We start from the raw sequence: 57,671 nt of genomic DNA on the forward strand, positions 1-57,671 counted from the left end.
ATCTGTCGTAGTGCCCAGAGTATTCTCAAATCAAATGGGCGTTTGGCAATGGTTCATCGTCCTGATCGTTTGTTAGATATTTTAGAAACCCTTCAACAACACAATTTAGCTCCAAAGCGTCTGCAATTTGTCTACCCTAAACGGGAAAAGGAAGCCAATATGCTTTTGATTGAAGCTATCAAGGATGGGTCCACTAGTGGCTTTAAGGTTTTACCACCACTCATTGTTCATAATAGTGATGGTACTTATACACCAGAAATTCAAGAGATTTACTATGGATCATAAGGCTTATATGTATGTGGTAGAGTGTCGTGATGGTTCCTACTATACAGGCTATACAACAGATGTCAAGAAAAGGATTGCCGTTCACAATAGCGGTAAAGGAGCCAAATATACACGCGCTCGCTTGCCAGTAAAACTCATATTTGCAGAAGGTTTTGATAGTAAGGAAGAGGCCATGTCTGCTGAAGCTCTTTTCAAGCGCAAGACACGTATTCAAAAAGAACATTATCTCAAAGAGAATCAAAATAGAAATTTAGTTGATTCTTTTGACTTGTAATGAGGAGTCCTTTGACTCCTCTTACTTTTGTCAAAAAGCGAAAAAAATGCTACAATAAAGAGAATAAAGAAACGAGGTATTATCATGTCTAAGATTCTAGTATTTGGTCACCAAAATCCTGATTCAGATGCTATCGGTTCATCTGTAGCTTTTGCTTATCTTGCAAAAGAAGCTTATGGTTTGGATACAGAAGCAGTGGCTCTTGGTACTCCAAATGAAGAAACAGCTTTTGTATTGGATTATTTTGGCGTAGAAGCGCCACGTGTTATCACTTCAGCTAAGGCAGAAGGTGCAGAGCAAGTTATTTTGACTGACCACAATGAATTCCAACAATCAGTGTCAGATATCGCTGAAGTAGAAATTTATGGTGTGGTGGACCACCACCGTGTGGCTAACTTTGAAACTGCCAGCCAACTTTACATGCGTTTGGAACCAGTAGGATCAGCGTCTTCTATCGTATACCGCATGTTCAAAGAACATGGTGTAGCAGTGCCAAAAGAAATCGCAGGTTTGATGCTTTCAGGTTTGATTTCAGATACCCTTCTTTTGAAATCTCCAACAACTCATCCATCTGATAAAGTGATTGCGCCTGAATTGGCTGAATTGGCTGGTGTGAACTTGGAAGAATACGGTCTTGCAATGCTTAAGGCTGGTACGAACTTGGCAAGCAAATCAGCAGAAGAATTGATCGACATCGATGCTAAGACTTTTGAATTGAACGGAAACAATGTTCGTGTGGCTCAAGTGAATACAGTTGATATTGCTGAAGTCTTGGAACGCCAAGCTGAAATCGAAGCAGCTATCCAAGCCGCAAATGCAGCTAACGGCTACTCTGACTTTGTCTTGATGATTACAGACATCGTCAACTCAAACTCAGAAATTTTGGCTCTTGGTGCTAATATGGACAAGGTAGAAGCAGCTTTCAACTTCAAACTTGAAAACAACCACGCTTTCCTTCCAGGTGCTGTTTCACGTAAGAAACAAGTGGTACCACAATTGACTGAAAGCTTTAATGGGTAATCATAGATGGGAAAGCCCATTGTTAAAAAGGAGTTTCGGCTCCTTTTTTGCTAGGAGAGAAGTATGTTAGAAAATGGCGATTTGATTTTTGTGAGAGATGATTCGGATATAGGACAGGCCATCCAGGAATCTACTGGCAACTATAGCCATGTGGCTATCTTTTTGGACGGCTACATCTATCATGCAACTACGGAAGGCGGTGTCATTGCCCAATCCCCTGAAGATTTCTTTGAAGCTGAGAAGGTCTATGACCTTTATCGCTATGCGGAGATTGATTGTACAGAAGTCAAAAAGCGTGCAGAGAGCCACTTAGGTGCACCCTACAATGCTTCTTTCTATCCAGATGGGGATGGTTTCTTTTGTTCCCAATATATCGCAGACATTCTTCCTATTTTTGAGACCATTCCCATGAAGTTTGGGAATAATATACAGGAAATCAGTGATTTCTGGAGTGAATATTATAGAGAACTGGGGCTTCCTGTACCTTTGAATCAGCCTGGCACTAATCCGAGTCAATTAGCAGCTTCACCACTTTTAGTTTGTAAAGAAAGGAATCTTCATGATTCAGATTTTTAATCCATCACGTTTGACGCGACAGCCATTCTTTAGGGACTTGGTAGACTATCTTGATCAGCATGATGATGTTATTTTGCGTCAAATCAAGGCCCAATTTCCAGCTCAGCCAGTTGATAAGTATTTGGAGGAATACATTAAAGCGGGTTTGATTTTGAGAGAAAACAAACGCTATTATCTCAATCTTCCCTTTCTAGAATCTACAGATTCTCTTGCACTAGACCAAGAAGTCTTTGTAAGAGATGATAGTCCCATCTATCTAGAAATCCTGGAGAAAGAATTTCAGACTGAATTACGTAACCAAACGAATGCAGCTATCCTAGTTGAGTATACGGATTTTGCTAGAGTAAAGATGACCTTGTCTAATTATTTTTATAAGGTTAAGCACCAGTATCCGCTGACAGAAGATCAGCAGAAACTCTATGCTGTTTTGGGTGATGTTAATCCTGAGTATGCTCTCAAGTATATGACAACCTTTTTGCTCAAATTCCTCAAAAAAGACCAGCTTATGCAGAAACGCCGTGATATCTTTGTCGATAGTTTAGTTTTATTGGGCTACATCATTCAAAATGAAGATGAGAAATATGAGTTGGCTGTCGAATTTGATAAAGAACGCTTCATCTTTATAAAAAAATAAAGGCTAGGAAATTTCCTAGCCTTCTTTTAATTTACTATAGATAACGTTCTGCAACAGCAGCATCTCCAGGATAGTCTTCCTTTATCCCATTGATGATTTGGTAGCAGTCAGCTCCTTTACCAGCTATAATGACCGCATCTTCAGCTTGGCTCGTAATAGCCATAGCAGCCTTGATGGCTTGTTCACGATCGGCAATCTTTTCAACAGGATGACTGATATAGCTACTGATTTCATCTGCAATGGCCATTGGATCTTCGTAGTTTGGATCATCAGCCGTTAGAAAGACTTGAATTTCAGGATGCTGATTGAGGAGAAGTCCAAAGTCCTTACGACGGCTTTCTCCCTTGTTTCCAGTTGAACCAAGTACTAAAGCAATCTTTCCAGTTTGATGTGTTTCAACAACTGAGATTAGTTTTTTAAGACTGTCACCATTGTGGGCGTAATCAATGAAAACTTTTGCACCATTTTTCTGAGTAAGGACTTCCATACGACCAGGTACGCGAGTAGTCGCAATCCCTTTTTTGATGTCTTCAAGACTAGCACCTAGACGAAGACAAGCCAGTCCAGCTGCGACTGCATTTTCTTGGTTGAAATATCCAATCAACTGGATATCATAGTCTCCAGCTAATTTACCAGTAGCTGAGAAGCTAAAGGCTTTGGAGTTTTCGATTTGGTTACTTGACTGGCTTCCGTAGAAATCATGTTCTTGATTTTCAACTTGTTCTTTTAAAACAGAGAAGTGGTCCATATCACTATTAATGACAACTGCGCGACTATTTTTCATCAAGAGACGCTTATGGTAGAAGTAATCTTCAAAGGTTGGATGCTCAATAGGTCCAATGTGGTCAGGACTGATATTGAGGAACACTCCTACATCAAAAGTGAGGCCGTAGACTCGCTTCACCAGGTAAGCTTGACTGGACACTTCCATGATAAGGTGAGTTCTTCCGTTATCAACTGCCTGGGCCATCATATCAAAGAGGTCGATGCTTTCAGGTGTTGTCAGAGCAGATTTAAAGAAAGTCTTACCGTCCAAGGTCGTATTCATGGTTGACAACATAGCTGGACGATGTTTTTGATTTAGGATATTGTAGGCAAAATAAGCCGCTGTAGTTTTTCCTTTAGTTCCAGTGAAAGCAAGTAATTTTAATTTCTCTTGAGGGTTGCCATAAAACTCCATGGCAATCAAACTCATGGCTTTTTTAATATCGCTAACGACAATAACGGGAATACCGACTTCATAGTCCTGTTCTGCTACATACCATCCAAGTCCTTGTTCAATTGCCGAAAGCAGAAATTCCTTCTTAAATGCAGCTCCTTTGACAAAAAAGAGACTGTTTTCTTGAGCTTTTCGGCTATCGTAGCAGATGCTATCAAAAGTTACATCACTAAAATGGTAGTGGTAATGTCCTTGGTCGATAATCTCACGGAAGAGATCGTCTTTCTTTAAAATATCTAATACGGTTTCAATCTTTATCATACTTTCTATTGTAAACTGAAAGTCTGAATTTTACAAGTAACAAGGAAAAGTTTATAATGGAAGATAAGGAACATTTTCTAGTTATTAAAAATGAATGAGGAAGCTATGTCTAACGAAAATAATCATCAGCAGGCCCAGATGTTACGAGGGACTGCCTGGCTAACAGCAAGTAACTTTATCAGTCGCTTGCTCGGGGCTATTTACATTATCCCTTGGTATATTTGGATGGGAACATATGCTGCTAAGGCTAATGGTCTCTTTACCATGGGCTATAATATCTACGCCTGGTTCTTGTTGATTTCGACAGCAGGGATCCCAGTGGCTGTAGCTAAGCAAGTTGCTAAATACAATACCATGCATGAGGAAGAGCATAGTTTTGCCCTGATTCGAAGTTTCTTGGGCTTTATGACTGTGCTAGGACTTGCCTTTGCCTTGATCTTATACCTCTTTGCACCTTGGTTGGCGGACCTTTCCGGAGTCGGTAAGGACTTAATTCCAATTATGCAAAGTTTAGCGTGGGCTGTCTTGATATTCCCATCTATGAGTGTTATCCGTGGATTTTTCCAAGGGATGAATAATCTTAAACCTTATGCCATGAGTCAAATTGCTGAGCAGGTTATCCGTGTCATTTGGATGCTCTTAGCAACCTTTATCATCATGAAGCTCGGTTCAAAGGATTATCTATCAGCTGTTACCCAATCTACCTTTGCAGCTTTTGTGGGAATGGTAGCTAGTTTTGCAGTCTTACTTTATTTCCTTTATAAGGAAGGATTGCTCCAAAAAGTTTTTGAAACACGAGATAAGATTGACAGTAAGAGTCTTTTGGTTGATACGATTAAGGAAGCAATTCCTTTTATCTTGACTGGTTCGGCTATTCAGCTTTTCCAAATCTTGGACCAAATGACCTTTATCAATAGCATGAAGTGGTTTACCAACTATAGTAATGAAGACTTAGTTGTCATGTTTTCTTATTTCTCTGCCAATCCTAATAAAATCACTATGATTTTGATTTCGGTTGGAGTTTCGATTGGTAGTGTTGGTCTGCCTCTCTTGACTGAGAACTATGTCAAAGGGGATTTGCCAGCGGCTTCTCGTCTAGTTCAAGATAGTATCACCATGCTCTTCCTATTCCTCTTACCAGCAACGGTTGGTGTAGTTATGGTAGGTGAACCCCTCTATACAGTCTTTTACGGTAAGCCAGATGGCTTGGCTATGGGTTTGTTTGTCTTTGCAGTCTTGCAGTCAACAATTCTAGGTTTGTACATGGTTTTGTCGCCGATGCTTCAGGCGATGTTTCGTAACCGCAAAGCAGTCTTGTATTTTGTATATGGTTCTATCGCCAAAATTATTCTTCAAATACCATCAATAGCGATATTCCATAGTTATGGCCCTTTAATTTCAACAACAATCGGACTCATTATTCCAAATGTTTTGATGTACCGTGATATATGTGAGGTGACAGGTGCGCGTCGAAAGATTATTCTGAAGAGAACAATCTTAGTTACTATTTTGACTCTAGTTATGTTTATTCTAGTAGGACTCTTGCAATGGATTATTGGATTTGTCTTCCAACCAACTGGACGTTTCTGGAGTTTCCTATATGTCGCCTTAATTGGTACAATCGGTGGCGGGCTTTACGGAGTTATGTGTCTCTATACTCGTCTCTTGGATAAGGTTATTGGACAGGAAAAAGCCAATCAGTTACGAGCACGATTAAAATTATCATAAAAATTTATAAATAAAATGAATAATTTGAACTTTTCTATCCGAAAAAGTTTAAATTGTTCATTTTTTTATTTAAAAAATAGGATAAAATATAAAATTAGTAGAAAAAAATCTATAATTTGGTAAAAATTAGATAAAATCACTTGACTAAAAAAAACAATAGCTGTATAATGATACAAATATTTAAATTTGGAGGTTCTGTTTATGAAAAAGTCTAAGGCAAAATATCTGACGTTAGCAGGCGTTGTCCTAAGTGCAGGTCTGCTATTGGCGGCTTGTAGCAACTCAGCTAGTTCTACTAAAACATACAACTATGTATATAGTAGCGATCCATCTAGTCTAAACTATCTCTTAGAGAATCGTGCAACAACAGGTGATGTTGTGACAAACTTGGTAGATGGTTTGATGGAAAATGACCAGTATGGAAATTATATTCCTTCATTGGCAGAAGATTGGACTGTATCCCAAGATGGTTTGACTTATACTTACAAACTTCGTAAGGACGCCAAATGGTATACAGCAGATGGTGAAGAGTATGCACCAGTGACAGCACAAGATTTTGTGACAGGATTGAAATATGCTGCGGATAAAAAATCTGAAGCTCTCTATCTAGTTCAAGATTCTGTTGCTGGCTTGGATGACTATATCAACGGAAAAACAACAGACTTTTCAACAGTTGGTGTAAAGGCTATTGACGACCAAACTGTCCAATATACCTTGACTCACCCAGAAACTTACTGGAACTCAAAAACAACTGCGACTATTCTGTTTCCAGTAAATGCAGACTTCTTGAACTCAAAAGGGGATGATTTCGGTAAAGTGGATCCAGCAAATATCTTGTATAATGGTCCATTTATTCTCAAATCATTCACATCTAAATCTGTCATGGAATACAAGAAAAATCCAAATTACTGGGATGCAAAAAATGTATTCGTAGATGAAGTGAAGTTGACTTACTACGATGGAAGCGACCAAGATGCCTTGGCACGTAACTTCATGGAAGGAGTATACAGCTACGCACGTCTCTATCCAAATAGTTCGAGCTTTGAAGGAATTAAGGAAAAGAATAAAGATAATATTATTTACAGCATGCAAGATGCGACATCCTACTATTATAACTTTAACCTAGATAGACAATCTTATAACCATACTTCAAAAACAACTGATGCTGAAAAGACAGCCCAACAAGAAGCAGTTTTGAATAAATCATTCCGTCAGGCTATCAACTTTGCCTATGACCGTACTGCTTATGGTGCCCAATCTCAAGGGGAAGATGGAGCAACTAAGATTATCAGAAACTTGCTCGTTCCACCATCATTTGTAACACTTGATGGTAAAGATTTTGGTGATGTCGTAGCTTCTAAGGTGGTCAATTACGGTCAAGTATGGCAAAATATGAACTTCGCTGATGCCCAAGATGCTTACTACAATGCCGATAAGGCCAAAGAAGTCTTTGCTCAAGCCAAGAAAGAATTGGAAGCCAAAGGTGTTCAATTCCCAATTCACCTGGATTTACCGGTTGACCAAACCTTTAAGAAGGGGGTGTTAGAGGCAAGTTCTTTCAAACAGTCTATTGAATCTGTTCTAGGTGCAGATAATGTCGTTATCGATATTCAAATGCTGACTACTGAGGAAATGGATAGTATTGGTTATCTAGCGAATACAGCTGCACAAAAAGACTATGACCTTTATAACGGTGGTTGGGGACCAGACTACCAAGACCCATCAACTTACCTCGATACTCTTAGCTTAACAAGTGGTGGCTCACTACAAAACCTCGGTTTGGAACCAGGAGCAACCAATGCTAAAGCAACAGCTGTTGGTTTGGATGTCTATACTAAGATGTTGGAAGAAGCCAATGCTGAACAAGATTTGAACAAACGTTATGATAAATACGCTGAAGCACAAGCTTGGTTGGTGGATAGCTCTCTAGCAATTCCAAACGTTTCTAAAGGTGGAACACCTACATTGAGAAAAACAGTTCCATTCTCTGCCGCCTTCTCTCAAGCTGGTAATAAGGGTGTTGAATCCTACAAATACGTGAAATTGCAAGATAAGATTGTCACAACAGCTGAGTATGAAGAAGCTAGACAAAAATGGCTGAAAGAAAAAGAAGAATCTAATAAAAAAGCCCAAGAAGATTTTGCTAAACACGTTAAATAATCAGTCTATTCAACAGGAAAAACGATAGTTTCTCAGGAAGCTATCGTTTTAGTATAGTTTGAAACTATAACTAGCTCTTGAAAACAAGAAAACGAAGGATACAAAATAAGTGGTACAATAGTTACTATAGATTTGGAGGTAAAGTATGAGCAAATCATTTCATATCAACACAATTTTAGCCCAAGCAGGTATTAAGTCTGATAAGGCAACAGGTGCTTTGGTTACACCTATTCACTTTTCAACGACCTATCAACATCCAGAATTTGGTCAATCAACTGGATTTGACTACACCCGCACCAAAAATCCAACTCGTAGCAAGGCAGAGGAAGTTTTGGCAGCTATTGAATCAGCCAAGTATGCTTTGGCGACTAGTTCAGGTATGTCTGCGATTGTGTTAGCCTTTAGCGTTTTTCCAGTAGGAAGCAAGGTTTTGGCTGTCCGTGACCTTTACGGTGGCTCTTTCCGCTGGTTCAATCAAGTGGAGCAAGAAGGACGTTTCCACTTTACCTATGCCAACACAGAAGAAGAGCTAATTGCCGAGCTAGAAAAGGATGTGGATGTACTTTATATCGAAACACCAACCAACCCTTTGATGTTGGAATTTGATATTGAAAAATTGTCAAAATTAGCTCATGCTAAGGGTGCTAAAGTTGTCGTCGACAATACCTTCTATAGCCCGATTTACCAACGTCCAATTGAAGATGGAGCAGATATTGTCCTTCATTCAGCGACAAAATACCTTGCAGGCCATAATGATGTTCTAGCTGGTGTAGTTGTGACAGATAATGCTGATTTGTACGAAAAACTCTTTTATAATCTCAATACGACAGGGGCTGTTTTGTCACCATTTGATAGTTATCAATTGATTCGTGGTCTTAAAACATTGTCACTTCGTATGGAGCGCTCAACAGCTAATGCTCAAGAAATCATAGCCTTTTTGGAAGAATCACCTGCAGTCAAAGAAGTCTTGTATACAGGTCGCGGGGGGATGATTTCCTTTAAAGTGGCAGATGAGAAGCGTATCCCTCATATCTTAAACACTTTGAAAGTATTCTCTTTTGCTGAAAGTCTGGGTGGTGTTGAAAGTCTGATTACCTACCCAACCACTCAAACCCATGCAGACATTCCTGCAGAGGTTCGTCATTCTTATGGATTAACAGATGACCTTTTACGCTTGTCTATTGGTATTGAGGATGCTAGGGACTTGATTGAAGATTTGCGTCAAGCTTTGGAAGGATAAGACTATGGGGAAATATGATTTTACGACTTTACCCAATCGTTTTGGACATCATACCTACAAATGGAAAGAAGCAGAGACTGACCGTCAAGTATTGCCAGCCTGGATTGCTGATATGGACTTTGAAGTCTTACCTGAGATTCGTCAGACTGTCCATGACTATGCTGAGCAATTAGTCTATGGCTATACCTATGCTAGTGATGGATTGATTGAAGCTGTTCAAAACTGGGAGGAAAAACACCATAGTTATCGCTTTGAAAAGGATGCTCTAGTCTTTATCGAAGGGGTAGTGCCAGCTATTTCAACAGCTATTCAAGCCTTTACCAAAGAAGGTGAAGCGGTTCTGATTAACACACCGGTTTATCCACCTTTTGCTCGAAGCATTAAGCTCAATAATCGCAGACTAATCACCAACTCTCTAGTAGAAAAAGACGGACTTTTTGAGATTGACTTTGATCAATTGGAGAAAGACTTTGTCGAAGAAGATGTGAAACTCTACGTTCTCTGCAATCCTCATAATCCTGGTGGACGCGTTTGGGACAAGGAAGTCTTAGAGAAGATTGGACAACTTTGTCAAAAACATGGAGTCTTGCTGGTATCTGATGAGATTCACCAAGATTTAGCTCTATTTGGAAACAAGCACCAGTCATTCAACACGGTAAATGAAGATTTTAAAGAATTTTCACTGATTTTAAGCAGTGCTACCAAAACTTTCAATATTGCAGGAACCAAGAATTCTTACGCTATCATCGAGAATCCAAAGTTAAGAGTTGCTTTCCAAAAACGCCAGCTGGCTAATAATCAACATGAAATCTCAGGTTTGGGATACTTAGCAACAGAAACTGCTTATCGCTATGGTGAAGACTGGTTGACAGAACTAAAAGAACTAATCGAGAAGCACATTAATTATGTAGTCGATTTGTTTGGTAAAGAAACTAAAATCAAGGTCATGAAACCTCAAGGGACCTATCTCATTTGGCTTGATTTTTCAGCCTATGATATTAGCGATGAAGAACTAAGAAAACTCTTGAGAGACGAAGCCAAGGTTATCCTGAATAGGGGCTTGGACTTTGGTGAAGAAGGAGCTCTCCATGCTCGCTTAAATGTAGCTATGCCTACATCTGTCTTGGAAGAAGTTTGTCAACGAATCATTACCACTTTTTCAAATCATTAAAAAACTAGCCTTTTAGGAGAAAAGTACTCCTAGAAGGCTATTTTCATAGGCAGAAATATGGTATAATTAAGAGATAAAGTAAAGGGGACACTATGGCTAAATTGATTCCAGGAAAGCTTCGAATGGAGGGAGTAGAACTCTACGAAACTGGTCAGATTGAAATCATTAAAGAACAGGACCATCGCATCTATGCGCGTGTAGCGGATGAAGAAATCCGCTATAGTTTAGATGACGATTTGGTTTTTTGTACCTGTGCATTTTTCAAAAAAAGAGGCTACTGTGTTCATTTGGCGGCATTGGAATATTATCTAAAAAATGACCAACTAGGGCAAGAAATCTTACTCAATCTAGAGGCTAATCAGGAAGAGAAAGAGACTGTTGAGACACAAGTAACTTTCGGAGGAAAATTCTTGGAGTCTATCCAAGCACCTAGTCAGTCTGACCTCTATCAGCTTTCTGCTCAAGGACAGGTGGAAGCAGGGACCAATCGCCTTATCTGGACTTTAAGGATTGGTCTTTCTAAGCAAGACAAGTTTTATGTGATTAGGGATATCCCTCTTTTCTTAAAAGTCATAGAGTTTTCCAAACCCTATATGATAGGGAAACATTACGAGACCTCATTAAGACTTGAGTATTTTGATAAAGCCAGCCAAGAAGTCTTGAATTTCTTATTAGGTTTGGTTGAAGAGAAGATTGACTACACTATTTTTTTTCCAAATCAAGGACGACATCTCTATTTCCCTAAAACCTTTTTTGAGCAGGGGGCTAGTCTTCTGATGGGCTTAGATGTATTCCAATTTGATCATCAGATTTCAAGCTATCATGAACTGCTTTTCCGAGACTTTGATGGCCAAGCAGGTTTGTTTTCATTTAGAATTGAAGAAAAAACCAACTATTTTGAAATGGAAATTTTCGAACAGGCAGGGCTTAATTTCTTTTACAGAGGACAAGTACTATTCTCCAAGGGGAATTTTTTCCTGATGTCGAAAAAACAGGCTAGTTTATTAGATGCGCTTAGAAAAGTTCCTTTAGATCATAGTGGTAGGAAGATTTTACAGTTTGATAGTAGCGATCGAGATCTCTTAGCTTCGACCTTGTCCCAGTTTAAAGGGCTCGGAAAAGTAGAGGCTCCTGAGTCTCTTCAAATCCAGACTTTCCGCCCTTCATTTTACATGGATCGAGAAGAGGATGGTTCTATTCGATTAGATATGCAATTTCAATATGAAACTTGCCTAGTAAGGAACCGTAATGAACTAGAGAACCTACCTTTTGCTAGCGATATTCAACTAGAGAAACAGATTTTTCAGTTGGCTCTATCAGCAGGTTTTGAAGCAGATTTTCGTTCATGGCGTCAGAGTTTGAAAGCTGATGCAATCCATACTTTCTTTCAGGAAATTTTGCCAGCCTTTGCGGTGCTTGGAGAATTAAAGATTTCCGAGAGTTTGCAGGACCTTTATCGAGTTCAGAAACCTCAAGTCCACATCTCGTCCAAGGGAAGTCTTCTAGAAATTCAATTTGATTTTCAGGATATTGATCAAGAAGAAATCAATCGAGCGATGAAGGCTCTGGTTGCCAAGCAGGACTATTATATTAGCTCGTCTAATCAGGTCTATTATTTTGATGAACAGACAAAACGCATTCGACAAGATTTAGAGGATTTGGGGATTGACGAGATGGAGAGTGATGCTTTCCATGCTCGCAAGTCATTGGCTTATACCCTTTCTCATCTGTTTAAGGACCAGGATCAAGTAACATTTACCGAAGAATTTCGTCATTTGGCCCATCATTTAACGCATCCAGAGGATTTTCCGATGAAGTCCCTAGATATTCGAGCCCAGCTCAGAGATTATCAGAAAAAAGGGATTCAATGGCTACAAATGCTAGACCATTATGGATTTGGTGGAATTTTAGCTGATGATATGGGACTTGGAAAAACCTTACAAGCCATCGCCTTTTTAAGTAGCCAACTTCAGGAAAATAGCAGTGTCTTGATTCTTGCTCCATCTGGTCTCATCTATAATTGGGCTGATGAATTTAAAAAATTTGCACCGAATTTGGATGTGGCTATCGTACATGGATTGAAACCTTATCGCGAGACTATTTTAGCAGAAAAACATCAGGTCTATGTGACCAGTTATGCCACTTTCCGTCAGGATAGTGAAATCTATCGAAATTTATCTTTTGATTTTCTATTTCTAGATGAAGCCCAGGTGATGAAAAATGCCCAAACCAAAATTGCTAAGATTTTGAGAAAGTTTGTGGTTCCATCAGTTTTTGCTCTATCTGGAACACCGATTGAAAATAACCTTGGCGAATTATGGTCTATCTTTCAGATTGTATTGCCAGGACTTTTGCCAGCAAAAAAAGACTTTATGAAATTGCCTGCTGAGAGAGTGGCACAGTTTATCAAACCATTTGTCATGCGTCGAAAAAAAGAGGATGTTCTTACAGAGCTACCTGATTTGATAGAAGTTGTTTATAAGAATGAACTGGAAGACCAGCAAAAGGCTATCTATCTAGCTCAACTTCAACAGATGCAAGAGCGTTTGGGTCAGGTGACTGATGCAGAATTTCAACGAAATCGAGTTGAAATTTTAACAGGACTCATGCGTCTTCGCCAGATTTGTGATACTCCAGCCCTATTTATTGAGGATTATAAGGGAGATAGCGGGAAACTTGATAGTTTACGAGATCTGCTAAGTCAAATTGCTGAGGGAAATCATCGTGTACTCATCTTTTCACAATTTAGGGGGATGTTGGACCGCATCGAAGAGGAGTTGCCACAGCTTGGCTTAACTTCCTTTAAGATTACAGGTTCAACTCCTTCACAGGAACGCCAAGAAATGACCAAGGCTTTTAACCAAGGTGAGCGCGATGTGTTTTTGATTTCTCTAAAAGCTGGTGGAGTTGGTCTCAATCTTACTGGTGCAGACACAGTTATTCTGGTAGACTTATGGTGGAATCCGGCAGTTGAATCGCAGGCTATTGGCAGGGCCCACCGTATGGGACAAGAACAAGCTGTTGAGGTTTATCGTCTGGTAACTAGAGGTACAATCGAGGAGAAAATTCAAGAGTTGCAGGAACAGAAAAGAAATCTGGTCTCTGAAGTCTTGGACGGAACAGAGTCTCGTGGAAGTCTCACACTTAGTGAAATTCAAGAAATATTAGGAATTTCTGAAGCCAAGACTTGAAAAATCAAGACTTTACGTTATAATGGAGTATTGAAAGGGAATAAAAATGAAACAAGTACGATTTCCAATAGTGTCAGATGATGAGATCATACTGACAGAGATGCCATTTATGGATTTATATGATGAGTCGGATCTCATCAGTAATATCAAGGGAGACTACCAGGACAAAAACTACTTGGAATGGTCACCAATTACTACCGAAAAAAAGTCACCGGTTCAAGCATCAGATAAGCTACCTGAAAAGAAGGAAAAATCCTATGCTGAACTTGCTCGTGAAGAAGCAAGAGCTGATCTAAAACGGAAACGTTCAGCAAAATATTTGACTCAAGATGTCAGTTTTACGAAACGTTATAAACCTTCAAATACTGTAGTAAGACAGGCAAATCAGCCAACGGCTCCTTTCCAAAAGGAAAATCCTGGTGAGCTAGCAAAATTTAGTGACAAACTAACTCAGAAACATTATATTTTGGCTGAAATTGCTCCTCAAATGCAACAGACAAGCAAAGAAGAGCATCTGGGATCAAAGAAAAATAATTATGATTTTTTAAAGAAAAGCCAGATTTATAACAAAAAAGAAAATCAATCAGAAAAAGAACGTAAAATTGCTCAAGAGTTGAACTTGACAAATATGACAGAGTAAAGGGGAAAAAGATGGCAAAAACCTATCATTTTATCGGAATTAAAGGATCAGGAATGAGTGCCTTGGCTTTGATGTTGCACCAAATGGGGCACAAGGTCCAAGGATCTGATGTGGAAAAATATTACTTTACACAACGTGGGCTAGAGCAAGCAGGGATTAAAATTTTACCTTTCGATGAGAAAAATCTTCAAGGGGATTTAGAAATCATAGCTGGGAATGCCTTTCGTCCAGACAACAATGTTGAAATTGCCTATGCAGACAAGAATGGGCTAAGCTATAAACGTTATCATGAGTTTCTTGGTAGCTTTATGCGTGACTTTATCAGCATGGGTGTTGCCGGAGCACACGGTAAGACTTCAACAACAGGTATGCTTTCTCACGTTTTGTCCCACATCACTGATACTAGCTATCTAATTGGAGATGGTACAGGTCGTGGTTCTGAAAATGCCAAGTATTTTGTCTTCGAATCAGACGAGTACGAACGTCATTTCATGCCATATCACCCAGAATACTCTATTATTACTAATATCGACTTTGACCATCCTGACTATTTCACAAGCTTAGAGGATGTCTTCAATGCCTTCAATGATTATGCTAAACAAATCACCAAAGGTTTGTTTGTCTACGGTGAAGATGCTGAGTTGCGTAAGATTACGGCAAATGCTCCAATCTATTATTATGGTTTTGAAGCAGACAACAATGACTTTGTAGCTAGTGATTTACTTCGTTCTACTACAGGTTCAACCTTTACAGTTCACTTCCGTGGTCAAGAATTGGGTCAATTCCACATTCCAACTTTTGGTCGCCACAACATCATGAATGCAACAGCAGTAATTGGTTTGCTTTATACTGCTGGCTTTGACTTGAATTTAGTGCGTGAACACTTGAATACTTTTGGAGGTGTTAAGCGTCGCTTTACAGAAAAGATTGTTAACGATACAGTCATTATCGATGATTTTGCGCATCACCCAACTGAAATCATTGCAACTCTAGATGCTGCACGTCAAAAATACCCAAGCAAGGAAATCGTTGCTATTTTCCAACCGCATACTTTTACTCGTACAATTGCTTTGTTGGATGATTTTGCACAGGCCTTGAATCAGGCTGACGCAGTTTACCTAGCACAAATCTATGGATCTGCTCGTGAAGTTGACCATGGTGATGTTAAGGTTGAGGATTTAGCAGCTAAGATTGATAAAAAACATCAAGTTATCACTGTTGAAAATGTGTCTCCGCTCTTAGACCATGATAATGCTGTATACGTCTTTATGGGAGCAGGTGACATTCAATCATATGAATACTCATTCGAACGTCTCTTGTCTAATTTGACAAGTAATGTTCAGTAAGGAACACCATGGAATTTCCAATTAAAATAAGGGAAGTTCAGCAATCTGATATCGAGCAGGTTTGCTTGATGCAGGAGAGTACTCAAAACTTCCAAGAAACATTTAAGAGAGAAATAATAGAAGAACGTATCCGTAATTTTGCGGATACGTTTCTCTTAGCTAGTTTGGATGATCAGGTGATTGCTTATATTTTAGTGACAGATTTTGCTACGTCCTCAGTAAATAGATGGATAGCAGAGATGGCAGATGTAGAAGCTATTAGTAATGAAAATCTTGTTATTGATGCTTTATCTGTTCATCCGAATTATCAAGGGCAAGGATTTGGAACCTTGTTGCTCGCAGCCATGAAACAAGTTGCTCTTCAGAAAAATAGTCCAGGTATTTATCTGCTCTGTAAAGATGAATTCCTGTCTTATTTTGAGATGAATGAATTTATAGAGCAAGGAATAGCAGATCTGGGAGTCGGAAATGAAGTTAATTTTCTCATGAGCTGGAAGAATCCCTTTTATCAGGAGGAACTATGATTATTCGACAAGCTAGACTGAGTGATTTAGACCGTATTTTAGAGATTGAATTAGAGAATTTTTCAATTGAAGAAGCCATACCTCGATCTGTCTTTGAAGCACATTTAAAGGAAATAAAAACGAGCTTTCTAGTGGCTGAAAAAGAGGGAGAGATACTCGGTTATATTGAAGGACCAGTAGTCCCTCATCGTTATTTACAAGACCAGTCTTTCACTGAAGAAATAAAAGACCACAGTCATAAGGAAGGTGGTTATATTTCTGTGACTTGTCTTTCTATAGCAAAAAAAGCTCAATCTCTAGGACTAGGAAAAAAACTCCTGACCGCATTGAAAGAAGTGGCTCTTAAGCATGAACGAGAGGGGATCAATCTAACCTGTCATGACTACCTTATTGAATACTATGAGAAGCATGGTTTTGTCAATGAAGGAAAGTCTAAGTCCCAATTTGCGGGAGAAGAATGGTATGATATGGTCTGGGAAAACAAGAATTAGTGAGTAGAAAGGCTTCTAAGGTTGCTTTTCTTTAGTTTTTAAGATATAATATTAAGGATTATCAACAAGGAGGTAAATACCTTTGAGCGAAAATTCAAATGAAGAAAAGTTGAGTTTTAAAGAGCAAATTTTGCGAGATTTAGAACGACTAAAAAAAGAGGCAAATGAAGTTGAACAAACGGATGACCTTTTTTCAACTTTAGCAAAACCTTCTGAAGCAACTTCAGAAAAAAAGGAACCAAGTATTTCGGAAGAGGAGTTGATTGCAAAATCAGTTGCAGCTGTTGATCAATTGATTGATAATGCCCCAACTGTTCCTGAGCGTCCTGTTCTTGTAGAAGAAGTTCCAGAAGAAGCTGCAGAGGAAGTAAAAGAAGAAATTCCAGAAGCAGTACGAGAAGAAGTAGTTGAGTCATCTCAATCAATTCCGGAAAAAGAAGAGAATAATTCAATTCCAACTAGAGTTTCAGTTTCTTATCGTGCATTTGATACTGTTCCAGAAAAAGAAACAGTAAACCTTGCGTCACACAAGGAAGAATTGACAAGTCAAGAAGCTACTGAAGAAGCAGACCTTCCTAGAAGAAGTCGGAGAGAGACTGTGAAACCAGCCAAGAAAAAGAAGAAATCCCGCTTAAAAGGATTTTTAGTAACAGTTTTGGTATTATTGATTCTAATTGGTGCTGGTGGATTCTTTGGCCTACGCTATGCTGAATCAGCTCTACAACCAGTAGATCCAAGTTCTAAACAATATATGTCAGTTCAGATTCCAGATGGTGCTAATACTCAAGAAATTGGCTCAGTTTTGGAAAAATCTGGTGTTATTAAGAACGGTTTGGTTTTTACACTTTATGCCAAGTATAAAAACTACACTGGATTGAAGTCTGGTTATTACAACTTGCAAAAGAGTATGAGTGTTGAAGATGTCATTAAAGAGTTGCAAAAGGGTGGTACACCTGAACCTCAGGAAGTTGCTCTTGCAGACTTGACTATTCCTGAGGGCTATACTTTGGAACAAATTGCTCAAACTGTTGGCCAACTTCAAGGTGACTTTAAGGAACCTTTGACAGCGGAAGCATTCTTGGCTAAGGCCCAAGATGAGACCTTTATTGCTCAAGAGGTTGCCAAATATCCAAACTTGCTTGAAAGCTTGCCAGCAAAAGATAGTGGTGTTCGTTACCGTTTAGAAGGTTATCTTTTCCCTGCGACTTATACGATCAAAGAAAGTACAACTGTTGAAAGTTTAATTGATTCAATGCTTGCAGCTATGGATAAGAACCTTTCTTCACACTATGCTGCTATCAAAGAAAAGAACTTGACCGTAAATGAGCTCTTAACAATTGCATCACTTGTTGAGAAAGAAGGTGCAAAAACAGAAGATCGTAAGCTGATTGCAGGAATCTTCTATAACCGCTTAAACCTCGGTATGCCACTTCAAAGTAATATTGCTATCCTTTACGCAGAAGGCAAACTTGGTCAAAACATCAGTCTCTCTGATGATGCAGCCATTGATACATCTATTAATTCACCATACAATGTCTATACAAAAGTAGGTCTAATGCCTGGTCCAGTTGATAGCCCAAGCTTGGATGCTATAGAATCAAGTATCAATCAGACAAAGAGTGAATATCTTTATTTTGTAGCCAATGTTCAAGATGGTAAAGTTTACTATGCAACAACACTAGAAGAACATGATCGTAATGTTCAAGAACATATCAATAGTAAATTACCTCAATCAAATAGCACAAACTAAAATTATGTGGTTTTCCACATAATTTTGCTTTAAAGCATATATTTATTAATTAAATCAAAAGAAAGTTGAGAAAAATGGTAGAAAAAACATATCCAATGACCTTGGAAGAAAAGGAAAAACTCGAAAAAGAATTAGAAGAATTGAAACTAGTACGTCGTCCAGAAGTTGTAGAACGTATCAAAATTGCTCGTTCATATGGTGATTTGTCAGAGAACAGTGAGTATGAAGCAGCGAAAGACGAGCAAGCTTTCGTCGAGGGACAAATCTCAAGTCTAGAGACTAAGATTCGTTACGCAGAAATCGTTAACAGCGATGCCGTTGCAAAAAATGAAGTTGCTATCGGAAAAACTGTAACAATCCAAGAAGTTGGAGAAGACGAAAAGGAAGTATACATTATCGTGGGTTCAGCTGGTGCTGATGCCTTTGCGGGTAAAGTGTCAAATGAAAGCCCAATTGGTCAAGCATTGATTGGTAAGAAAAAAGGTGATGTTGTTACAATCGAAACACCTGCTGGAAGCTATGATGTTAAAATCTTAAAGGTTGAAAAAACCGCTTAATAGGATAAAAAGAAGGAGTGGATTCAGGAGAAAGCGTTTTCTATCACTCCTTTTCTTATTTTTTAAAAACTTAAGGAGACTAGATGAATTCAGAAAAAAAGTACAAAAAGAAGAGTAAAATGGAGCGTGGCTTAACCAATCGCCATGTTCAGGTTATGGCTATTGCAGGAACGATTGGTACGGGATTATTTCTTGGGGCTGGTCGGTCTATCAGTTTAACTGGACCTTCGATTGTCTTGGTCTATATGATTACAGGTGGCTTCATGTATCTCATGATGCGTGCTATCGGAGAAATGTTGTACCAGGACCCAGAGCAACACACCTTTATCAATTTTATTACTCGCTATCTTGGAAAGGGCTGGGGATATTTCTCGGTTTGGTCTTATTGGTTATCAGTAGTCTTTATTGGTATGGCTGAAATTACTGCAATCGCTCACTATGTTCAGTTTTGGTTTCCGTCTTGGCCATCTTGGTTGATTCAGGTTGTCTTTTTAACAATTTTAGGATTGGTTAATCTGATTGCAGTTAAAATATTTGGTGAAGTGGAATTTTGGTTTGCCATGATTAAAATCGTTGCTATTCTTGCCATGATTGCGACGGGTATTTTTATGGTCTTGACTGGCTTTGAAACTCCTTATGGATCAGCAAGCCTTGCCAATATTAGTGAGCAATTCTCCCTTTTCCCAAATGGAGGAATGAACTTTGTCATGGCCTTTCAAATGGTTTTCTTTGCTTACTTGATGATTGAATTTATCGGCGTTACAACATCTGAAACCAAAGATCCTCGAAAAGTATTGCCCAAGGCGGTTAAGGAAATTCCTTTGCGAATTATCTTCTTCTATGGTGGGGCTTTGCTTGCAATCATGTCTATTATTCCTTGGCGTGAGCTTTCTGCGACGGATTCACCATTTGTAACGGTATTTGAACTTGTTGGTCTTAAGTGGGCAGCAGCCTTGATTAACTTTGTTGTCTTGACTTCCGCTGCGTCAGCCTTGAATTCAACCCTTTACTCAACAGGTCGTCACTTGTACCAAATTGCCCATGATTCACCAAATCGTTTCTTGAAGGCTATTAAGGCAGATACACTTTCACGCCACAACGTTCCTCAGAATGCTATCATTGCTTCTGCGGTATTGATTGGTCTTGCAGCCTTCATCAATGTACTTCCTGGCGTATCAGATGCCTTTGCTTTGATTACGGCTTCTTCATCAGGTGTTTATATCGCCATCTACATCTTGATCATGGTGGCCCATCTTAAGTATCGCAAGTCAAAAGACTTTATGGCAGATGGCTATCTCATGCCCCAATATCGCTTGCTAAATCCTCTGACTATGCTCTTCTTTATCTTTGTATTTGGAATTCTCTTCTTACAAGAATCAACTGTAATGGGAGCCAGAGGTTCAGCTATCTGGATTGTTGCTTTTGGTATTTATAGCCAATGGAAATTTAGAAAATAAGTTATAAGCTCATCAACTCAGGTTGATGAGCTTTCTAGTTTGACAGCTCTTGGTAATAAGACTATAATCAAGCTATAAGTATCTTTAGGAGGTTTGGATGCAGGTAAGATTGGAAAATACAGAATCTCAGAAATCGCAAATTATAGGAGACTTGATTCGCTCCTATAATCGTTCCAAAAGAGAAGTTGCTGAAAGTGAGCCACTAAACCTTTATGTCGAAGATGAACATGGTGAAATCATGGCTGGATTAGTAGCAGAGACTTTCGGGAATTGGTTAGAAATTGAGTATTTGTTTGTGAAGGAGGACTTGCGAGGGCAAGGAATCGGCTCCCAACTATTGCAGCGAGCAGAAAGTGAAGCTAAAAAGAGAAACTGTCGCTTTGCTTTTGTGAATACCTATCAGTTTCAAGCACCAGGCTTTTATCAAAAGCAAGGCTACAAGGAAGTTTTTACCTTAAAAGATTATCCCTACACTGGACAAAGGCACTATTATCAAAAAGATTTGTAAGTATAGAACTCTCTATCATGTAAGTGGTAGAGAGTTTTTTATAAATAAATCTCACAAAATGACAGATATATATTGCATTATGTAAAATATATGATATAATAAAGTTGAAAAAGAAGCGCGACTTTTAAAATTAAGGAGGAGGTAACAAGTGGTTAAGAATTTAAAATTAAAGTTAGCTCGAGTGGAGCTTGACATGACACAAGGTGATTTGGCAGAAGCTGTGGGTGTAACTAGGCAGACTATCGGTTTGATAGAAGCTGGAAAGTACAATCCTACGCTTTCACTTTGCCAATCCATTTGCAGATGCCTAGGGAAAACTCTAGATCAATTATTTTGGGAGGAAGAAGATGAAAAATAGATTTTTTTATTATCAATTATTAGACGAAAGAGAAGAGCAACTGATGAATAAAGCGGGGGCTGAAAGTTTCTATATCTCTATAGCTTTCTTGCTTTTATCTTATATGATTGCAGTATTAGCACCAAGTCTTTTTAATCCGAGAATGATTCTCATCATTATCATTATTGGAACTTCTTACTTTTTCGGCCGTGCTCGAGATTTGGGTGTGACCTTCTATAGTCGTTTTCATTTTACAATTTTAGGTTGCCTATTATTAACTCTAGTGATTACAGCTACCTTGATGCTACAAAACTATCAGTTCAATATCGAAATTTATCAGCACAACCCTCTACATCTTAAATACATGTTTGCTTGGTTATTTACCTATATCTTTTATCTTCCATGGGTCTTTATTGGCAACTTAGGCTTGAAAAGTTATGGTGAATGGGCCCAGAAGAAGTATGAAAAAGCGATGGATGCGTTGGAGAAAGAATGAAAGCTTGTTACAATTTTCTCAATCCTTTTCAAATATGATATAATAGTACTAATTTATAAGATGGTGAGAGTTTCGCCATTCCGTAAACTAAGGAAGAAGGAATAAATATGTATCCAGATGATAGTTTAACATTGCACACAGATTTGTATCAGATTAACATGATGCAGGTTTACTTCGACCAAGGAATTCATAACAAGAAAGCAGTTTTTGAAGTTTATTTCCGCCAACAACCGTTTAAAAATGGTTATGCTGTTTTTGCAGGTTTGGAACGAATTGTGAACTACCTAGAAAACCTTCGCTTTTCTGATAATGATATAGCTTATTTGGAATCACTTGGTTATCATGGTGCATTCTTGGAATATCTCCGTAATCTCAAGTTGGAATTGACTGTACGTTCTGCTCAAGAAGGTGACTTAGTATTTGCTAATGAACCGATTGTTCAAGTGGAAGGACCTTTGGCGCAGTGTCAATTGGTTGAAACAGCTCTTTTAAATATTGTTAATTTTCAAACCTTGATCGCGACCAAGGCTGCACGTATTCGCTCGGTCATTGAAGATGAGCCTTTGATGGAGTTCGGTACACGTCGTGCGCAAGAGATGGATGCAGCTATCTGGGGAACTCGTGCCGCTGTCATTGGTGGTGCTGATGGAACAAGTAATGTGCGTGCAGGTAAACTCTTTGGGATTCCAGTTTTAGGGACTCATGCTCATGCTTTAGTTCAAGTTTATGGCAATGATTACCAAGCTTTCAAGGCTTATGCCTCAACTCACCGTGATTGTGTCTTTCTTGTAGATACTTATGATACTCTTCGTATCGGTGTTCCTGCTGCCATTCAGGTTGCAAGAGAATTAGGTGACAAGATTAACTTTAAGGGAGTTCGTATTGACTCTGGAGATATCGCCTATATTTCTAAAAAAGTTCGTCAACAACTGGACGAGGCAGGGTTTACGGATGCTAAGATTTATGCATCCAATGACCTTGATGAAAATACTATCCTTAACCTCAAAATGCAAAAAGCTAAGATTGATGTTTGGGGTGTAGGGACTAAACTTATCACTGCCTATGATCAACCTGCTCTTGGTGCAGTTTATAAAATTGTGGCTATTGAAGATGAAAATGGTCAGATGCGCAACACCATCAAACTCTCTAGCAATGCTGAAAAAGTTTCAACTCCAGGTAAGAAACAAGTTTGGCGCATTACCAGTCGTGAAAAAGGAAAATCTGAAGGTGATTATATTACCTATGACGGCGTTGATGTGTCAAGTATGACTGAACTCAAGATGTTCCACCCAACCTATACTTACATCAAGAAAACTGTCCGCAATTTTGATGCAGTTCCTCTCTTGGTGGATATTTTCAAGGATGGAAAAGTAATCTATGATTTACCGAGTCTACCTGAAATTCAAGCTTATGCTCGCAAGGAATTTGATAAGCTCTGGGATGAATACAAACGTGTTCTTAACCCACAACATTATCCAGTAGACTTAGCGCATGATATTTGGCAAGATAAGATGGACTTGATTGATAAGATGCGTAAAGAAGCTCTGGGCGAAGGAGAAGAAGAATGAGTTTGCAAGAGACCATTATCCAACAACTAGGCGTTAAACCAGTCATTGATGCCCGAGAAGAAATCCGTCGTTCCATTGACTTTTTGAAAAAATACCTTAAAAAACATCCCTTCCTTAAAAGTTTTGTATTAGGAATTTCTGGTGGTCAAGACTCGACTTTAGCTGGTCGCCTTGCCCAACTAGCTATGGAAGAAATGCGAGCTGAAACTGGTGATGATTCTTATAAATTTATAGCGATTCGCCTGCCTTATGGAATTCAAGCAGATGAGGATGACGCGCAAAAAGCACTTGCTTTCATCAAACCAGATGTTAGCCTAGTCGTTAATATTAAGGATTCTGTAGATGCAATGGCAGCGGCAGTAGAGGCTACTGGTAGTCCAATGTCAGACTTTAATAAAGGGAATATCAAGGCTCGTAGCCGTATGATCGCTCAATATGCCCTAGCAGGAGCACATAGCGGAGCAGTTATTGGTACTGACCATGCTGCAGAAAATGTAACAGGTTTCTTTACCAAGTTCGGTGACGGGGGTGCAGATATTCTTCCTCTCTATCGCCTCAATAAACGTCAAGGAAAACAACTATTGAAGGAGCTCGGAGCCGATCCTGCACTCTATGAAAAAGTACCGATTGCCGATCTAGAAGAAGAGAAACCAGGATTGGCAGATGAAGTTGCACTCGGTGTAACCTACGCAGAGATTGATGACTACCTGGAAGGTAAACAAATCAGCCAAGAAGCCCAAGCAACCATTGAAAAATGGTGGCACAAAGGCCAACACAAACGCCACCTACCAATCACAGTGTTTGATACGTTTTGGGAGTAAAAAGGTCCGGGGGACCTTTTTAGCCCGAGCCTTAAAATAGAAAAGCGAGGAAGGTCCGGGGGACTTTTTTAGCCCGAGCCTGAAAATAAAAAAGCGAGGTTGAATTATGAAATCCATAGGTACAAAGACATTACATACTGAACGGTTGCTATTGCGACGCTTTTGTGAAACTGATGCTCAAGCCATGTTTGAAAATTGGGCTTCTAGTCTAGATAATCTAACCTATGTTACTTGGGATCCTCATCCAAATGTTGATTTTACAAAGAACTCAATAAGAACTTGGGTAGCATTCTACGACAATCCTAACTATTACAAATGGGCCATTAGTCTCAAAGAAAATCCAGAATATGTCATTGGAGATATTAGTCTGGTCAGTGTGGATGAAGAAAACTCTAGCTGTGAAGTCGGATATATCTTAGGGATGGACTACTGGGGACAAGGACTCATGACAGAAGCCTTGAAGGCTGTTTTATCATACTGTCTAGATGAGATTGGATTTGAAGAGGTTGATGCTTGCTATGCAAGTTTAAATCCCGCCTCTGGTCGTGTGATGGAAAAGGCTGGAATGACTTTTTGGAAGACGATTCCAAATGCAGTTGAACGAAAAGGTTATATAGCTGATAAAATTTATTATCAAATCAAAAAATAAGATGGAAAAGAATAACTTTTCCATCTTATTTTTTATAATATACTTTTTAATCAAAATAAAGCAAATCTTTGCTGGTGCTTGTAAAGAGGTCGAAGCCATCTTTGGTAACAACACCGCAGTCCTCGATGCGGACACCGACTTTACCAGGGATGTAGATACCAGGCTCAACTGAGAAGCACATGCCTTCTTCGATAACTATGTCGTTTCCTTCCATGATGGATGGGAACTCGTGTACATCCATACCAATACCATGACCGAGACGGTGGTTGAAGTACTCACCGTAGCCAGCTTTTTCAATCACTTCACGAGCTGCGCGGTCTACTTCATGAGCCGTCACACCAGGTTTGATAAAGTCAAGGGCAGCTTGTTGGGCTTCCAGAGTCAAGTTGTAAATATCTTTCTTGAACTGGTCAGGTTTACCAACAGCGACTGTACGAGTCATATCTGATGCATAACCATTGACCATCACACCGAGGTCAAAGAGGAGAAGGGCATTGTTTTCAACCTTGTTGGCTCCAGGAATACCATGTGGATTCGCAGCATTATCACCAGTCAAGACCATGGTATCAAAGCTCATTTCATAGCCTTCACGTTTCATAGCAAAGTCAATCTGAGCAATGATATCAGTTTCCGTATTATCAAGAGAGATATTATCAAAACCAACTTTAACAGACTTGTCGGCGTAAACACCTGCAACCATCATCTTTTGCACTTCGTCAGCTGATTTAATCAAGCGCATACGTTGGATCAATGGAGTCAAGTTATCAAACTCAGCAGTTTCAAAGACAGTTTTCAAACCGTGGTATTTAGTCAAGATGAGATTGTCAAACTCAACTGCTACACGTTTGAAATCAAGCTGTGGAAGAGCATTTTGAATTTTCTTCCAAGGGTTTTCAGAGTCCACATAACCAACAACCGGGAATGAAACAGTGCTTGTCGCACGTTCAACCTCAAGGGCTGGGACAAAGAGAAGTGGTTCCTGGTCAGCAAGGACAAAGAGGAACATTTGGCGTTCGTGTGGATCACTGTAAAAACCAGTGAGGTAATTGATAGTGACGGGGTCAGATACGACTGCGACGTCTAACTTTTCAGATTCGAGATAAGTTAAGATTTGTTGTAATTTAGACATATGCTACCTTCTTTCTACCCCTCTATTTTTGCAAAAATTAGTAGAAAATGCAAGGGAGAAGGGGAAAAGAGCCTAAAAAAATTCCAACAGCTAATAGCATGTTGGAATCTAAATATTAATTGAAGTCTGCCTTGCTTTTAACATCGCTGTATTCTTCAGCAACTTCTTGGCTAAGGATATCCTCATAAGCTGGAAGGTCGATATCCTGACCATATTTTTTCTTAAGTGCAGTAGTGACCAAGCGATAGGCTAAGTTTGCATTACGGGATAAAATAGGCCCGTGGAAATAAGAACCAAAAACATTTTTATAGTGAACACCTTCACCGATTTTCTCCTCATTATTTCCGTTTCCGTATACGACCTTCCCCAATGGTTTTTGGTCATCTGAGAGGAAGGTACGACCTTGGTGATTTTCAAAACCATAGTAGGTTTCATCGAATTCTTCGTTATGAATTTTAATGTCACCAATAAAGCGGTTGTTGGTTTGATTAAGGGTATAGTGTCCCATGACACCGAGACCTTCGATGCGTCTTCCAGAAGCTTCAATATAGTATTGGCCTAATAGTTGGAAGCCACCACAAATAGCAAGAACGACACCGTCATTTTGGATAAAGTTATCGATACTTTCTTTTTTAGCAGGCAAATCACCAGCAATGATACTTTGTTCAAAGTCTTGGCCACCACCGAAAAAGGCAATATCGTAGTGATGTTCATCGAAATCATCATGAAGTGAAACGATGTCAACTGTTACATGGGCCCCCAGCTTTTCAGCTACGTACTTGAGCATGAGGATATTCCCGTTATCTCCGTAGGTATTCATGAGATTCCCATAGAGGTGGGCGATATTTAGTTGGTAAGGATAATTGCCGTCTTTTGAGGAAAGTGAAGTATAAACCATTAGTTCATCTCCTTTCTAACAAGCTGACGATTGGCTAGTAATTCTCGGAATTCCAGCATAGCCGTATATGTCGCAAGGATATAGGCATGCTTGCAGTCTTGAGCTTCGATCGTTTTGAGAACTTGTTCCAGGCTACTTGTTTCAGTGATCTTGTCAGCTGGATAGCCAGTAACACGTAGACGACGAGCAATTTCAGAATGACGAACTCCACCCGCATTGATTTCAGGAATATCCATGTCAGTAATTTGTTCAAAGTCAGCATCCCAAATCCAGCTGGTATCAATCCCGTCTGCATAGTTGGCATTGAGGAGAACAGATAGACTAAATGGATAAGGAGCTAGTTTGATCATTTCGATGGCCTGGGTAGCACCAACAGGGTTTTTAATAAGAACCAGTGTGCATTCCTTGTCACCGATATGGAAGGTTTCTTGTCGTCCAAAGACAGCACGACTCTTGTCAAATCCTTGTTTAATCAGTTGAGAATCAGCGCCTAGGTAACGAGCGATAGCAACTGCAGCAAGAGCATTGTAGATGTTGTAGAGACCACCGATTTGAATACCATATTCCTGACCATCAATAACAAAACGAGAACGATTGTTAGTCAACTCAACCAATTCTGTCAGACGGTAGTCCAAGTCAGGACGCTTGCATCCACAATTTTCACAGATATAAGCTCCCAAGTTAGCATAAGTGTTGAGCTCGTATTTCAGAATACTTTGACATTCAGGGCAGAGGATACCTTCAGTATTGTAGTGAGCAAGTTGCGCTGGACCTTTTTCTAGATCAAAACCAAAATACTGAACAGGATTTGAAATTGCAGGCTTGTAGAAAAGCGGACTATCACCGTTTAGCAGAACAGTAGCAGTAGGAACTTTTCGAATAGCGTCCAAAATCATGTTGTAGGTCGTATAGATCTCACCGTATCGGTCCATCTGATCGCGGAAGATATTAGTGATAACGAAAAGACTAGGCTGGATATAGTCACAGATATGTGAGAGACTAGCTTCGTCGATTTCAAGTACTGCTATATTTTTTCCAGTTTTTGAAGATTTTGCAGTCAAGAAAGTAGTCGTAATCCCTGTGATCATGTTGGCACCACTTGGATTGGTTAACACTTGACCATAAATTTCCTTTAGGATACCGACAGTGAGAGCGGTTGTCAAGGTTTTTCCATTGGTACCAGTTACCACAACAATCTCGTAGTTCTTCGCTAAATTTTGTAGAATATCTTTATCAAATTGAAGGGCAAGTTTTCCAGGCAGCGTACTTCCACGTCCAAGACGACTCAAAATAAAATGAGAAGAACGCCCAGCAAGAAGGCCCAAAGTAGTTTTTAATTTCATGTTTCTATTATATCATAAATGCTGGAAAAGACAGATTTGAGATTTTAGAAAAAGAAAAACAGCCCGCTATAGGACTGCTTTCTATAATTAAATCGCAAACAAGTCATTCAAGTTTTCAGCCAAGGTTGGGTGAGTGAAGATTTGTTTTGTGAAGTAAGTGTATGGGATTTTGTTGTCCATAGCAACAGTAATAATGTTGATGATTTCTTGTGATCCTTCTGAAAAGATAGTTGCACCTAGAATTTCTTTAGTTTCAGTGTTGACAACAGCTTTGAAGGCTCCACGAAGATCACCATTTACATGACCACGAGGCATAGCAGCAACAGGGATTTCCTTAACAGCGTGCGGAAGTTTCAAATCAGCTGCTTGACTTTCAGTCAAACCAACTTGTGAAAGGGCAGGTGTGATGAACATGGTGTTTGGAACATTGAGACGGTCTTCAAGTGTGTAGCTGCCATCACCAGCAAGGTAGCTGTAAACAACACGGAAGTCATCTAGTGAAATGTAGGTAAATTGAAGTCCACCGTTGACATCTCCAACTGCAAAGACACCAGGAACGTATGTTTGACAATGTTTGTCCACCTTGATCGCACCACGTTCAGTTAGTTCAATATCCGTATTTTCAAGTTGAAGTGGTTCTACATTTGGTTTACGTCCAGTTGCGTAGAGAAGGGCATCGAAACGGTAGGTTTCATTCTCTGTCACGACAAGAACTTGGTCACCATCGTTTTTGATTTCAGTAGTATGGATATTTTGAAGGAGTTCAATGCCGTCTTCTTCCATGTATTGTTTAGCAAGAGCAGCAATAGAAGGTTCTGCGCGAGGTAGGAAAGTATCTAGAGCATCTAGGACTGTTACCTTGCTTCCAAGTTTATTGTAGAGACCAGCAAACTCAAGACCGATATTTCCACCACCAAGAATTCCGAGTTTTTCTGGTAATTGTTCCAAGTTTTGGATACCAGTTGAATCAAAGACATTCTTGCTAGTAGATAGTCCTGGAATAGGCAAAACGTTTGAAACAGCACCAGTGTTGATGACGATTGTTTCAGCAGTTAGTTCTTGTTTTTCATCACCAGCTTGAATTTCGATGACTTTATTAGAAACAAAGTGGGCTTCGGCATCAATGATATCAACTCCAGTACCAGCGATAGTAGCATAGTTTTTACCATTGAGGCGGCTAGTAATTGTATTTTTTGTTGCCATAACCTCGTCAAATGACAAGTCCTTTTCTGCGGCAACTAGCAAGGTTTTAGTTGGAATACAACCGATGTTGATACAAGTTCCACCGTACATAGCCTTGTTGCGTTCAATAAGGGCAACTTTTTTACCAGCTGAAGCTAGTTTCCCAGCAAGTGTCTTACCTGCCTTACCAAATCCAATGACAATTAAATCGTATGTTAACATTTTTAAATCCTCCTGTTTGATTTTCATTCTAGCACAAGAAAAAAACTTTTGCACAAATCTGCTACGGGAAAAAATATCCAAACAAAATAGTCTCGAGAATGCTTAGATAAATCGACTTCAAAAGATAGAAAAATCGTTTACATGATTTAATCAGGTGGTTAGACTATCTTTTGCCCCTGTCTTGTGTTATACTAGATAAGTTGCAAAAAAGCAGTACTTTTTCTTTAGTGGAAAAGAAGCAACACGGTCTTTCATAAAAGATATGAAAGTACGTCATGACAAGAAAAGTATAAACTAAGCGCTATAGGATGGCTTCGCACCATCTTTAGAAAGAAGAATAACGTGAAATTTAATGAATTTAATCTTTCTGCGGATTTGTTAGCAGAAATCGAAAAAGCAGGATTTGTAGAAGCAAGTCCTATCCAAGAGCAAACCATTCCTTTGGCTCTTGAAGGGAAAGATGTTATCGGACAAGCTCAAACCGGTACAGGGAAAACTGCAGCCTTTGGCTTGCCAACCCTTGAAAAAATTCGTACAGAAGAAGGAACCATTCAAGCTTTGGTCATTGCACCAACCCGTGAACTAGCTGTACAAAGTCAGGAAGAACTTTTCCGCTTTGGTCGAAGCAAGGGTGTAAAAGTCCGTTCTGTTTATGGTGGTTCAAGTATCGAAAAACAAATCAAGGCACTTAAATCAGGAGCTCATATCGTAGTTGGAACGCCTGGTCGTCTCCTAGACTTGATCAAACGCAAGGCCTTGAAACTACAGGACATTGAAACTCTTATCCTTGACGAAGCAGATGAAATGCTCAACATGGGATTCCTTGAAGACATCGAAGCAATCATCTCTCGTGTACCAGAAAATCGTCAAACCTTACTCTTTTCAGCAACCATGCCAGAAGCTATCAAACGCATCGGGGTTCAGTTCATGAAAGAACCTGAGCATGTGAAGATTGCGGCGAAAGAGTTGACAACTGAACTAGTAGATCAGTACTATATCCGAGTTAAAGAACAAGAAAAATTTGATACTATGACTCGTCTCATGGACGTGGAGCAACCTGAACTTGCGATTGTATTTGGTCGTACCAAACGTCGTGTAGATGAGTTGACTCGTGGTCTTAAGATCCGTGGTTTCCGTGCAGAAGGTATTCATGGAGACCTTGACCAAAATAAACGTCTTCGTGTCCTCCGTGATTTCAAAAATGGCAATCTTGATGTCCTCGTTGCAACAGATGTTGCTGCTCGTGGTTTAGACATCTCAGGCGTGACTCATGTCTACAACTATGATATTCCTCAAGATCCTGAGAGTTATGTTCACCGTATCGGTCGTACAGGTCGTGCTGGTAAGTCAGGTCAATCGATTACTTTCGTAGCACCAAATGAGATGGGTTATCTCCAAATCATTGAAAACTTGACCAAGAAACGCATGAAGGGCTTGAAACCAGCGACAGCAGAAGAAGCCTTCCAAGCTAAAAAGCATGTTGCGCTGAAGAAAATTGAACGTGACTTTGCGGATGAATCTATTCGTGGAAACTTTGATAAATTCGCAAAAGATGCTCGTAAATTGGCTGCAGAATTCAGCCCAGAAGAATTGGCCATGTATATCCTTAGCTTGACGGTTCAGGATCCAGACAGTCTTCCAGAAGTTGAAATTGCGCGTGAGAAACCATTACCATTTAAACCATCTGGTGGTGGATTTGGTGGTAAAGGCAAGGGTGGTCGAGGAGGCCGTCATGGAGATGACCGTAGAGATCGTGACCGCCGTGGCAATGGACGTCGTGATGACTACCGAAAGGCTGGTCGCTCCAATGATCGTTTTGATAAAGAAAAGCGTTACCGCAAAGATCATAAAAAACCACGCAATACTTCAAGCGAGAAGAAAACAGGCTTTGTTATTCGTAACAAAGGAGATAAATAACAAAAAAAGCGGTTCACTGAAGTGGATCGCTTTTATATATAAGGAGACCGAGATTCATATGAAAAGTAATACGAGAAGTTTGTATTTATAAATTTGTTATCTTGTAATATTATCTTATCAAAAAAATAAAATGCTGTCAATAAGAAAATAATAAAAAATAGGTAAAATTTTCGAATACACTTGAATTGCAATTCAATAAACAATTTTCAGATAATTGTTGAAGTAGTCAGAATTTTGTGATATAATGAAAGCGATTATATGCGAGGTAAAAAATGGCACATTTATTAGAAAAAACAAGAAAAATCACATCAATTTTAAAGCGTTCGGAGGAGCAATTACAAGATGAGCTTCCTTATAATGCCATTACACGTCAATTAGCAGATATTATTGACTGTAACGCTTGTATTGTGAATAGTAAGGGTCGTTTGTTGGGCTACTTTATGCGCTACAAAACTAATAATGACCGAGTAGAGCACTTTTTCCAATCAAAGACTTTCCCAGAAGATTATGTACAAGGTGCAAACATGATCTACGATACGGAGGCCAATCTTCCTGTAGAGCATGATTTGACAATCTTCCCAACTGAGAGTCGTTCAGATTTCCCAGATGGTTTGACAACGATTGCTCCCATTCATGTCTCAGGGATTCGCTTAGGTTCCTTGATCATTTGGCGTAATGATAAAAAGTTTGAAGATGAGGATTTGATTCTTGTTGAGATTGCTAGTACAGTAGTAGGAATTCAACTCTTGAACTTCCAACGCGAGGAAGATGAGAAAAATATTCGTCGTCGTACGGCTGTAACTATGGCGGTTAATACTCTTTCTTACTCTGAACTTAGAGCTGTATCGGCTATTCTAGCTGAATTAAATGGTAATGAAGGCCAATTAACTGCTTCAGTGATTGCAGATCGTATCGGAATCACACGCTCAGTAATTGTTAATGCCCTTCGTAAACTTGAATCTGCAGGGATTATTGAAAGTCGTTCTCTTGGTATGAAAGGAACTTACCTCAAAGTTCTAATTCCAGATATTTTTGAAGAAGTGAAAAAGAGGGACTATTAATGGCTAAGGCTTTAATTTCAATTGACTACACAGAAGATTTTGTAGCGGATCACGGCAAACTAACCGCAGGAGCTCCTGCGCAAGAAATTTCTGAAGTGATAGACAAGGTGACACGTTTAGCATTTGACCGTGGAGATTATATTTTCTTTACGATTGATGCTCATGAAGAAAATGATGTTTTTCATCCGGAAAGTAAACTCTTTCCACCTCACAATATCATTGGAACTAGTGGACGTAACTTGTATGGCAAGTTAGCCGACTTCTATCAGGAACATGCTGATGATAGTCGTGTTTTCTGGATGGACAAGCGTCACTATTCAGCTTTTTCTGGCACTGATTTGGATATCCGTCTCAGAGAGCGTAAAGTGGATACTGTCATTTTGACGGGAGTTCTTACAGATATTTGTGTCTTGCATACGGCCATTGATGCTTATAATCTTGGTTATCAGATAGAAGTTGTCAAACCAGCAGTAGCTTCCATTTGGCCTGAAAATCATGCCTTTGCACTTGGACATTTTAAAGGTACACTGGGTGCGAAATTGGTTGATGAAAATTTGCTTGAAATTACAGAATAATACATTTCAAGATGAAAAAATCTGAAAAAAGTCTTGACATTTTTTTTCAAAGTTGATATACTAGTAAAGTAATCGACGCGGGGATGGCGGAATTGGCAGACGCGCAGGACTAAGGATCCTGTGACCGCTTTAGGTCGTGAGGGTTCAAGTCCCTCTCTCCGCATAGGAAAAGAGCTAGCTTTGGCTAGCTTTTTATTTTTCATCGAAAAGAGCAAAAATATTTTTGCTCTTTTTTTGGTATTTCATAAACATTTCATATTTGAATATTATAATGGATTTACAAATATGGAGGTGCTATATGAATCCCACTCAAAGAGCTTGGGCTTATGTCAGCAGAAAACGACTGAGAAGTCTCATATTATTCTTGATTCTATTTGTTTTATTGGCAGGAATATCAGCTTGTTTGACGCTTATGAAGTCCAACAAAACAGTAGAAAATAATCTCTATCGCTCATTGAATACGTCTTTTTCTATTAAAAGAATAGAAGCAGATCAGACTTTTCAATTGTCTCAACTAGATGACCTTAAAAAAATAAAAGGTCTTGAGGAGATTTCTCCAGAGCTTGAGACAATAGCTAAGTTGACTGACAAAGAAGTCGTTACTGGAGAACAAAGTATTCAAAGGGATGATTTGACAGAGGCTGAAAAAAATCTCATCAGTTTGATAGCTTTAGAAGATTCCTCTAAGGATGTCTCCTTTACTAGCTCTGCCTTTACCCTTAAAGAAGGAAGGCATTTAGAAAAAGGAGATAGCAAAAAAATCTTAATCCATGAAGATTTAGCAAATAAAAATAATCTAAAGCTAGGAGATAAGATTGGCTTAAATCCTGGTCAAGTTGAAGGAAATAGTGGACAAAGGCTAGACTATGAAATCGTAGGTATTTTCTCAGGTAAGAAGCAAGAAAAATTCACTGGTCTTAGCTCAGATTTTAGTGAAAACACGGTCTATACAGACTTCGAAAGTAGCCAAACTCTTCTTGGAAATAAGGAAGCTCAAGTTAGCGCCGCTCGTTTTTATTTAGAAAATCCAAAAGATATGGATAGTATCATTCAAGAAGTTGAAAAATTATCCCTGGAAACTAAAGGTTACCAAGTCGATAAGGAAAATAAGGCGTTTGAACAAATCAAGGATTCAGTTTCGACCTTCCAAACCTTCCTACAGATTTTCCTCTATGGCATTATGATTGCTGGTGTAGGAGCTCTGGTCTTGGTCTTGTCCCTTTGGTTACGAGAGCGAGTCTACGAGGTTGGTATTTTATTGGCGCTAGGAAAAGGAAAAATAGCAATCTTTAGCCAATTTTGCCTGGAAGTCATCCTAGTTTCATTGGCAGCTATTCTGCCAGCATTTGTGGCCGGGAATGCTATTACTTCCTATCTCTTGAAGACTGTACTAGCAAGCGGTGACCAAGCTGCACTACAAGATACTCTGGCAAAGGCAACGAATCTTACAACAAGTCTTCTATCATTTGGAGAATCTTATGTCTTTCTCCTTGTGATTAGCTGCTTGTCAGTTGCACTTTGTTTTATCTTTTTATTTAGAAAATCACCTAAGGAAATTTTATCATCTATTAGTTAATACTCTTCGAAAATCTCTTCAAACTGCGTCAGCTTTATCTGCAACCTCAAAGCTGTGCTTTGAGCAACCTGCAGCTAGCTTCCTAGTTTGTTCTTTGATTTTCATTGAGTAGAAGAAGGAGAAATCATGACTTTACTACAATTACAAGATCTTACTTATCGTTACAAGAACACTGCAGAAGCAGTATTATATAAAATCAATTACGATTTTGAACCTGGTAAGTTTTATAGTATTATCGGAGAATCAGGAGCTGGGAAGTCAACACTCTTGTCTCTTTTAGCAGGACTTGATAGCCCAGTCGAAGGTGCTATCCTATTCGAAGGCAAGGATATTCGTGAACAAGGATATTCTTATCACCGAATGCACCATATCTCGCTAGTTTTCCAAAACTATAACTTGATTGATTATCTTTCTCCATTAGAAAATATCCGCTTGGTTAATAAGAAGGCTAGTAAGGATACGCTACTTGAACTTGGTTTAGATGAAAGTCAGATCAAGCGGAATGTTCTCCAATTATCAGGAGGGCAGCAACAACGGGTTGCCATTGCTCGTAGCCTTGTATCTGAAGCACCAGTGATTTTAGCGGATGAACCAACTGGAAATCTAGATCCTAAGACTGCTGGAGATATCATTGACCTCCTCAAATCTCTTGCTGAGAAAACAGGCAAGTGTGTAATCGTTGTGACCCACAGTAAGGAAGTAGCACAGGCGTCAGATATTACACTTGAATTGAAGGATAAGAAACTGACTGAAACAAGAAAAAATAGTAACTAAATCTTTTAAATATATATAAGTGAAGTAAATCTAGAAAGGAATCTTATGTTACACAACGCATTTGCCTATGTCACAAGAAAATTTTTCAAGTCGATTGTGATCTTTCTCATCATTCTCTTGATGGCTAGTTTGAGTTTGGTCGGCTTATCAATCAAAGGAGCAACAGCCAAGGCTTCTCAAGAAACCTTTAAAAATATCACCAATAGTTTCTCCATGCAAATCAACCGTAGGGTCAATCAAGGTACTCCACGTGGTGCGGGGAATATCAAGGGTGAAGATATTAAAAAAATTACTGAGAATAAGGCCATTGAATCCTACATCAAACGGATCAATGCTATCGGTGATTTAACAGGCTATGAACTGATTGAAACGCCTGAAACCAAGAAAAATCTAACGCCAGATCGAGCTCAACGTTTTGGAAGTAGCTTGATGATAACAGGAGTCAATGACTCTTCTAAGGAAGACAAGTTTGTATCAGGCTCTTACAAACTGGTCGAAGGTGAGCATTTAACAAACGATGACAAATACCAAATTCTCATGCATAAAGACTTGGCTGCTAAACATGGCTGGAAAGTTGGCGACAAGGTCAAACTGAACTCCAATATCTACGATGCAGATAATGAAAAAGGAGCCAAGGAAACAGTAGAAGTAACGATTAAAGGACTTTTTGATGGACATAACAAATCTGCTGTGACCTACTCACAAGAACTTTATGAGAATACAGCTATCACAGATATTCACACAGCTGCCCAGCTCTATGGTTATACTGAAGATACAGCTATTTATGGAGATGCTACCTTCTTTGTAGCTGGGGATAAGAACCTAGATAGTGTCATGCAAGAATTAGGCTCTATCAACGGTATCAACTGGAAGATGTATAGCTTGATTAAGAGTTCATCTAACTATCCTGCCCTCGAACAATCTATCTCAGGCATGTACAAGATGGCTAATCTTCTCTTCTGGGGTAGCTTGAGCTTCTCTGTTCTTCTACTGGCTCTCTTACTGACACTATGGATTAACGCCCGTCGTAAAGAGGTTGGAATTCTCCTTTCAATTGGTCTTAAACAAGCAAGTATTTTAGGTCAATTTATCACAGAAGCAGTTATGATTGCAATTCCAGCTCTCATTTCAGCCTACTTCCTAGCTAATTATACAGCTCGTGCTATTGGAAATACAGTACTAGCCAATGTTACATCAGATGTGGCTAAACAGGCAAGTAAGGCAGCCCAAGCCTCCAATCTTGGTGGTGGTGCAGAAGTGGACGGCTTTAGCAAGACTCTTTCAAGTCTGGATATTTCTATTCAACCTTCAGACTTTGCCATCATCTTTGTACTTGGTTTGGTTTTAGTAGTACTAGTTATGGCACTCGCTTCAAGTAATCTCCTCTTTAAACAACCAAAAGAACTTTTGATAGATAGTGAATAAAAAACCTGCTACCTATTCTCATTCAAATGAGATATAATATAGGTAGCATTTTTGATAGAAAAGGATTTATATGAAAATTCTAATTGTAGAAGATGAAGACATGATCCGCGAGGGAATTAGTGATTATTTGACGGATTGTGGCTATGAAACCATTCAGGCTGCAGATGGTCAAGAAGCTTTAGAGCAGTTTTCGAACCATCAAGTTGCTCTGGTTCTCTTAGATATTCAAATGCCTAAACTTAATGGTTTAGAGGTTTTGTCAGAAATCCGAAAAAGTAGTCAAGTTCCGGTCCTCATGTTGACAGCCTTTCAGGACGAAGAATATAAGATGAGTGCCTTTGCTGCATTAGCAGATGGTTATTTGGAAAAGCCTTTTTCTCTATCTTTGTTAAAAGTACGAGTGGATGCCATCTTTAAACGTTATTATGATACTGGTCGTATTTTTACCTATAGAGACACAGAGGTAGACTTTGACAGCTATAGCGCCAAAGTGGCTGGTCAAGAAGTTGCAGTGAATGCAAAAGAGCTGGAAATTTTAGACTATCTGGTCAAAAATGAAGGACGTGCCTTGACTCGGTCGCAGATTATCGATGCTGTTTGGAAGACGACAGATGAAGTCCCATTTGACCGTGTTATCGATGTTTATATCAAGGAATTACGGAAAAAATTGGATCTAGATTGTATTCTTACCGTGCGTAATGTTGGTTATAAATTGGAGAGAAAATGAAACGTTCAGGTTTATTTAAGAAGATATTTATCTATACCTTCTCGGTATTTTCTACCTTGGTCATTTGTTTGCATTTGGCCATCTATTTCCTCTTTCCATCAACCTATCTCAGTCACCGTCAGGAGAGTATAGGGCTCAAGGCAACAGAAATTGCTCAAACCCTCCAAGGAAAAGACAGTCAAACTATCCAGGAAGTCCTTGATCTTTATTCTCAAAGCAGTGATATTAAGGGATCTATCAAGGGTGAGATGACACAGGATAAGTTGGAGATCAATGAGAATCTTCCTCTGGATAGACAACGTCAGACAGCTTCTTTGGTTATTGAGGAAAGAGAAGTTCAAACTAAGGATGGTCAGACGATGACCTTACAGTTTTTAGCATCTATGGATTTGCAGAAAGAAGCAGAAGATATGAGTCTGCAATTTCTACCTTATACTCTGTTAGCTTCTTTCATTATTTCACTTCTCATCGCCTTTATCTATGCGAGAACCATTGTAGCTCCGATTTTGGAAATCAAACGAGTAACTCGGCGGATGATGGACTTGGATGCAGAAGTTCGCTTGCGCGTGGATTCTAAAGACGAGATTGGGGATCTCAAGGAGCAAATCAATAGCCTCTATCAGCATCTCTTGACTGTGATTGCAGATTTGCATGAGAAGAATGAAGCAATTCTCCAGCTAGAAAAAATGAAGGTTGAGTTTTTGCGAGGAGCTTCCCATGAGCTCAAGACACCTCTTGCTAGTCTAAAGATTCTTCTGGAAAATATGCAAGCCAATATCGGACGTTATAAAGATAGAGACCATTACCTTGGAGTTTCTCTAGGAATTGTGGATGATTTAAGTCACCATGTCCAGCAAATTCTATCCCTTTCTTCGGTACAGGAATTGCGAGACAAAAAGGAAAAAATCAACCTTCTTGAAATGACAGATTTTCTCTTAAAGGATTATGATTTATTAGCCAAAGAGAGGGAAATTTCAGTTGTGAATCAACTGACTGACCAACAAACTTATCTAAATCCTTCGGTACTAAAGCTGATTCTTTCCAATCTTATCAGTAATGCTGTGAAACACTCTGTTCAAGGTGGTTATCTAAAAATTGGGACAGAAGATGGCTGGGTTTTCATTGAGAACGCCTGTACTCCTGAGGAGCAAGATAAGTTTGAACAATCCTTTACGGTTTCTAGTCGACAAAGTAAGGGAGCTGGTTTGGGACTATTCGTAGTTAAAAGTTTATTGGAAAACGAAGAAATTGACTATCGATTTGAACGCTATGAAGACCACTTAGCCTTTTATATGAACCTACCCAAAGACCTGTAAGATTAGGACTTTGAGGAGAGTTCCATATTTTTAGATAGAAGAAATTCAATCTAAACTACAGGAAAAACTAGATTTTTTTGTCAAAAAGTGATAAAATGAACAATGTAAATGGGATATCCCATAAAAATATACAGGAGGCCTGATAAAATGGCAATCGTTTCAGCAGAAAAATTTGTCCAAGCAGCTCGTGACAACGGTTATGCAGTTGGTGGATTTAACACAAACAACCTTGAGTGGACTCAAGCTATCTTGCGCGCAGCAGAAGCTAAAAAAGCTCCAGTTTTGATCCAAACTTCAATGGGTGCTGCTAAATACATGGGTGGTTACAAAGTTGCTCGCAACTTGATCGCTAACCTTGTAGAATCAATGGGTATCACTGTACCAGTAGCTATCCACCTTGACCACGGTCACTACGAAGATGCACTTGAGTGTATCGAAGTTGGTTACACTTCAATCATGTTTGACGGTTCACACCTTCCAGTTGAAGAAAACCTTAAATTGGCTAAAGACGTAGTTGAAAAAGCACACGCTAAAGGTATCTCAGTAGAAGCTGAAGTTGGTACTATCGGTGGTGAAGAAGACGGAATCATCGGTAAAGGTGAATTGGCTCCAATCGAAGACGCTAAAGCAATGGTTGCAACTGGTATTGACTTCTTGGCAGCTGGTATTGGTAACATCCACGGTCCTTACCCTGCAAACTGGGAAGGTCTTGACCTTGACCACTTGCAAAAATTGACAGAAGCTCTTCCAGGCTTCCCAATCGTATTGCACGGTGGATCAGGTATTCCTGATGACCAAATCCAAGCAGCTATCAAACTTGGTGTTGCTAAAGTTAACGTTAACACTGAATGCCAAATCGCATTCGCTAACGCAACTCGTAAATTTGCTCGTGACTACGAAGCAAACGAAGCAGAATACGACAAGAAGAAACTCTTCGACCCACGTAAATTCTTGGCTGACGGTGTAAAAGCTATCCAAGCATCAGTTGAAGAACGTATCGACGTATTCGGTTCAGAAGGTAAAGCTTAATCTAGCTGAACAATACAAAATGAAACCTGCCTGTGAAGGTGGGTTTTTTGTGTTTCTAATATATTTCGTAATTTTAGTAAAGAGGATTAATTTTATTTTTAAACATAAAATGATTATTATAAATCATATAGACTTTATATTATGCTTTTGTTATAATTTATTTAATTTACAACTAAATATTGATAATTTATACAAATGATTTTAACCGGTATTTTGGAAAAAGTAATTTTATTTTTATAGTGTTTAGTTAATACTAGAGAGGTTCTTTATTAAATATGAAAGACAACATAGTGAGTTTTTTTCAATATTTTTCCTGGAAAAGAAAAATAAAAGGCGTACACAATCATAGCGAAGAAAAGGTAAGGCAGATTTTTAGAACAATTGCAAGGAATGCATTTGATTATTATGGAGAAGCTGTTCCTTATGGTCGTGCAAAATGGTTTATTGATTCAGAAAAAGATTTTTACTATGAATTTTGTAATACTGAATTTGAATTTTTTGGTTATTCTCCAGTTAGAAGTTTAAAAGAAGAAGAGTTTAAAGAGTATGGTTTACTTCTGACACAGTATGGTATTTTTGAAAAAGTTCAAATAAAAGATCAAGAAGAATGTAATGTACAGTTTTTCCCTTTTTCAAATTTATGGAAAGTATCAGTTGACGAAAATGATAATTTAGTATTTTACTATCCATATGGCATTATCAAACCATTGAATTCTCCAAAAAATCTAATTTATACTTTGAGAGAATTCAATGAATTAATTGCTTCTGGATATACTAATGATTTACAAGTAGAAAATTTAAATTCACAGTTGTTAAAAATTGGTAAAAAAAATATTAATTCAACTAATTTTGTAAAAGGCACTCAGATAGGTGTTGTTTCTTGGTTTTTTTTAAAAACTCGTACAGTATTTAAAGATATTCAATTAAATCGTATTGTTAACAATGATAAGGGAGGACATGGCTTTGCGGCTGAGTATGCCAATAACACAATTGATAAACTAAGATATCCCTTTAAAAAAGTGAAACTGGTAGGACAAGGAAATGAATTAAATGGAGCTGATAGAAGAGTTGGGAATCAAAAAATTCAAACCAAGTATTATCAAGATGCAAGGCAGAGTGTAAATGCGGCATTCGATTCTAGTAATAATGGAATGTACAAATATAAAGATATGCAACTGGAGGTCCCTAAGGATCAATATGATAGAGCGCTAGAAATATTTGGAGAAAAAATTAGACAAGGCAAAGTTGAAGGAGTAACAAACCCAGCTGAGGCAAAAAATATCATCAGAAAAGGTCATATTACCTTTAATGAAGCAAATTTGATAGGTAAAGCAGGTAATTTGACCTCGATTAAAATTGATGCAATTGATGGAGCAGTTAATTCTCTACCGGGGGTAAGTATAAGTTTTGTAATTGTTTTTGCTCAAGCTAAATGGTCAGGTGTTGAAACTAAGAAAGCTGCATTAATGGCAGGTGAAGCCGGATTACAAACTTTAGCTATGGGAACTCTTATCTATGTTGGGTCACAGCAGCTTGCAAAAAGATTTACAAATCAAATTAGTCATTATTTTGGAAAAAAAGTTACGGCTGATGTGGTTGCAAGACGAGCTGCACCCGTGATATCGTTTGCACTTATTATCACACCAGACCTCTTTGCTGCACTAGTAGGAAGAATTTCCTCACAACAACTCTTAAAAAATGTAGCGGTTGCTGGTGGTGGGATGCTTGCAGGAGCTGGTGCAGGTGCAGCTGGTGGCGTAATTGCTGGACCAATAGGTGCATTTGCAGGTGCGATTATTGGGGGTATTGCAGGAAGTTTTGGTGCTAAATTAATTGTGGATCAATTCATAGAAGATGATCGTGTGGAAATGTTTGCTCAATTAAAAGAAGAATTTATTAATCTCGTAATGGTAATTTCTTTGTCTCAGGAAGAATTTAATAAAATTCAAGAAGGGGTTTTTAATGAACGTTTAGAAGATTTATTAAAAGATATGTTCCAGAGAAAAGAGGGAAGTAGAAATTACGCAAAAGAGTTTGTTGAGAGTCAAGTTCAATCTGTTATCAAAGACAGAAAAAAAGTTGAATTGAGAGAAATTATAGATGCAATTCAGGTATTAAATGGTAGTGAGAACTCATCCGATTCAGGTTGGAATCAATATGATGGAGCTTGGTATTATCTGAATAATAGTAGTTCTTTAGCAACGGGTTGGATTCAAGATAATGACAATTGGTATTATCTAAACGATGATGGAACTATGGCAACCGGATGGCTTAAAGACAAAGATGTCTGGTATTATTTAAAAGATAATGGGGCAATGGCAACAGGATGGATTCAAGACGATGGAGCTTGGTATTACTTAAATGACAATGGTTCGATGGCAACCGGTTGGTATCAAGTTGGAGAAAAATGGTACTATTCATATTCATCAGGAGAGCTCGCAGTTAATACTACTATAGATGAGTATAGAGTTAATGAAAAAGGTGAGTGTATGGATTAGTTTTAAGTGAATGTTAAAGTTGAAGAACGTATCGACGTATTCGGTTCAGAAGGTAAAGCTTAATCTAGCTTAACCATACAAAACAGAAACCTGCCCCTGAGGGTGGTTTTTTTGTTTCTGGATATAGACAGATTATACAGGAAAATTCTTAAACTTAAGTTGCTAAAAGAGTCTAATTTTTGTACAATAATGCTATGAAAATACTGAAAAAATCAGCCCTTGTCTTTCTTAGTTTCCTTATCTTGTTTTTAGTAGGGACATTTATCTTTCACTGTATTAGTTTAGAAAAGGAACAAGCCTCTCTAACTCCTATGGGTAAAACTGTTCTCGTTAATGGGCACAAAATCAATGTTTACGTTGAGGGGGATGGTCCAGAGACAATAGTAGTTCTATCAGGTGCTGGAATTGCTTCACCTATATTAGACTTTAAGAATCTAACAGATTCCCTATCAAAAAAATATAAGGTAGTCATCGTGGAGCGGGCTGGCTATGGTTATAGCGAGGATAGTAATCAATCCAGAGATGTGATAGAAGTTTTGTCTGAGACACGTCAAGCTCTATCACAAGCAAATGTAACAGGTCCTTTTATCATTCTGTCTCATTCAATGGCTAGTCTTGAGAGCCTTGCTTGGCAGGAAAAGTATCCTGATGAAGTGAAAGCCTTGGTTGGTCTGGATTGGGCATTACCAGCAAGTTATGAGGATTTAAAGGATAATCAGGCCTTGCTTACTGTGGCTTATTGGAGCAGTAAGATTGGTTTATTACGCTATTTCCCTGAGTCCTTTTATATAAAAAATCCAACTCTGACTGAAACTGAACGACAACAATATAAATTACTAGCATATAAGGAGTTAATGTCACAAGCCATGCTTCATGAATCCCGTTTGGTAAAGGAAAATGCCAAGAAAGTTCCCTCTAGCATCAATCCGAAAATTCCCACCTTATTACTGGTTTCTAACGGTGAAGGCACGACCTTTAGCCAATCAGAATGGCAGCATTATGCAGAGAAATTTTCTAGTGACCAGTCTAATGTTCAAGTCATCTATATGGATGTGCCTCACGAACTTTATCATTATCAAAGTCATGAAATAGTTTCTCAGATTGAAGATTTTTTAAAGAGTCATTGATGGTTTAGAGATCATTTAAATTTTAGACTGATGACAATAATTAAATGCTGAAGGATTAACAGTAGTATCGTTAATTTTTTCAATTAAAAAATTCTTTTTCTTAACAAAAAACCTGCCAGTAGGGGCAGGTTTTTTGGTGTTTTAAGGAACTATTAAACCAGAATTTCTGATTCAAAAGTATTATTTTAAGAGAGAAATCTCTAATTTCATAATTTATAAGCAAACGCTTGCATTCCTTTTTTTATTGGATTATAATAGGTTGGTATAAATCCTTCTGTAATAATATTGAGAAGGTGTAGAAAGTAAGGATTTAGAATATTTGTATTCAAAAATACAATGTTGTTTCTTACTAAAGGGAGATAGATATGGCAATGATAGAAGTGCAACATCTTCAGAAAAATTTTGTGAAGACTGTGAAGGAACCTGGTTTGAAGGGAGCTTTGCGCTCCTTTATTCATCCTGAAAAGCAGACCTTTGAAGCGGTCAAGGATTTAACCTTTGAAGTTCCAAAAGGGCAGATTTTAGGATTTATCGGGGCAAATGGTGCTGGGAAGTCGACAACCATCAAAATGCTGACAGGGATTTTAAAGCCGACATCTGGCTATTGTCGGATTAACGGCAAGATTCCCCAGGATAATCGCCAAGATTATGTCAAGGATATTGGAGTCGTTTTCGGACAACGTACCCAGCTATGGTGGGATTTGGCACTGCAAGAGACCTACACGGTCTTGAAGGAGATTTACGATGTGCCAGACTCGCTTTTCCATAAGCGCATGGACTTTTTGAATGAAGTTTTGGATTTGAAGGAATTTATCAAGGATCCTGTGCGGACTCTTTCACTAGGTCAACGGATGAGGGCGGATATTGCGGCTTCCTTGCTTCACAATCCCAAGGTTCTCTTTTTAGATGAGCCGACTATTGGTTTGGATGTGTCGGTCAAGGATAATATTCGACGCGCTATCACTCAGATCAATCAGGAGGAAGAGACAACTATTCTCTTGACTACTCATGATTTGAGTGATATTGAGCAACTCTGTGATCGGATTTTTATGATTGATAAGGGGCAAGAGATTTTTGATGGGACGGTTAGCCAGCTCAAGGAAACCTTTGGCAAGATGAAGACTCTCTCCTTTGAGTTGACGCCAGGTCAAAGTCATCTAGTCTCCCATTATGAAGGCTTGTCTGATATGTCCATTGATAGACAAGGAAACAACCTGACTATTGAATTCAATAGTTCCCGCTACCAGTCAGCTGATATTATCAAGCAAATCCTATCTGATTTTGAAGTCCGTGATTTGAAGATGGTAGATACGGATATTGAAGATATTATCCGTCGCTTCTATCGAAAGGAGCTCTAGGATGGTCAAATTGTGGAGACGTTATAAACCCTTTATCAATGCGGGGATTCAGGAATTGATTACCTATCGAGTCAACTTTATTCTCTATCGGATTGGTGATGTCATGGGGGTTTTTGTGGCCTTTTATCTCTGGAAGGCTGTCTTTGATTCTTCGCAAGAGTCCTTGATTCAGGGCTTCAGTATGGCAGATATCACTTTCTACATCATCATGAGTTTTGTGACCAATCTGTTGACCAGGTCGGATAGCTCCTTTATGATTGGGGAGGAGGTCAAGGATGGTTCCATTATCATGCGTTTGTTGCGACCAGTGCATTTTGCGGCCTCTTACCTCTTTACCGAACTTGGCTCCAAGTGGTTGATTTTTATCTCTGTTGGACTGCCATTTTTAAGTGTCATTGTTTTGATGAAAATCTTATCTGGGCAAGGTATTGTAGAAGTGCTGGGATTAACTGTCCTTTATCTCTTTAGCTTAACTCTGGCTTATCTGATTAACTTTTTCTTTAATATCTGCTTTGGATTTTCAGCTTTTGTGTTTAAAAATCTATGGGGTTCCAACCTACTCAAGACTTCAATAGTGGCCTTTATGTCTGGAAGTTTAATTCCCTTGGCTTTCTTTCCGAAAATCGTTTCAGATATTCTGTCCTTATTGCCTTTCTCATCCTTAATTTACACTCCGGTCATGATTATTGTTGGGAAATACGATGCCAGTCAGATTCTTCAAGCACTTTTGCTTCAGTTTTTCTGGCTTATAGTGATGGTGGGCTTGTCTCAGTTGATTTGGAAACGAGTCCAGTCATTTATCACCATTCAGGGAGGTTAGGATGAAAAAATATCAACGCATGCATCTCATTTTTATCAGACAATACATCAAACAAATCATGGAATACAAGGTAGATTTTGTGGTTGGTGTGCTGGGAGTTTTTCTGACTCAAGGCCTGAACCTCTTGTTTCTCAATGTGCTCTTTCAACACATCCCCTCGCTAGAAGGCTGGACTTTTCAAGAAATCGCCTTTATCTATGGATTTTCCTTGATTCCCAAGGGACTGGACCATCTCTTTTTTGACAATCTCTGGGCTTTAGGTCAACGACTAGTTCGAAAAGGGGAGTTTGACAAGTATCTGACTCGTCCTATCAATCCTCTCTTTCACATCCTCGTTGAGACCTTTCAGATTGATGCCTTGGGTGAACTTTTGGTCGGTGGAATTTTACTAGCGACAACGGCGACTAGCATTGCTTGGACTCTTCCAAAATTCCTGATTTTTCTAGTTTGTATTCCTTTTGCGACCTTGATCTATACTTCCTTAAAAATCGCGACAGCCAGCATCGCTTTTTGGACCAAGCAGTCAGGTGCCATGATTTACATTTTCTATATGTTTAATGATTTTGCCAAGTACCCGATTTCTATTTACAATTCGCTCCTTCGTTGGTTAATTAGCTTTATTGTACCTTTCGCCTTTACAGCCTACTATCCTGCCAGCTATTTCTTGCAGGACAAGGATGGACTCTTTAATATTGGTGGTTTGATTCTGATTTCCCTTGTCTTCTTTGTCATTTCTTTGAAACTATGGGACAAGGGCTTAGATGCCTACGAAAGTGCGGGATCGTAAGAGATAATATAGGATGAGATTTAAAAATTAAGTATGTTACAAACAACCGTTGAAAATTATTGCGGTTGTTTTTGCATGTTTATGAAGACATAAATTCTATCCATACCACTTTTTGCGATTTTGGTAGTTATTCCAGTTGATTGATAATATTTTTGATGGTAGGAATGAGTCTATATTGTACCCAGTTAACTATAATATTTATCGATTAGATCATTTGTTAACATGGATTAAAAAAAAAATTAACCCGAGTTAATTTCTCTTGACTTAAATTTTTTTAATTGATATACTATTTTTCAGAGAGCTAACAATTATATATAAATGTACTACTCTATTTCCTAGATAATACTTAGTAAAACTTTTTATAACAAAGGCTAGCAAAGTTAAAGTTTTCTATCTATTGGAAGTTAAATAAATATGTAAGGAATTAAAATGAAAAAAAGTACAGTATTGTCACTAACTGCAGCTGCAGTTATTTTAGCAGCATATGTCCCTAATGAGGTAGTCTTAGCAGATACATCTAACTCTGAAGATGCTTTAAATATCTCTGATAAAGAAAAAGTAGTAGTAGAGAAGGAAACAGAAAATAAAGAAAAACATGAAAATATTCCTAATGCTATAGAAACTTCAAAGGATACTGAAGAGAAGAAAACAACAATTATTGAGGAAAAAGAAGTTGTTAGTAAAAATCCTGAGATAGATAATAAAACTAGCAATGAAGAAGCAACAATCAAAGAAGATTCCAATCAATCTCAAGGAGATAAAGCGGACTCGTCTGCAAGTAAAGACCCAGAAAGTCCCAAAAAAGAGGATAAACTTGTCTATATTGCTGAATTTAAAGATAAAGCATCTGGAGAAAAAGCAATCAAGGAATTATCCAATCTTAAGGATACAAAAGTTTTATATACTTATGATAGGATTTTTAACGGTAGTGCTATTGAAACAACCCCAGATAATCTGGACAAAATTAAACTAATAGAAGGTATCTCATCGGTTGAACGATCACAAAAAGTCCAGCCAATGATGAATCATGCTAGAAAGGAAATTGGAGTTGAAGAGGCAATTGATTACCTAAAGTCTATCAATGCTCCATTTGGTAAAAATTTTGATGGTAGAGGTATGGTCATTTCAAATATCGATACCGGGACAGATTATAGGCATAAGGCCATGAGAATTGATGATGATGCTAAAGGCTCAATGAGATTCAAAAAAGAAGACTTAAAAGGTACTGATAAAAATTTCTGGTTGAGTGATAAAATCCCTCATGCTTTCAATTATTATAATGGTGGTAAAATCACTGTAGAAAAAGCTGATGATGGAAGCGATTATTTTGATCCACATGGGATGCATATTGCAGGGATTCTTGCGGGAAATGATACTGAAAAAGATATTAAAAACTTTAACGGAATAGATGGAATTGCTCCTAATGCACAGATCTTCTCTTATAAAATGTACTCTGACGCAGGATCTGGGTTCGCAGGGGATGAAACAATGTTTCATGCTATTGAAGATTCAATCAAACACAATGTCGATGTTGTTTCAGTATCATCTGGCTTTACAGGAACGGGCCTTGTAGGTGAGAAATATTGGCAAGCTATTAGGGCGTTAAGAAAAGCAGGCATTCCAATGGTTGTAGCTACGGGTAACTATGCAACTTCTGCTTCAAGTTCTTCATGGGATTTGGTGGCAAATAATAATCTGAAAATGACCGACACTGGAAATGTAACACGAACTGCAGCACATGAAGATGCGATAGCGGTCGCTTCTGCTAAAAATCAGACAGTTGAGTTTGATAAAGTCAACATAGGTGGAGAAAATTTTAAATACAGAAATATAGGGGCCTTTTTCGATAAGAATAAAATCACAACAAATGAAGACGGTTCAAAAGCTCCTAGTAAATTGAAATTTGTATATATAGGTAAAGGTCAAGACCAAGATTTGATAGGATTGGATCTTAAGGGCAAAATTGCAGTAATGGATCGAATTTATACCAAGGATTTAAAAGATGCTTTTAAAAGAGCAACGGATAAGGGCGCACGCGCCATTATGGTTGTAAATACTGTCAATTACTACAATAGAGATAATTGGACAGAGCTTCCAGCCATGGGATATGAAGCGGATGAAGGGACTAAAAGTCAAGTATTTTCAATTTCAGGAGATGATGGTGTAAAGCTATGGAACATGATTAATCCTGATAAAAAAACTGAGGTTAAACGAAATAGTAAGGAAGATTTCAAAGATAAATTGGATCAATACTATCCAATTGATATGGCCGGCTATAATTCTAATAAACCGAATGTAGGTGACGAAAAAGAAATTGACTTTAAGTTTGCACCTGACACAGACAAAGAATTGTATAAAGAAGATGTTATAGTTCCAGCAGGATCCACATCTTGGGGACCGAGAACAGATTTGCTTTTAAAACCTGATGTCTCAGCACCAGGTAAAAATATTAAATCCACTCTCAATGTCATTAATGGGAAATCAACTTATGGTTATATGTCAGGGACTAGTATGGCAACTCCAATCGTGGCAGCTTCTACTGTTTTGATTAGACCAAAGTTAAAGGAAATGCTTGAAAGACCTGTATTGAAAAATCTTAAGGGAGATGACAAAATAGACCTTACAAGTCTTACAAAAATAGCCCTACAAAATACTGCACGGCCTATGATGGATGCGACTTCTTGGAAAGAAAAAAGTCAATACTTTGCATCACCTAGACAACAGGGAGCAGGTCTAATTAATGTTGCCAATGCTTTGAGAAATGAGGTTGTAGCGACTTTCAAAAACACGGATTCTAAAGGTTTGGTAAACTCTTATGGTTCTATTTCTCTTAAAGAAATAAAAGGAGATAAAAAATACTTTACAATTAAGCTTCACAATACATCAAACAGACCTTTGACCTTTAAAGTTTCAGCATCTGCTATAACTACAGATGCTCTAACTGACAGACTAAAACTCGATGAAACATATAAAGACGAAAAATCTCCAGATGGGAAGCAAATTGTTCCAGAAATCCATCCAGAAAAAATCAAAGGAGCAAATATTACATTTGAGCATGACACTATTACCATAGGAGCAAATTCTAGCTTTGATTTAAATGCGGTTATAAATGTTGGAGAGGCTAAAAACAAAAATAAATTTGTAGAATCATTTATTCATTTTGAGTCAGTGGAAGAAATAGAAGCTCTAAACTCCAACGGGAAGAAAACAAATTTCCAACCTTCTTTATCGATGCCTCTAATGGGATTTGCTGGGAATTGGAACCACGAACCAATCCTTGATAAATGGGCTTGGGAAGAAGGATCAAAATCAAAAACAATGGAAGGTTATGATGATGATGGTAAACCAAAAATTCCAGGAACCTTAAATAAGGGAATTGGTGGAGAACATGGTATAGATAAATTTAATCCAGCAGGAGTTATACAAAATAGAAAAGATAAAAATACAACATCCCTAGATCAAAATCCAGAATTATTTGCTTTCAATAACGAAGGGATCAACGCACCATCATCAAGTGGTTCTAATATTGCTAAAATTTATCCTTTAGATTCAAATGGAAATCCTCAAGATGCTCAACTTGAGAGAGGATTAACACCTTCTCCACTTGTATTAAGAAGTGCAGAAGAAGGATTGATTTCAATAGTAAATACAAATAAAGAGGGAGAAAATCAAATCGACTTAAAAGTCATTTCGAGAGAACACTTTATTAAAGGAATTTTAAACTCTAAGAGAAATGATGCAAAGGGAATCAAATCTTCTAAGCTAAAAGTTTGGGGTGACTTGAAGTGGGATGGACTCATTTATAACCCTAGAGGTAGAGAAGAAAATGCACCTGAAAGTAAGGATAACCAAGATCCTGCTACTAGGATAAGAGGTCAATTTGAACCGATTGCGGAAGGTCAATATTTCTATAAATTTAAATATAGATTAACTAAAGATTATCCATGGCAGGTTTCCTATATTCCTGTAAAAATTGATAACACAGCTCCTAAGATTGTTTCAATTGATTTTTCAAATCCTGAAAAAATTAAGCTGATTACAAAGGATACTTATCACAAGGTAAAAGATCAGTATAAGAATGAAACGCTATTTGCGAGAGATCAAAAAGAACATCCTGAAAAATTTGACGAGATTGCAAACGAAGTTTGGTATGCTGGCGCCGCTCTGGTTAATGAAGACGGAGAGGTTGAGAAAAATCTTGAAGTAACTTATGCAGGTGAGGGTCAAGGAAGAAACAGAAAACTTGACAAAGATGGAAATACCATTTATGAAATTAATGGTGCGGGAGATTTAAGAGGAAAAATCATTGAAGTCATTGCACTAGATGGCTCTAGCAATTTCACAAAGATTCATAGAATTAAATTTGCTGATCATGCTGATGAAAAGGGGATGATTTCCTATTATCTAGTAGATCCTGATCAGGATTCATCTAAATACCAAAAGCTTGGCGAGATTGCCGAATCTAAATTTAAAAATTTAGAAAATAGAAAAGAGGATAGTCTTAAAAAAGATACAACTGAGGAAGAAAATCATCAAGACAATGAAGAGTCTATCGAAGAAAAATCTAGCTTGACTATTCATAAAACGATTTCAACAATTAGAGAGTTTGAAAGTAAAGACTTAAAGAAACTCATTAAAAAGAAATTTAGAGAAGTTGATGACTTTACAAGTGAAACTGGTAAGAGAACAGAGGAATACGATTATAAATACGATGATAAGGGAAATATCATTGCTTATGACGATGGTAGTGCCTTAGAATATGAAACTGAAAAACTTGACGAAATAAAATCAAAAATTTATGGTGTTCTAAGCCCGTCTAAAGATGGACACTTTGAAATTCTTGGAAAGATCAGTAATGTTTCTAAAAATGCCAAGGTATATTATGGAAATAATTATAAATCTATAGAAATCAAAACGACCAAGTATGATTCCCACTCAAAAACGATGACATTTGATTTATACGCTAATATTAATGATATTGTGGATGGATTAGCTTTTGCAGGAGATATGAGATTCTTTGTTAAAGATGATGATCAGATAAAAGCTGAAACTAAAATTAGAATGCCTGAAAAAAATAAGGAAACTAAAACAGAATATCCCTATGCATCAAGTTATGGGAATGTAATAGAATTAGGAGAAGGAGATCTTTCAAAAAACAAACCAAACAATTTAACTGAAATGGAATCTGGTAAAATCTATTCTGATTCAGAAAAACAACAATATCTGTTAAAGGATAACATCATTCTAAGAAAAGGCTATGCACTAAAAGTGACTACCTATAATCCTGGAAAAACGGATATGTTAGAAGGAAATGGAGTCTATAGCCAGGAAGATATAGCAAAAATACAAAAGGCCAATCCTAATCTAAGAGTCCTTTCAGAAAAAATAATTTATGCTGATAGTAGAAATGTTGAAGATGGAAGAAGTACTCAATCCGTATTAATGTCGGCTTTGGACGGCTTTAACATTGTAAAATATCAAGTGTTTACCTTTAAAATGAACGATAAAGGGGAGGCAATCGATAAAGATGGAAATCTTGTAACAGATTCTTCTAAACTTGTATTATTTGGTAAGGATGGTAAAGAGTACACTGGGGAGGATAAATCCAATGTAGAAGCTATAAAAGAAGATGGTTCTACGTTATTTATTGATGCAAAACCAGTAAATCTTTCAATGGACAAGAACTACTTTAATCCATCTAAATCTAATAAAATTTATGTACGAAATCCAGAATTTTATTTAAGAGGTAAGATTTCTGATAAGGGTGGTTTTAACTGGGAGTTGCGAGTGAATGAATCGGTTGTAGATAATTATTTAATCTACGGAGATTTACACATTGATAACACTAGAGATTTTAACATTAAGCTTAATGTTAAAGACGGTGACATCATGGACTGGGGAATGAAAGACTATAAAGCAAACGGATTTCCAGATAAGGTAACAGATATGGATGGAAATGTTTATCTTAAAACTGGCTATAGCGATTTGAATGCGAAAGCGGTTGGAGTACACTATCAATTTTTATATGATAATGTTAAACCAGAAGTAAACATTGATCCTAAGGGAAATACTAGTATTGAATATGCTGACGGAAAATCTGTTGTCTTTAACATCAATGATAAAAGAAATAATGGATTCGATGGTGAGATTCAAGACAAACATATTTATGTAAATGGAAAAGAATATAAATCATTTGATGATATTAAACAACTAACAGATAAGACACTAAACATTAAGATTGTTGTAAAAGATTTCGCAAGAAATACGACCGTAAAAGAATTCATTTTAAACAAGGATACGGGAGAGGTAAGCGAATTAAAACCTCATACGGTGACTGTGACCATTCAAAATGGAAAAGAAATGAGTTCTAAGATAGTGTCGGAAGAAGATTTCATTTTACCTGTCTATGAGGGTGAATTAGAAAAAGGATATCAATTTGATGGCTGGGAAATTTCTGGTTTCGAAGGTAAAAAAGATGCTGGTTATGTTATTAATGTGTCAAAAGATACCCTTATAAAACCTGTATTCAAGAAAATAGAGGAGAAAAAGGAGGAGGAAAATAAACCTACTTTTGATGTATCGAAAAAGAAAGAAAAAACACAACCTGATTCAACTAATGATGTCAACAGTATTGTTTCTGGTAAAAATGATAAAAACTTTGAAAATAAGAAGGAAGTTTATCTTAATGAACAAGAGAGCATAGCTAATAAACATACCGATATCGATAGTAAATCAACTACTAACAATTCTGATAGGTTGCCAAAAACTGGAACAGTTAGAGCAGTTCTTACACCATTCATTGCTGGAATATTGTTTATAGTAGGATCACTCCTTGGATTGAAGAAAAAAGATCAAGATTAGGACAAAAGCTATAGATAAAAAATTGGTTTATGTACTGAGATTAGCTAGTGTGATAATGAAACAGTTTTGTGAAAATAGTCATTTTTAACTCAATTAGTTAGTTTGCTTTGATATTGATACCCTTTTTGGATTTATGAATGGACTTAGTTTAGGTAAGTAATGAATTGATTGAAAGGGTTAGTCTTGACAATATTGGTCATATTGATTAGAAAATAGAGTCTATCAAAATTTAAAGGTTAATAGAGGTGATGAGACAATTTCAAGGAATTAAGTAGCGTTTGGTTACTTAATTCCTTTTTCTTTTATAAAATTCTGACCACATAGTCTATCAGGACTACCAGATAGGCAAAACCTATTGTTTGCTTTTTTTATTTCTGTTATAGTAGTAATTGTCAAGGGGGGATTAAACTTCCTAACAAAATAGAAAATGAGGTTATATCATGAAAAAAGTAGTAGGTATCGGATTTTTAGTCGTTGCAGCAGCAGTTTTGTATTTTGGTTTAGTTGGATGGCCAAGTTTGGATGTTAACATCTGGGCACTCTTTCCAGTAGGTCTATTTCTATTCTTTACTCTTGAGAATCTAGTGAAAAAAGATTATAAAGCTAGTCTCATGTGCTTGATTATTGCTTTTATTATTGCAAATGCTATTCTTGATATTTTGCCACTTTCAAGTGGGTTGGTAATCGGTGCTGGTGTTCTGGCTTGTGTGGGGATTGGATTTCTCTTTCCTGACGCTAATAAGAAAGAAGCATAATACAAAAAAGCCTCGAGATTCCTCGAGGCTTTTTCTTTATTTGCCTGCGTAATATTTTTGAATACCTTTGACAATACCTGCCACCAATCTATTTTGGTAAGCATCACTACGAATTTGTTGGTTTTCGTTGAAATTGTCCATATAACCAAGCTCTAGGAGAACTGCTGGTTTATCTGTTTCTCGAAGAACAGCAAAGCTACTTTGGAGGAGGCCAGCATCCTTAGCACCTGTTTCAGCTAGGAGTGAAGAGTGGATATCAGCAGCAAGGCGATTACTTTCACTGATGCGATCAGGATGGTTATGCCAGTAAGGATTAATCTTAGCGCGATAGCCCGGAGCGTCTTCGTAAGAATAGGTCTGAATTCCAGAACGATTAGAAGCAGGGTTGCCACTAGCATTAAAGTGGATACTAATGAAAATATCTGAGTTTGTACTATTCACCATTTTTGAACGTTCAGTGATAAAGTCGACATAGACATCACTATCTCTCGAAGAAAGAACGGTATAACCAAGCCCCTCGAGTTCCTTGCGAAGTTTCTTGTAAACTTGCATAGTGAGGTCTTTTTCATTCGTGTTATAGTAAACAGCACCAGGATCTCTACCACCGTGTCCTGGATCTAAGAAAACAGTCTTCGTGTATTTTCCTTTTTCAAATCCACGACTTACAGGAATTTCGCCAATCCATTTCCCATTACTTTGGAATTGCTGTGTTTTTCCGTTGATTTTACGAGTTCCTGTTACATAGACACCATTTTCATCCACATAGTAACGGGCATTGTAATAGCTGTCATCAATCCATTCACTCTTAGCCATGTAACCACCGGACTTGAGGTAGTAGGAGCCAATCCATTCACGCGCAGCATAGACACCACCTGATTTTAAATAGAACCAACTATTGTAGTTATTATCGAAAATCCATTCTCTTTCAGCCATGGCACCGCTAGCCTTTAGGTAGTAGCTACCTTGCCATTGGTTACTTGCCATAGCGGCATCCTTATTAAAGTAGTACCAAGTACCACCAATTTTATCCCACTTATTTTTACTTAATTTGCCAGAAGTTTGGGCATAGTACCATTTACCATCTTGTTTGACCCAAGCGCTCTCAGCCATAGCCCCACTATTGGTAAAGATATAACCATCAAAAATGGTGTTGCTAAGCATGATACCGTCTTTGTCAAAGTAGTACCATACACCACCAACTTTTTCCCATTTTTGCTGAGAGATTTTACCAGATGGCTTTGCATAATACCAATTATCTTTGATTTTACCCCAGCCGCTATCAACCATAGCACCGCTAGAAGTTAGAATGTATCCATCGAAAATAGTATTATCAAGCATGGTTCCATTTTTATCGAAATAGTACCATTTGCCGTGAATTTTTTTCCAATTGAGAGCAGGTTTGTTTGCTTCATAGAAGCGCCAGATATTCTCTTCAAATACCCAACCATTTTTCTTGACTTCTGGAGCTTTTGTCTCTTCCTTTTTGTCTGAACTTGTACTTGGAGTTGTAGTTGTAGTTGTAGTAGATGTTGTAGGCAGGCTTGAACTTGCCTCTGTTGAAGGAAGAGTTTCCTTGGTTGAAGGTGTGCTCTTTTTTTCTTTTTCTGTAGTTGTAGTTTCTTGTGTCGTTTCTGCTGTAGTAGTTTGTAGGTGTTTTTCTTCAGCAAAAGCTGGATTTGTTGTAAATCCTAGAAATGAAAGCGTGATGGCACTTGCCAAGAGCGTTTTTTTCACTTATTTGATCTCCTATTTTTTTAATAATCTCTTTTAAAATGTCATTAGAAAAGCACCTCATGTGGAAGAACTAGTCGCCAACTATTGAGGTGCTGGCATAATTTATTTTTATTTCATCATGAAGATTTGAACAATCATAACGATGTAGATGAGCAATGTGAGTAGAAATCCAGCTCTCCAAAAGAATTTAAGGAATTTTGGATAATAAAAGCTACGTTTTTTGCTCAGGAAGAAAAAAGTTAAAATGATTGCCAACAAAGATAGGGCTGCCCCCAAAATGGGAAGTTGATTATGGGTAAAAACCTTTGCACTGATTAAATAGTACTCAAAAATCAGAAAAGGAAAAGCCAAATCTGCAAAGTTAATCCCCTTTTTCTTTAACTTAAAAAATCTACTAAAGATAATAGCCAAAGCCAAGGTTAGTACTAAAAGCAAGACGGAAGCGAGTTTCATTAAAATCATAACAATATTGTATCATAAAATTTGAATAAAAGAAAAGCATATTCCTTGATTTAACAGTGTTTTTCTAAAAATTTTTGTTTAGAAACTGATTTTTTATACTATATCAAACATCAATGTGATTTACTTTGTAAAGTTTAAGTAGTTTGAACCTTCATTATAAATCTTTTTTATGGTGACAATAAAAAATATATATTAGTCAGGAGAGAAGAATAGTAGTAGAATGAGTAGCAAATAAAACAAAGGAGTTTCTTATGAAATTAGTTACTTTATGGTCAAAACTCTCACTAGGCATTCAATTATTGGTGTCTTTGGTCTTGGGTGTTATCGCTGCCCTTATCTGGCCACAATTTGCAGGCTTTTATCAATTTTTAGGTCAAGCCTTTATCAAATTGATCAATATGGTTATCATTCCGCTAATCTTCCCAACCATCGTTGTTGCAGTAGCTGGAGTTATCGGAAAAAAATCTTTCGGAAAAATCTTGACCAAGAGTTTGGTTTACTTTTTTGCCGTAACAACTGCCATTACTCTTTTGTTTGTATTTGCTAGTTACTATTTAGGATTTGGTCAAGGAGTGAATATCGGTCAAACTGGTGGAAACCTTGATGGGATTGCTAACAATGTCAAGTTCAGCGAATTTTTGCTTGGTTTCATTCCATCAAATATCGTTAAATCTCTTTCAGATGGCGCTCTATTGCCAATTATCGTTTTTGCCATCTTTCTTGGTTACGGAATTGGGAATCTTAAGTCTGATAAATCTCAGAAGATTATCGAAGGTTTCCAAATCTGGATTGAAGCCATTTACAAGATTGTTGCAGTAATTATCAAACTATCACCGATTGGTATTTTTGGATTTATCGCCAAAGACGTTGCAACTACTGGTGTTGACAAGTTGATTGGTCTTGGTCAGTTTGTCATTGGAACTTATCTGGCTTATGCTGTTTTGGTTCTCCTTATTTTTCCTTTGATTGCTTTCTTCTTTAAAGTGCCGTATTTATCAGCCTTTCGTGAAAATTGGAGTCTCTTGACTCTGGCTTTTGTTACTGGAAGTTCTAGTGTGGTCTTGCCATCACTACTTAAAGATTTGAAAAAACAGGGGCATGACGAGCATACAATTGATTTAGTTGTTCCTTTAGGATATACTTTTAACTTAGAAGGAGCAGCAGTTTATTTCTCAGTAGCGACAATTTTTAT

General features: G+C 38.0%; 47 protein-coding genes and 1 tRNA gene (2 of these 48 cut by a window edge). 41 read left to right on the forward strand and 7 right to left on the reverse strand.

From position 1 onward, the window contains the following. From AB8E63_RS05145 to AB8E63_RS05165, 5 genes are all read left to right on the forward strand, one after another. On the forward strand, positions 1 to 285 hold the end of the coding sequence (locus AB8E63_RS05145) for a tRNA1(Val) (adenine(37)-N6)-methyltransferase (protein WP_368910279.1). It extends 465 nt beyond the left edge of the window; the window shows 285 of its 750 coding nt (coding positions 466–750); its start codon lies off the left edge, out of view; it ends in the stop codon at positions 283 to 285. Beyond that, positions 275 to 559, forward strand: a complete 285-nt coding sequence (locus tag AB8E63_RS05150; protein ID WP_368910280.1) for a GIY-YIG nuclease family protein — start codon at positions 275 to 277, stop codon at positions 557 to 559. Before AB8E63_RS05145 ends, AB8E63_RS05150 begins: the two co-directional genes overlap by 11 nt. An 84-nt stretch (positions 560 to 643) precedes the next feature. After that, entirely contained in the window at positions 644 to 1,579 is a 936-nt protein-coding gene (locus tag AB8E63_RS05155; protein ID WP_368910281.1) for a manganese-dependent inorganic pyrophosphatase, read from the forward strand. Positions 1,580 to 1,642: 63 nt separating this feature from the next. Continuing rightward, positions 1,643 to 2,155 carry a YiiX/YebB-like N1pC/P60 family cysteine hydrolase gene (locus AB8E63_RS05160; RefSeq protein ID WP_368910282.1) on the forward strand — a complete coding sequence of 171 codons (513 nt, stop codon included), beginning with the start codon at positions 1,643 to 1,645 and terminating at the stop codon, positions 2,153 to 2,155. Next, positions 2,139 to 2,789 (forward strand): DUF1803 domain-containing protein, encoded by a 651-nt coding sequence (locus AB8E63_RS05165; protein WP_368910283.1) that lies wholly within the window; start codon positions 2,139 to 2,141, stop codon positions 2,787 to 2,789. The genes AB8E63_RS05160 and AB8E63_RS05165 overlap by 17 nt, the downstream gene beginning before the upstream one ends. Before the next feature lie 34 nt (positions 2,790 to 2,823). Here AB8E63_RS05165 and AB8E63_RS05170 read toward each other — a convergent pair whose 3' ends face one another. Continuing rightward, entirely contained in the window at positions 2,824 to 4,269 is a 1,446-nt protein-coding gene (locus AB8E63_RS05170; RefSeq protein ID WP_368910284.1) for a UDP-N-acetylmuramoyl-L-alanyl-D-glutamate--L-lysine ligase, read from the reverse strand. 105 nt (positions 4,270 to 4,374) lie between these two features. Between AB8E63_RS05170 and AB8E63_RS05175 the strand changes: the two genes are divergently transcribed. The 18 genes from AB8E63_RS05175 (at position 4,375) to AB8E63_RS05260 (ending at position 24,903) form a co-directional block, all read left to right on the forward strand. Beyond that, positions 4,375 to 5,997, forward strand: a complete 1,623-nt coding sequence (locus AB8E63_RS05175) for a polysaccharide biosynthesis protein (protein WP_025170332.1) — start codon at positions 4,375 to 4,377, stop codon at positions 5,995 to 5,997. A gap of 201 nt (positions 5,998 to 6,198) precedes the next feature. Next, a complete protein-coding gene (locus tag AB8E63_RS05180; protein WP_036753553.1) occupies positions 6,199 to 8,157 on the forward strand; it encodes a peptide ABC transporter substrate-binding protein in 1,959 nt (652 codons plus the stop codon). Between the two features lie 145 nt (positions 8,158 to 8,302). Next, on the forward strand, positions 8,303 to 9,397 hold the full coding sequence (locus AB8E63_RS05185; RefSeq protein ID WP_368910285.1) for a cystathionine gamma-synthase: 1,095 nt from the start codon (positions 8,303 to 8,305) through the stop codon (positions 9,395 to 9,397). Between the two features lie 4 nt (positions 9,398 to 9,401). Next, positions 9,402 to 10,568 carry a MalY/PatB family protein gene (locus AB8E63_RS05190; RefSeq protein ID WP_368910286.1) on the forward strand — a complete coding sequence of 389 codons (1,167 nt, stop codon included), beginning with the start codon at positions 9,402 to 9,404 and terminating at the stop codon, positions 10,566 to 10,568. A gap of 92 nt (positions 10,569 to 10,660) precedes the next feature. Further along, on the forward strand, positions 10,661 to 13,759 hold the full coding sequence (locus tag AB8E63_RS05195; RefSeq protein ID WP_368910287.1) for a DEAD/DEAH box helicase: 3,099 nt from the start codon (positions 10,661 to 10,663) through the stop codon (positions 13,757 to 13,759). Between the two features lie 46 nt (positions 13,760 to 13,805). Further along, a complete protein-coding gene (locus AB8E63_RS05200) occupies positions 13,806 to 14,399 on the forward strand; it encodes a cystathionine gamma-synthase (protein WP_368910288.1) in 594 nt (197 codons plus the stop codon). 11 nt (positions 14,400 to 14,410) lie between these two features. Then, on the forward strand, positions 14,411 to 15,745 hold the full coding sequence (murC, locus tag AB8E63_RS05205) for a UDP-N-acetylmuramate--L-alanine ligase (protein ID WP_004252402.1): 1,335 nt from the start codon (positions 14,411 to 14,413) through the stop codon (positions 15,743 to 15,745). 8 nt (positions 15,746 to 15,753) lie between these two features. Then, positions 15,754 to 16,269: a GNAT family N-acetyltransferase gene (locus AB8E63_RS05210; protein WP_036753539.1), complete on the forward strand. Its 516-nt coding sequence runs from the start codon at positions 15,754 to 15,756 to the stop codon at positions 16,267 to 16,269. Beyond that, entirely contained in the window at positions 16,266 to 16,760 is a 495-nt protein-coding gene (locus AB8E63_RS05215) for a GNAT family N-acetyltransferase (RefSeq protein WP_036753537.1), read from the forward strand. Before AB8E63_RS05210 ends, AB8E63_RS05215 begins: the two co-directional genes overlap by 4 nt. An 82-nt stretch (positions 16,761 to 16,842) precedes the next feature. Continuing rightward, on the forward strand, positions 16,843 to 18,510 hold the full coding sequence (gene mltG / locus AB8E63_RS05220) for an endolytic transglycosylase MltG (RefSeq protein ID WP_368910289.1): 1,668 nt from the start codon (positions 16,843 to 16,845) through the stop codon (positions 18,508 to 18,510). A 74-nt stretch (positions 18,511 to 18,584) separates the two neighbouring features. Continuing rightward, positions 18,585 to 19,067, forward strand: a complete 483-nt coding sequence (gene greA / locus AB8E63_RS05225; RefSeq protein ID WP_006148148.1) for a transcription elongation factor GreA — start codon at positions 18,585 to 18,587, stop codon at positions 19,065 to 19,067. Positions 19,068 to 19,150: 83 nt separating this feature from the next. Next, positions 19,151 to 20,524: an amino acid permease gene (locus AB8E63_RS05230; protein WP_368910290.1), complete on the forward strand. Its 1,374-nt coding sequence runs from the start codon at positions 19,151 to 19,153 to the stop codon at positions 20,522 to 20,524. A gap of 97 nt (positions 20,525 to 20,621) precedes the next feature. Then, positions 20,622 to 21,032, forward strand: coding sequence for a GNAT family N-acetyltransferase (locus AB8E63_RS05235; protein WP_368910291.1), 411 nt, complete (start codon positions 20,622 to 20,624; stop codon positions 21,030 to 21,032). Between the two features lie 148 nt (positions 21,033 to 21,180). Beyond that, positions 21,181 to 21,390 (forward strand): helix-turn-helix transcriptional regulator, encoded by a 210-nt coding sequence (locus tag AB8E63_RS05240; protein WP_036753528.1) that lies wholly within the window; start codon positions 21,181 to 21,183, stop codon positions 21,388 to 21,390. Continuing rightward, positions 21,380 to 21,865: a DUF6773 family protein gene (locus tag AB8E63_RS05245; protein ID WP_368910292.1), complete on the forward strand. Its 486-nt coding sequence runs from the start codon at positions 21,380 to 21,382 to the stop codon at positions 21,863 to 21,865. Before AB8E63_RS05240 ends, AB8E63_RS05245 begins: the two co-directional genes overlap by 11 nt. Before the next feature lie 107 nt (positions 21,866 to 21,972). Then, positions 21,973 to 23,433, forward strand: a complete 1,461-nt coding sequence (locus tag AB8E63_RS05250) for a nicotinate phosphoribosyltransferase (RefSeq protein ID WP_368910293.1) — start codon at positions 21,973 to 21,975, stop codon at positions 23,431 to 23,433. Beyond that, positions 23,430 to 24,254, forward strand: coding sequence for an ammonia-dependent NAD(+) synthetase (nadE, locus tag AB8E63_RS05255; RefSeq protein ID WP_368910294.1), 825 nt, complete (start codon positions 23,430 to 23,432; stop codon positions 24,252 to 24,254). Before AB8E63_RS05250 ends, nadE begins: the two co-directional genes overlap by 4 nt. Before the next feature lie 106 nt (positions 24,255 to 24,360). Next, positions 24,361 to 24,903: a GNAT family N-acetyltransferase gene (locus tag AB8E63_RS05260; protein WP_368910295.1), complete on the forward strand. Its 543-nt coding sequence runs from the start codon at positions 24,361 to 24,363 to the stop codon at positions 24,901 to 24,903. Between the two features lie 46 nt (positions 24,904 to 24,949). Here the strand turns inward: AB8E63_RS05260 and AB8E63_RS05265 are convergent, their stop codons facing one another. The 4 genes from AB8E63_RS05265 to AB8E63_RS05280 all read right to left on the reverse strand — a co-directional run bounded on the left by AB8E63_RS05265 (position 24,950) and on the right by AB8E63_RS05280 (position 29,677). Further along, on the reverse strand, positions 24,950 to 26,032 hold the full coding sequence (locus tag AB8E63_RS05265; protein ID WP_368910296.1) for a M24 family metallopeptidase: 1,083 nt from the start codon (positions 26,030 to 26,032) through the stop codon (positions 24,950 to 24,952). A 115-nt stretch (positions 26,033 to 26,147) separates the two neighbouring features. Then, on the reverse strand, positions 26,148 to 26,930 hold the full coding sequence (gene gatD / locus AB8E63_RS05270; protein WP_368910297.1) for a lipid II isoglutaminyl synthase subunit GatD: 783 nt from the start codon (positions 26,928 to 26,930) through the stop codon (positions 26,148 to 26,150). Then, on the reverse strand, positions 26,930 to 28,273 hold the full coding sequence (gene murT, locus AB8E63_RS05275; protein WP_074324624.1) for a lipid II isoglutaminyl synthase subunit MurT: 1,344 nt from the start codon (positions 28,271 to 28,273) through the stop codon (positions 26,930 to 26,932). Before murT ends, gatD begins: the two co-directional genes overlap by 1 nt. 87 nt (positions 28,274 to 28,360) lie before the next feature. Further along, on the reverse strand, positions 28,361 to 29,677 hold the full coding sequence (locus AB8E63_RS05280) for an FAD-containing oxidoreductase (RefSeq protein ID WP_368910298.1): 1,317 nt from the start codon (positions 29,675 to 29,677) through the stop codon (positions 28,361 to 28,363). Between the two features lie 342 nt (positions 29,678 to 30,019). Here AB8E63_RS05280 and AB8E63_RS05285 point away from each other — a divergent pair, with 342 nt between their 5' ends. The 17 genes from AB8E63_RS05285 to AB8E63_RS05365 all read left to right on the forward strand — a co-directional run bounded on the left by AB8E63_RS05285 (position 30,020) and on the right by AB8E63_RS05365 (position 54,283). After that, complete coding sequence (locus tag AB8E63_RS05285; protein ID WP_368910299.1) at positions 30,020 to 31,594, forward strand: DEAD/DEAH box helicase; 1,575 nt, start codon at positions 30,020 to 30,022, stop codon at positions 31,592 to 31,594. A gap of 272 nt (positions 31,595 to 31,866) precedes the next feature. Further along, positions 31,867 to 32,655, forward strand: coding sequence for a GTP-sensing pleiotropic transcriptional regulator CodY (codY, locus tag AB8E63_RS05290; protein WP_142557805.1), 789 nt, complete (start codon positions 31,867 to 31,869; stop codon positions 32,653 to 32,655). After that, positions 32,655 to 33,230, forward strand: coding sequence for a cysteine hydrolase family protein (locus AB8E63_RS05295; protein ID WP_368910300.1), 576 nt, complete (start codon positions 32,655 to 32,657; stop codon positions 33,228 to 33,230). The genes codY and AB8E63_RS05295 overlap by 1 nt, the downstream gene beginning before the upstream one ends. A gap of 77 nt (positions 33,231 to 33,307) precedes the next feature. After that, positions 33,308 to 33,393, forward strand: a tRNA-Leu gene (locus tag AB8E63_RS05300). 135 nt (positions 33,394 to 33,528) lie between these two features. Then, complete coding sequence (locus AB8E63_RS05305; RefSeq protein WP_368910301.1) at positions 33,529 to 34,806, forward strand: ABC transporter permease; 1,278 nt, start codon at positions 33,529 to 33,531, stop codon at positions 34,804 to 34,806. A gap of 126 nt (positions 34,807 to 34,932) precedes the next feature. Continuing rightward, entirely contained in the window at positions 34,933 to 35,580 is a 648-nt protein-coding gene (vex2, locus tag AB8E63_RS05310; protein WP_004252438.1) for an ABC transporter ATP-binding subunit Vex2, read from the forward strand. A gap of 45 nt (positions 35,581 to 35,625) precedes the next feature. Next, positions 35,626 to 37,005 (forward strand): ABC transporter permease subunit Vex3, encoded by a 1,380-nt coding sequence (gene vex3, locus AB8E63_RS05315; RefSeq protein ID WP_368910302.1) that lies wholly within the window; start codon positions 35,626 to 35,628, stop codon positions 37,003 to 37,005. Between the two features lie 70 nt (positions 37,006 to 37,075). Further along, positions 37,076 to 37,732 carry a response regulator transcription factor VncR gene (gene vncR, locus AB8E63_RS05320; RefSeq protein ID WP_368910303.1) on the forward strand — a complete coding sequence of 219 codons (657 nt, stop codon included), beginning with the start codon at positions 37,076 to 37,078 and terminating at the stop codon, positions 37,730 to 37,732. After that, positions 37,729 to 39,048, forward strand: coding sequence for a sensor histidine kinase VncS (gene vncS / locus AB8E63_RS05325; RefSeq protein ID WP_368910304.1), 1,320 nt, complete (start codon positions 37,729 to 37,731; stop codon positions 39,046 to 39,048). The genes vncR and vncS overlap by 4 nt, the downstream gene beginning before the upstream one ends. A gap of 147 nt (positions 39,049 to 39,195) precedes the next feature. Then, positions 39,196 to 40,077, forward strand: a complete 882-nt coding sequence (locus AB8E63_RS05330; protein ID WP_016466093.1) for a class II fructose-bisphosphate aldolase — start codon at positions 39,196 to 39,198, stop codon at positions 40,075 to 40,077. Between the two features lie 275 nt (positions 40,078 to 40,352). Further along, on the forward strand, positions 40,353 to 42,575 hold the full coding sequence (locus AB8E63_RS05335; RefSeq protein ID WP_368910305.1) for an N-acetylmuramoyl-L-alanine amidase family protein: 2,223 nt from the start codon (positions 40,353 to 40,355) through the stop codon (positions 42,573 to 42,575). 194 nt (positions 42,576 to 42,769) lie between these two features. Continuing rightward, entirely contained in the window at positions 42,770 to 43,702 is a 933-nt protein-coding gene (locus AB8E63_RS05340) for an alpha/beta fold hydrolase (RefSeq protein ID WP_368910306.1), read from the forward strand. Between the two features lie 365 nt (positions 43,703 to 44,067). Next, positions 44,068 to 45,060, forward strand: a complete 993-nt coding sequence (locus tag AB8E63_RS05345) for an ATP-binding cassette domain-containing protein (RefSeq protein WP_368910307.1) — start codon at positions 44,068 to 44,070, stop codon at positions 45,058 to 45,060. A gap of 1 nt (position 45,061) precedes the next feature. Then, the gene (locus tag AB8E63_RS05350) at positions 45,062 to 45,880 is read left to right on the forward strand and encodes an ABC-2 family transporter protein (RefSeq protein WP_223333240.1); all 819 of its coding nucleotides are present in this window, start codon (positions 45,062 to 45,064) and stop codon (positions 45,878 to 45,880) included. A 1-nt stretch (position 45,881) separates the two neighbouring features. Beyond that, positions 45,882 to 46,667: an ABC transporter permease gene (locus AB8E63_RS05355; protein ID WP_223333237.1), complete on the forward strand. Its 786-nt coding sequence runs from the start codon at positions 45,882 to 45,884 to the stop codon at positions 46,665 to 46,667. Positions 46,668 to 47,096: 429 nt separating this feature from the next. After that, the gene (locus AB8E63_RS05360; RefSeq protein ID WP_223333235.1) at positions 47,097 to 53,528 is read left to right on the forward strand and encodes a S8 family serine peptidase; all 6,432 of its coding nucleotides are present in this window, start codon (positions 47,097 to 47,099) and stop codon (positions 53,526 to 53,528) included. A 440-nt stretch (positions 53,529 to 53,968) separates the two neighbouring features. Further along, positions 53,969 to 54,283, forward strand: coding sequence for a hypothetical protein (locus tag AB8E63_RS05365; RefSeq protein ID WP_223333230.1), 315 nt, complete (start codon positions 53,969 to 53,971; stop codon positions 54,281 to 54,283). A gap of 36 nt (positions 54,284 to 54,319) precedes the next feature. Here AB8E63_RS05365 and AB8E63_RS05370 read toward each other — a convergent pair whose 3' ends face one another. Beyond that, positions 54,320 to 56,017 (reverse strand): N-acetylmuramoyl-L-alanine amidase, encoded by a 1,698-nt coding sequence (locus tag AB8E63_RS05370; RefSeq protein WP_368910308.1) that lies wholly within the window; start codon positions 56,015 to 56,017, stop codon positions 54,320 to 54,322. A 108-nt stretch (positions 56,018 to 56,125) separates the two neighbouring features. Then, a complete protein-coding gene (locus AB8E63_RS05375) occupies positions 56,126 to 56,485 on the reverse strand; it encodes a DUF3397 domain-containing protein (RefSeq protein WP_025170335.1) in 360 nt (119 codons plus the stop codon). 245 nt (positions 56,486 to 56,730) lie between these two features. On the opposite strand from AB8E63_RS05375, the gene AB8E63_RS05380 reads away from it, so the two are divergent. Beyond that, positions 56,731 to 57,671 carry the 5' portion of a dicarboxylate/amino acid:cation symporter gene (locus AB8E63_RS05380; RefSeq protein WP_006151450.1) on the forward strand. The gene runs 310 nt beyond the window's last position, so 941 of the gene's 1,251 nt are visible here — the first part of the coding sequence; the start codon lies at positions 56,731 to 56,733; its stop codon lies beyond the right edge, outside the window.

This window comes from Streptococcus sp. oral taxon 061 (assembly GCF_964211575.1).
Classification (GTDB): domain Bacteria; phylum Bacillota; class Bacilli; order Lactobacillales; family Streptococcaceae; genus Streptococcus.

Coding starts and splice junctions, on each gene's coding strand:
- gatD (WP_368910297.1), bottom strand. CDS start 26,930: ATGGTTTATACTTCACTTTCCTCAAAAGACGGCAATTATCCTTACCAA.
- AB8E63_RS05215 (WP_036753537.1), top strand. CDS start 16,266: ATGATTATTCGACAAGCTAGACTGAGTGATTTAGACCGTATTTTAGAG.
- AB8E63_RS05170 (WP_368910284.1), bottom strand. CDS start 4,269: ATGATAAAGATTGAAACCGTATTAGATATTTTAAAGAAAGACGATCTC.
- AB8E63_RS05305 (WP_368910301.1), top strand. CDS start 33,529: ATGAATCCCACTCAAAGAGCTTGGGCTTATGTCAGCAGAAAACGACTG.
- AB8E63_RS05160 (WP_368910282.1), top strand. CDS start 1,643: ATGTTAGAAAATGGCGATTTGATTTTTGTGAGAGATGATTCGGATATA.
- greA (WP_006148148.1), top strand. CDS start 18,585: ATGGTAGAAAAAACATATCCAATGACCTTGGAAGAAAAGGAAAAACTC.
- AB8E63_RS05175 (WP_025170332.1), top strand. CDS start 4,375: ATGTCTAACGAAAATAATCATCAGCAGGCCCAGATGTTACGAGGGACT.
- AB8E63_RS05185 (WP_368910285.1), top strand. CDS start 8,303: ATGAGCAAATCATTTCATATCAACACAATTTTAGCCCAAGCAGGTATT.
- AB8E63_RS05280 (WP_368910298.1), bottom strand. CDS start 29,677: ATGTTAACATACGATTTAATTGTCATTGGATTTGGTAAGGCAGGTAAG.
- codY (WP_142557805.1), top strand. CDS start 31,867: ATGGCACATTTATTAGAAAAAACAAGAAAAATCACATCAATTTTAAAG.
- AB8E63_RS05200 (WP_368910288.1), top strand. CDS start 13,806: ATGAAACAAGTACGATTTCCAATAGTGTCAGATGATGAGATCATACTG.
- AB8E63_RS05180 (WP_036753553.1), top strand. CDS start 6,199: ATGAAAAAGTCTAAGGCAAAATATCTGACGTTAGCAGGCGTTGTCCTA.
- AB8E63_RS05330 (WP_016466093.1), top strand. CDS start 39,196: ATGGCAATCGTTTCAGCAGAAAAATTTGTCCAAGCAGCTCGTGACAAC.
- nadE (WP_368910294.1), top strand. CDS start 23,430: ATGAGTTTGCAAGAGACCATTATCCAACAACTAGGCGTTAAACCAGTC.
- AB8E63_RS05355 (WP_223333237.1), top strand. CDS start 45,882: ATGAAAAAATATCAACGCATGCATCTCATTTTTATCAGACAATACATC.
- AB8E63_RS05360 (WP_223333235.1), top strand. CDS start 47,097: ATGAAAAAAAGTACAGTATTGTCACTAACTGCAGCTGCAGTTATTTTA.
- vex3 (WP_368910302.1), top strand. CDS start 35,626: ATGTTACACAACGCATTTGCCTATGTCACAAGAAAATTTTTCAAGTCG.
- AB8E63_RS05260 (WP_368910295.1), top strand. CDS start 24,361: ATGAAATCCATAGGTACAAAGACATTACATACTGAACGGTTGCTATTG.
- AB8E63_RS05345 (WP_368910307.1), top strand. CDS start 44,068: ATGGCAATGATAGAAGTGCAACATCTTCAGAAAAATTTTGTGAAGACT.
- vncR (WP_368910303.1), top strand. CDS start 37,076: ATGAAAATTCTAATTGTAGAAGATGAAGACATGATCCGCGAGGGAATT.
- AB8E63_RS05245 (WP_368910292.1), top strand. CDS start 21,380: ATGAAAAATAGATTTTTTTATTATCAATTATTAGACGAAAGAGAAGAG.
- murC (WP_004252402.1), top strand. CDS start 14,411: ATGGCAAAAACCTATCATTTTATCGGAATTAAAGGATCAGGAATGAGT.
- AB8E63_RS05350 (WP_223333240.1), top strand. CDS start 45,062: ATGGTCAAATTGTGGAGACGTTATAAACCCTTTATCAATGCGGGGATT.
- AB8E63_RS05295 (WP_368910300.1), top strand. CDS start 32,655: ATGGCTAAGGCTTTAATTTCAATTGACTACACAGAAGATTTTGTAGCG.
- AB8E63_RS05155 (WP_368910281.1), top strand. CDS start 644: ATGTCTAAGATTCTAGTATTTGGTCACCAAAATCCTGATTCAGATGCT.
- AB8E63_RS05150 (WP_368910280.1), top strand. CDS start 275: ATGGATCATAAGGCTTATATGTATGTGGTAGAGTGTCGTGATGGTTCC.
- AB8E63_RS05210 (WP_036753539.1), top strand. CDS start 15,754: ATGGAATTTCCAATTAAAATAAGGGAAGTTCAGCAATCTGATATCGAG.
- AB8E63_RS05235 (WP_368910291.1), top strand. CDS start 20,622: ATGCAGGTAAGATTGGAAAATACAGAATCTCAGAAATCGCAAATTATA.
- vncS (WP_368910304.1), top strand. CDS start 37,729: ATGAAACGTTCAGGTTTATTTAAGAAGATATTTATCTATACCTTCTCG.
- vex2 (WP_004252438.1), top strand. CDS start 34,933: ATGACTTTACTACAATTACAAGATCTTACTTATCGTTACAAGAACACT.
- murT (WP_074324624.1), bottom strand. CDS start 28,273: ATGAAATTAAAAACTACTTTGGGCCTTCTTGCTGGGCGTTCTTCTCAT.
- AB8E63_RS05190 (WP_368910286.1), top strand. CDS start 9,402: ATGGGGAAATATGATTTTACGACTTTACCCAATCGTTTTGGACATCAT.
- AB8E63_RS05195 (WP_368910287.1), top strand. CDS start 10,661: ATGGCTAAATTGATTCCAGGAAAGCTTCGAATGGAGGGAGTAGAACTC.
- AB8E63_RS05335 (WP_368910305.1), top strand. CDS start 40,353: ATGAAAGACAACATAGTGAGTTTTTTTCAATATTTTTCCTGGAAAAGA.
- AB8E63_RS05365 (WP_223333230.1), top strand. CDS start 53,969: ATGAAAAAAGTAGTAGGTATCGGATTTTTAGTCGTTGCAGCAGCAGTT.
- AB8E63_RS05265 (WP_368910296.1), bottom strand. CDS start 26,032: ATGTCTAAATTACAACAAATCTTAACTTATCTCGAATCTGAAAAGTTA.
- AB8E63_RS05165 (WP_368910283.1), top strand. CDS start 2,139: ATGATTCAGATTTTTAATCCATCACGTTTGACGCGACAGCCATTCTTT.
- AB8E63_RS05340 (WP_368910306.1), top strand. CDS start 42,770: ATGAAAATACTGAAAAAATCAGCCCTTGTCTTTCTTAGTTTCCTTATC.
- AB8E63_RS05230 (WP_368910290.1), top strand. CDS start 19,151: ATGAATTCAGAAAAAAAGTACAAAAAGAAGAGTAAAATGGAGCGTGGC.
- AB8E63_RS05250 (WP_368910293.1), top strand. CDS start 21,973: ATGTATCCAGATGATAGTTTAACATTGCACACAGATTTGTATCAGATT.